We start from the raw sequence: 57504 nt of genomic DNA on the forward strand, positions 1-57504 counted from the left end.
GGAATGCGCTTCCCAGCCCCTTGCCAACCTCGGATGAGGGCGAACGCGCATTCCGAGGAGGTACCCCCGGAGTGGCACCCGACCCCACCCACCGAAGCAGAAGCGCGATGCCCCGCCGGGCAGCACCAGGGGCGCGGGGAACTGCGCGAGCAAGCCACCACCGGCAAGGAGATCCGGAAACGACAGCAACTGCCCCTCCGGGCCGGTAACCACCCGCGCCCCTGGCGCGCCCGGCGGACCAGCCGCAACCCACAACACCCCCCCGCGGCGGGGAAGCCGCCCAAAGGACTTTGCCTGCTCTTTACAGCAGGCACCCCCACCCCCACGTCTCTCCGTTCGCTTCCGGCCAGGAAGCAGCAGCCCGGCCCCCCGCCCAGGGGCGTGCCCGGGCCGAACCGACAGGAGACACCTCATGCGTGCACGGTCCGTCCTCGCCGCCCTCGGTTGCGCCGCGGCGCTCGCCCTCGCCGGGATGGGAACGGCCTCCGCCGACAGCGGAGCGAAGCCCGCCCCGCGCCCGTCGGCCACCGCGGCGAAGCCCGCCCCGCGCCCCTCGACCACCGCGGCGGCCCCCACCGCGCGGCCCAGCGCGGCCCCGACCCCGACGGCGGCGCAGGCCGCCGGCAGCGGCAGCGGCAACAGCCGCAGCGGCGCGGACGGCGGCCAGGTGCACGCCGTGCCGCGGGGCGCCGCCGACACCGGCGTGCCGCCCGTCGCCACGGGGTCCGGCTCGTCCGCCGCGCAGACCGGCGTGGAGATCGCCGCGGGCGTTCTGGCCCTGGGCGGCGCGGGCGCGTACGTCCTCCGCCGCCGCCTGCTCACGGCCCGGGGCTGACCTTGCGTACAACCCGGCCGGCGGCCGCCCTGTGCCTCGCGGCCCTGCTGCTCGCGGGCTGCGCATCCGGCGCGAAACCCGACGCGGCGGCCCGCCCACCCGCGAGCGCGGCCCCGGCCGGCACCACGGCACCCCCGCAGTCGGAGCCGAACGCACCGGCGGAGCCAGATGCACCGGCGGGGCTGAACCGCTCCGTCCCCACCCGCCTCACGATCCCGGCCCTCGGCGTGGACACCCCCGTCACCGGGCTCGGCCTCCAGGCCGACGGCACCGTCGAGGTCCCGCCCGTCGCCGCGCACGCGCCGGCCGGGTGGTACCGCGGCTCGCCCGCTCCCGGGCAGCTCGGGCCCGCCGTGATCCTCGGGCACGTGACGGTGGGCAAGTACGGCGACGGCGTGTTCGTCCGGCTCTCGACGCTGAAGCCGGGCGCGCACGTCACCGTACGGCGGGCGGACGGCACGGACGCCGTCTTCACGGTGTACGCCGTGCGCACCGTCGCCAAGGACCGCTTCCCCACCCGGGACGTCTACGGCGACACCGCCCGCCCCGAACTGCGGCTGATAACGTGCGGCGGCCCGCGGACCGGGAGCGGATACCGCGACAACGTGGTCGTTTTCGCGTCGTTCGACGGAGCCGGCGCCGGAGCCGATCCCGGAGCCAGAACTGACGCAGGAGCCGACGCCGGAGCAGGCGCAAGCCCAGGAGCGGCGTGACCGCGCCAACTGCCCCTGCCCCCGCCCCCGCCCATGACCCTGGAGCACGTTGACCCCGTCCAAGGCCCGGGCAGCCGCCGAGCTGTTCGCCGACCTCTACCCCGGCCTCGCCGGGTGGTGCCGCCGTCTCGTCGACGACGACGGCACCGCCCACGAGATCGCGTCCGAGGCGTTCACCCGCCTGTGGGCGCACTGGTCGTCGGTGACGGAGCCGCGCGGCTTCGTCTACGTGACCGCCGCCAACCTCGTACGCGACCACTGGCGCAGGCTGGACCGCGAGCGCAAGGCCGTACGGCGGGCCGGGACGGAGGCCGCGCTCGACGGGCAGCGGCGCGCGCAGGCGGGCGCGGACTCGGCCGTACCGGTGCGCATGCTCGTGCAGTCGCTGCCGGAGCGGCTGCGCACCGCCGTCCTGCTGTACTACTACGCCGACCTTCCGGTCCGGGAGATCGCCCTGCTGACGAAGCGCAAGGAAGGCACGATCCGGGCGGACCTGCACGCCGCCCGGGAGTATCTGCGCGCCGGACTGGGAGAACGCCTTGATCACACCCGTTGAGCCGTGGGACGAGCCCTACGACGACGAGCTGGCCGCGCTGCTGCGCGAGGGCCCGGCCGAACTCGCCCCGCCACCCGGTGCGTTCCGCCGCATCCGGCGGCGTGCCGCCCGGCGCCGCTGGGCGCGGGCCGCGGCGGCGGGCAGCGTGACGGCCGCGGTCATCGGCGCCGCCGCCGTGCTCTGGCCCGCCCCGGACCCGGCCGCCCCCGCCCCGCCGCTCGCCCCGCCCGCGGCCACCTCCGTCCCGGCGCCGACCCCGACCCCGTCCCCGACGCGGCCGCCCGCCACCCGGACCCCCACCCCGCGGCCGGGCCGTACCGACGTGAGCCCGACCGCGTCCCCGCTGCACGGCGGCAGCGTCCGGGGCAATGGCGACAGTCCCCGCACCGAGGGGGCCCGGCCCCAGGCCCGGCAGGGCTTTTCGGCCCAGGCCGCGGCCCGGTAAACTGGCGGCGAGCGGTCGGCCCGTACGGCTGCCGCGCGGCGGTGGGGCTCGCCGTACCCGAACCGCGGCACGTACGCCGCCAACAGTCCCTACTTGTGACGACGCGCGCCCGCACACCCGGGCGCCGCACGAGTAGGAGACGCGACCGACGATGACCGCCCCCCGCGAGCAGACGACCGAGCCCGTGCCCGAGCCCGTGCCCCTGCCGGTACCGGCCGACGAGCCGTGCAGCCCGGACGCCCCCGTCCCACCCCGCCCGCCGGGGCAGGGCCAGGCCCCCGTGGTCGCCGCCGTCGCCGCGGGCGGCGCGATCGGCGCCTCGGCCCGCTACGGGGCGGGCCTGCTGTGGCCCACGGCCACCGGCGCTTTCCCGTGGACGACCCTGACCGTCAACGTCGTCGGCTGCGCCGTCATCGGCGTCCTCATGGTGCTCATCACCGAGACGTGGTCGGTCCACCGCCTCGTCCGCCCCTTCTTCGGCACCGGCGTCCTCGGCGGCTTCACGACCTTCTCCACCTACGCCGTCGACGTCCAGCAGCTCGTCCAGCACGGCCACGCCCGTACCGCGCTGGCCTACCTGGCGTCCACCCTGCTCGCCGCGCTGTTCGCGGTGTGGCTGGCCGCCGCGGCGACCCGCGCGCTCATGGCGGGGAGGGCGCGGTGAACTGGCTGCTCGTGGTGGCGGGCGCGGTGGTGGGAGCCCCGCTGCGCTACCTGACCGACCGCGCCGTCCAGGCCCGGCACGACACCGTCTTCCCGTGGGGCACCTTCGCCGTCAACGTCTTCGGCTGCCTCGTCCTCGGCGTGCTGACCGGCGCGGTGAGCTACGGCGCCGCCTCGCACTCCGTGCAGCTGCTCGTCGGCACGGGCCTGTGCGGGGCGCTCACCACGTATTCGACGTTCTCCTACGAGACCCTGCGGCTCACCGGCGACGGCGCCCGCTTCCTGGCCGCGGCCAACGTGGTGGCGAGCGTGGCGGCGGGCCTTGGCGCGGCCTTCCTGGGCGCCGCCCTGGCCCAGGCCGTCTGGGCGTAGCCCGCGCGTCCGCCGGGGCGCGCCCCGGCGCGACCCCGTGCGCCCTGCCGCACACGGCCGGTGCGCGGGACGATACGGCGAGGCGTCGGAGCGCGCGCCGTACGAGAGGGGGACCGCGAGTGGCGGCAGACGGAGCGGCGGACGGAGCGGCGGACAGTACGGCCGCGGACGGGGCGCCCGCGGACGGGACGGCGGCGACCGCACCGGCGGACGCGGCGGCGGAGTGCGACCACGCCGTGGTCGTCGGCGCCGGGCTCTCCGGCCTGCTCACGGCGCACGCCCTCACGCGCGGATTCGCGCGGGTCACGCTCGTCGAACGGGACGGGCTGGCCACCGGCGAAGCCGCCTTCCGGGCCGGTGTCCCGCAGTCCCGGCACGTCCACATCCTGTGGAACCGCGGGCTGACCGAGCTGGACGCCCTGCTCCCCGGCGTCGTCGACGAACTGGCCGCGGCGGGCGGCGAGATCGTGCACGCGCCCGAGCAGATGCGCTGGCTCTCGCCCGCCGCGTGGTTCACCGGCGTGCGCGGCGCCCGTTACCTGTCCGTCTCCCGCGAGGTGCTGGAGGCGGTGCTGCGGCGCCGCGTCCTGGCCGCAGGCGCGGTCACCGTCCTGGACCGGCACGAGGCGACCGGCCTCGTCGTCGGGCCCGACCTGCGGACGGTCTCCGCCGTGACCGTCCGCGAACGCGGCAACGGCGGAGGGCAGTTCGCGCTGCCCGCCGAGCTCGTCGTCGTCGCCACCGGGCGCAGCTCGCGCGTCGCGGAATGGCTGGGGCAGCTCGGCTGCCCGCCGCCCCGGACCGAGCGCATCGACGCGCACCTCGGCTACTCCTCCCGCTACTACCGGCGTCCGGCCACCCCGGCCTCCCCCGAAGCGGCGGGCGGCTGGAAGGCGATGTACGTGCAGGGCAACCAGGATCTGCCGCGCAGCGGCGTCATCGTGCCCATCGACGGCGACCGCTGGCTCGTCACGCTCATCGGCCAGGGCGGCCACCAGCCGCCCGTCGAGGAGCAGGCCTGGCTCGACTTCGCCGCCTCGCTGCGCTCCACCGAACTGGCGGAGGCCCTCACGCACGCCGAGCCGCTCTCGGACGCGGTGGCTTTCCGTGCGACAGCCAACGAGTGGACGCACTACGAGAGTTCGCCGGACCTCCCGGCCCGCTTCCTCGTGGTCGGCGACGCGCTGTGCCGCTTCAACCCCGTCTACGGCCACGGTATGTCGGTCGCCGCGCTCCAGGCCCGGGTCGTCGCCGAGTACCTGACGGGCACGACCGGCGCCGACTTCGCCGCCCGTACCCGCGAGGTGCAGAAGACGCTGGCCCGCTGCGTACGCGGGGCGTGGGCGATCGCGACGGGCGAGGACAGCCGCTACCCGGAGACGGACGGCCCGGCCCCGGGCCCGCTCGCGCGCTTCCAACAGGGCTACATGGCAAGGGTGCTGGCCGCAGCCAACACCGATCCGCTGGTCGCGTCCGCCTTCTTCGGGGTGCTGTCGCTGGACCGCCGCCCCGAGTCGCTCCTCGCCCCCCGCGTGGCCGTACGCGCCCGCCGCCGCCCCGCGCCTTCGCCTCAGGATGTCCCCTAGGCTCCTCGGAGGGATCCGAGGGAGGAGCGGTACGCCGTGACGCAAGCCCATGAAGACGACGTTCTGGCCAAGATCGCGAAGGGGCTCGTCTACACCGAGTCCGAGGCGTCCTTCCAGGCCCGACTGCGCCGCGCGGACGAGATCTTCGCCTACAACCACACCCCGCCGGGCGACGAGGCGCGGCGCCGCGAGCTGCTCACCGAGATCCTCGGCTCGGTCGGCGAACGCACCGTGCTGCTCCCACCCTTCCACGCGGCCTTCGGTAGCAACGTCCACATAGGCGACGACTTCTTCGGCAACGTGAACCTCACCTGCGTCGACGACGTCGAGATCCGCATCGGCGACGATGTCATGATCGCCCCGAGCGTGACCCTGACGACGACCGGCCACCCCGTCCACCCCGCCCGCCGGGCGGACTTCGGGCGCTTCTCCGAGCCGATCGTGATCGAGGACAAGGTGTGGATCGGCAGCAATGCCGTCGTCCTGCCCGGCGTCCGCATCGGCTACGGCTCGGTGATCGGCGCGGGCAGCGTCGTCAGCCGCGACATCCCGCCCATGACCGTGGCGGTCGGCACCCCCTGCCGTGTGCTGCGCGAGATCACCGACGCCGACCTCACCACCCGCAGCGCCGAGGTCCTCAACGGCGGTCCGGCCGCCGGGTGATGAGCCCGCGCTCGATCGCCGTCACCACGGCGTGCGTGCGGTCGCTGACATCCAGCTTCGCGAAGACGCGCAGCAGATGCGTCTTGACGGTTGCCTCGGCGATGACCAGGCGGCGGCCGATCTCCACGTTCGACAGCCCGTCCGCGACCGCGTCCAGCACCTGCTGCTCGCGCGCGGTCAGCACGACGGGCGCGGGGCGGCGCATGCGCGAGACCAGCTTCTGCGCGACGCGCGGCGCGAGGACGGTCTCGCCGCGTGCGGCGGCGTGGATCGCGGCGACGAGCTGCTCGCGCGTGGCGTCCTTGAGCAGGTAGCCGATCGCGCCCGCCTCGACCGCGCGCTCGATCTCCTCGTCGGTGTCGTAGGTGGTCAGGATCAGCACCCGGGTGCCGGGGTGGCGGCGCACGATCTCGGCGGTCGCGGCCACCCCGTCCAGGACCGGCATCCGCAGGTCCAGCAGCGCCAGGTCCGGCCCCAACTCCGCGACCAGCGCGACGGCTTCACGCCCGTCGCCCGCCTCCCCGACGACCTCGATCGTCGGGTCGCCGGACACCAGCGCGGCCACGCCGGCGCGCATCACCACATGGTCGTCCGCGAGGACGACCCGCAACGGACCGTTGCCCGGCTGCTCGTTCACTGCTCGCCCTTCCTGGTGGTGGGGATGACGGCGAGGACGCGCGTGCCGTCGCCGACCGAGCTGGTCACCTTCAACTCGCCGCCCAGCTCGGCCATCCGGCGGCGCATCCCGTCCAGGCCGAAGCCCTGCGAGGTGCCGACGGCGAAGCCGCGCCCGTCGTCGGTGATCTCCAGCTCGACCCGGTCCCCGTACGCGGCGAGGACCAGGCCGACCGTCGAGGCGCCCGCGTGCTTGCGGACGTTGGCCAGCGACTCCTGCGTGCAGCGCAGCAGCGCGATACGGGTCTGCTGGTCGCATTCCACCTCGGCCAGCTCGGCGTCCGTGGCGAGGCCGGTGTCCTCCGCGAAGCGCTCCAGCACGCGGCGCAGCGTGGCCGTCACCGGCCCCTGCCCGTCCCCGCCGGTCGGCGCGGCCCGCACCAGGGCCCGAGCCTCGGCCAGGTTCTCCCGCGCGGTTCGCTCGATCGAGCGCAACTGCAGTGCCGAGCGGGCGGGTTCGTCCGCGATCCCCGAACGGGCCGCCTCCGCCAGCGCGATGATCGAGGCGAAGCCCTGCGCGAGGGTGTCGTGGATCTCCCGGGCCAGCCGCTCACGCTCCTCGGTGGCCCCCTGCCGCTGGTAGGCCTCCACCAATCGCAGCCGGGCGGCTTCCAGTTCTGCGTTGAGCTGCCGGACCCGCTCGTCGTTCTGCTCGATCAGCCGCACCGCCGCGAGCCCGGCCGCGACGCTCACCGCGAAGGCCGCGAGCGTCGCGACCGCGTTGCCGGTGAAGACGTGCGGGCTCAGCCCCTGCGGGGCGTCGCCGCCCAGCACGGTGACGGCGGCCGCGATCCCGCTGGCGGAGACGGCCGGACCCGGCGCCCCGGCCAGGTACCAGAAGTGCGGCAGCGTCGCCACGTACACCGACGCGCCCCCCTCCCGCAGGTACGCCATGCCGCCGAGCCCCGCGATCAGCACCCAGACCACCGTGTGCGGACGCGACACCGCACGGCCCGGGAAGGCGAGCGTCAGCAGGTAGTACGCCCCCACCGCGACCGGCAGCCCCACCGCCGCGTACCGCGCCGCGCCCGGGTCGTCCCGGCCGGCCAGCACCAGGGGCAGCAGCCCGAGGAGCAGCCAGCCGAGGACGTACCATCGGTGCAGGGACCACACGCGCAGCTGCCCTGCGGGCCTGAGCCAGGGAGTCATGCAGCTCAGCCTACGTTTACGGGGTGCGCGGCGGGCTGCCGGTCCGCCGCCGCTTCCCGCGCCCGGCGGACGGCCCGCGAGGGGTACCAGCTGCGCTCGCCGAGCAGCAGCAGCGCCGCGGGCAGCACCATGACGCGGATGACGAACGCGTCCAGCAGCACCGCGACGGCGAGGCTGAAGCCGATCTGCTTCATCTCGATCAGGTGCAGCCCGACGAAGCTCGCGAAGACCGTCACCATCACGAAGGCCGCGCTGGTCACCACGCTCGCCGAGCCGCCGACGCCGTCCAGCACCGCCTGGCGCGTGGACTCCCCGCGCAGCACCGCCTCCCGGATGCGGCTGACCACGAACACCTGGTAGTCCATCGACAGCCCGAAGAGGATCACGAAGAGGAAGAGCGGCACGCGCGAGCCGATCGACCCGGTGGAGGTGAAGCCCAACACCCCCTCGGCGAAGTTGCCTTGGAAGACCAGGGTCAGCACACCGAGCGCCGCGCCCGCCGACAGCAGGTTGAGCAGCACGCCCAGCAGCCCGATGACCAGCGAGCCGAACGCCCACACGGTGAGGGCGAAGGTGGCCAGCAGCAGCGCCCCGATGACGAGCGGCATCTTCGCCTTCTCGTGCGCGGGGTAGTCCGCGAAGCGCGCGATGTCACCGGTGACCGCGACCTCGGCGCCCGGCAACTCGGCGAAGGCGGCTGGGAGATAGCCCTCCCGCAGGTGGGCGAGCGAGGTGTGCGCCCGGTCGGAGCTGACGTATGCCGGAACGCCCAGCTCCAGCATGGTGACCCGGTGGTCGGCGGAGGTGCGCAGCCGGTACGTGCCGGCGAAGACGGGGTCGGCCTCGGCACGGGCGGCGACGTCCCGCAGCGCGGCGGAGACCGCGCCCGCCTGGCCCGGACCGGCCTTCACCAGCACCTGGTTCATGGACGTCTGCTCCGGGAAGGCCTGGTTGGTGCGGTCCCACGCCTGCATCGCAGGCAGGCCGCGGCTGTACGTCTCGCGCCCGATGTCGGTGAGCTTCAGCCCGCCCAGCGGCGCGGCGAGCGCGAGGAGGGCGAGCACGCCGACGGCGAGAGCGGCCGCGGGGCGCCTGGCGGTGCCGCGCAGGAGGGCGCCGACGAGCCGCCCGCTGCCCTCCCGCGCGGGAGCCTTGGCCTTGCGCCCCTTGCGCGCCCGGCGCTCGGCCCGCCGCTCCGCCCGTACGCCCAGCTTGACCAGTACCGCGGGCAGGACCGTCATCGAGCTGACGACGGCGGCGAGGGCGACGACGATCGCGCCGGTCGCCAGCGACGAGAAGATCACGTCGTCCGCGAGGTAGAGCGTCGCGCTGGACGCGGCCACGGCGAGACCGGAGACCACCACGGCCCGCCCGGACGTGGCCGCCGCCAGCTCCACCAGCTCCCGCGACCCCAGCCGGCCCCCGGCCCTGGCCCGTTCCTCACGTTCGCGCTTGAGGTAGAACAGCGTGTAGTCCACGCCGACCGCGAGGCCGATGAGCAGGATGACGTTGGTGCCGACCCCGGCGTCCGGGAAGACGTGCGAGGCGACCATCGACAGCCCGACGGCCGCCGCGATAGAGGTCAGCGCGATCAGCAGCGGCACGGTCGCCATCGCCGCCGACCGGAAGACCAGCAGCATCGTCAGCAGCGTGACCGGCAGCGCGATCAGTTCGGTGCGCGACAGGTCGTCGCCGCGCTGCCCCTGCACGTCCTTGCTGATGGACGGCCCGCCGCTCTCCTCCACCCGCAGCGCCGGATAGGCCTTCGCGACCTGCGCGGTCTGCGCGAGCAGGGGGTCGACGTGGTTCTTGCCGTCCAGCTCCGCGCCCTTGAGCGTGACGTCCACGCGGACCGCCGTATGCCCCGCGTTGTACAACGGGTCCGCCACGTAGGCGACTTCGGGCAGCGCACGCATGCGCTCCACGACATCGCGCGCGGCGGCGTCCGCGGCCCCGCCGTCCAGCGCGCCGCTGCGCGCGGTGATCAGCACCTTCTCGACGGCCTTCTGCTCCAGTCCGCCCGAGGCCGCGATCGCCTCCGCCCGCCCGGCCTCGCCCACCCGGAAGTCGTCGGCGGTGGCGGCGTGCCCGCCGAGCGCCGCACCTCCGCCCAGGCACAGGATGACGAAGACGAACCAGCCGACGACGGCCCGCCAGGGGTGGCGGGCGCTCCAACGAGCCATGTGTACCGGAAGATTTCCCATGTCTCGATGCTGGCCGCGGGGCCCCGGTGGGCATCAGCACCGCCCGGTGGAACTTCCCGTCCACCGACCGGTTGACCCCGCACCGACAATGGACGCCATGAGCGCGCGATACGACGACGTGATCGGCCCGCTGCGGCAGGCGTACGACGCGCGTGCGGCCTGGCGCGACGGCCTCACCAAGGAGCCCTGGAAGGTCGAGGAGCGGCAGTCCTTCCGCGACCGGCTGGCACCGGGCGCGCGGCTGCTGGAGATCGGCGCGGGCACCGGGCAGGACAGCGCCTACTTCCGGTACGAGGGCCTGGCCGTCGTGGCGGCCGACCTCTCGCCCGCGATGGTCGAGCGCTGCCGTGCCAAGGGCGTCGAGGCCCGCGTCATGGACGTCCTGCACCTGGACGTCCAGGAGGCCTCGTTCGACGCGGTGTTCACGATGAACTGCCTGTTGCACGTCCCCAACCGCGACCTGCCCGCGGCCCTGGCCTCGGTCCGCACGGCCCTGCGCCCGGGCGGCCTGCTCTTCGTCGGCGTGTACGGCGGTACCGAGAGCGCGGAGGGCCCGATCGAGGGCGACGAGCACGTACCGCCGCGCTTCTTCTCCTGGCGCACGGACGGCCAGTTGCTCGGCTTCGCCACCGAGAGCTTCGAGGTCGTCGACTTCCACACGCTGGACGTCGGCGGCGGCCGCCGCTTCCAGTCGCTGACGCTGCGCCGCCCGGAGGCGGACCGGCCGGACGGCGGCTCGGACGTCGGCGGGGACTTCTGATCCGGCGGACACCCTTCCGCTTCCCGCGGGGCGTACCCGGCTCGCGGGCGCGGCCCGCGGAGTGGTGTGATGGCGCCATGGCCGGAATGAGCATCACCGTGTGTCTGCCCGCAGGGGCCGCCGACGACGTGGAGGCGGCGGTCGCGGAGGCGATGGCCCCGTTCGAGATCGACTACACGGTCGGCGACGACCGCGACATCTGGGATTCCTGGTGCATCAGCGGCGGCACCGCCCACGGCGGGGGCTTCAACGTCCTGCCGGGCCACGAACACGACCCCCGGCTGATCCACGAGATCCCCGGACGGTGGTGGCAGCCGGGCGCCGACGCGACCCCCAACGACCCCGGTTGGTGCGCGGGCGGACCCCGCGGCCTCCTCGACTTCTCCGCGTCCCGCGAGGAGGCGGCGGAGCTGGCCGAGGGTGCGTGGCGGCGGTGGCAGGAGCTGGCACGCGAACTGCCCGAGGCCCGGCCGCTCGACGCCTTCCGCGCCCGCCGCCGTTCCGACCCCGGCTACTCACGGGAGCAGGCCGCCGCCGACTACCATGCCCAGCCCCTCCTGCAGAGTTTCGAGGCGTACCTGGACACGCTCCCCACCGAGCGCTACCGGTGGAACTTCCTGCGCACCGGCGACCCGGTCGCCGACATCGGACCCGCGTCCCTGGAGAAATTCCTCGCCCACGCCCTCTTCGATGCCCTCAACACCCGCAACGTCCTCACCCTGGACGGCTGGTGGCACGAGGACGGCGCCCCCGGCATCCACGGCCCCTGCCCCACCCCCGCCGCCTGCCCGCACACCCCCGGCGTACCCGCCGGCCAGGACCACGTCGACACCTACCTGCTGGAACTCCCCGCCGACACGCTCCTGGCCAACGTGCACTGTCACGTGTGAGCCGGGCCCGCAGGCCTTTCCGGGAGGGCCCCGTAGAGTTGCCGGACGACTGACTGTCCCGGGGGGACCGACATGGTGAGCGCAGAGGCGGGCGAAAAGGGGTCGCGGGGGATGCCCGTGGGTGTCGGCTCGGCGTTGTGGGCCGTGGGCGTGCCGGTCGTCACCGTCGTGTTCGCCGTGGGCGGGCTGTACCTCACGATGTGGTTCGCCGTGGTCGGGCTGCTGCTCACCGCGACGGTCGCGGGGCTCTGCGCGGGCATGGGGTGGAACCGCGCGGGTGCCGGGACGCTCGCGGCCGTCGGCGTCATGGCGCTGGGGCTGTTCGCGGGGCCCGTCGCGCACGACACGTACCTCAAGCAGTACGGCACGATGACCGACGCGCTGGTGGTCGACACCGCGAAGGAGCACGACGGGCACGGGCGGGACGTCTGCCGGGTGGTCGACGCCTCGGGGAAGGTGCGGGACCTGGGCAACACGGAGAACTGCTACGCGCAGTTCACACGCGGCCAGCACGTCGTCCTCTTCGAGGACCCCATCGGCAACCTCAAACCGTGGATCGAGGCCGCGCACACCCGCACCCTCGACACCACGGGCCTGGCGACCACCGCCGGTCTCTTCGCGGCCACCGGCGGGCTGATGCTGTACGCGGGGCTGCGGCGCCGCACCGACCAGCAGGTGGCGCAGAAGAAGCAGCAGCGCCGCCGGGCCCCCGCCGCCGCCTGAGCGGGGCTACGCCGTCACCTCGCTCTCGGGCCGCGCGGCTCCCGACTGCGGCGCGGGCACGCCCACCGCGTCCGGCGGATAGAACTGGCGGGTCCAGCGGCGGAAGGGCCCGACCGGTCCGTCGCCCTGGGCCAGCCGCGGCGGGGAGACGTAGCGCTTGGAGTCCCAGATCGGGAAGTCCTCGGCCACGAACGCCGCGTTCGCGCGGATCGCCGGGCCGCGCAGGAGCCGGGCGGCGGTGCGGCTGACCCAGCGGGCGAGGGGTGCGGGGAGCCGCGCGGGTTCGGCGGCGGCGATGCGGATGGTCTGGCGGACCTGGAAGCGGCTGGGCGCGATCATCGTGGGGGCGATCATGGCGCAGGTGCGCAGGCCCAGCCGCGGCATGCGGGTGCACACGTGCAGGCGGCTGAGGCCGCAGGCCTCGACGTCCACCTCCAGGGCGACTTCGCCGAAGAGCGGGACGCGCTCGCGGGTGCGCATGGACAGGCGGAATGCGCGGCCGTCGAAGTCGACCGGCACCGCTCGCTGGGAGTCGCTCCACCGGTGCAGCGCGGTGAAGTGGCCGAAGTCGACCGCGTTCTCGACGGCGTCCTGAGCGTGGCCCGGCATCTCCCAGGTGTCGCAGTGCGAGGGCAGGTCGCCGAGCATGTGCCAGTCGGGCAGCTCCCAGAAGGGCGCGCGGCCGTCGTGGTGCCGCCACACGAACACCGTGTCGTTGGCCTCGCGGACGGCGAGGTGCGTGACGGCCGCCGCGGGCGGCGGGGTGCCGTACGACGTGCGGGTGCACCTGCCGTCCGGGCCGAAGGCGAAGCGGTGGAAGGGGCAGACGAGGTCGTCGCCCTCGACCGTGCCGCGGCCCAGGTGCGCGCCCAGGTGCGGGCAGTGCGGGCGGACGGCCCGCAGCCTGCCGTCGCGCAGCCGGTAGAGGACGACGTCCTCGCCCTGGAGGGGCCGGGTCAGGACGGTGCCGGGTGTCAGCTCGGGGGTGAAGGCGACGGCGAACCAGCCGTCGGGGTAGGGGAGTTGGGGCGGCAGTGAGGTCGCGGGCGTCGGGCCCTGCGTGAAGTGCCCCGAGACGCGCTTCCCATCACCGGATGAGACGCGCTTCACAGCTCCACCAGCACCTTCCCGCGCGAGGCGGCCCGGTCCGCGTACAGGCTGCGGTACGCCGCCGGGATCGCGTCGAAGCCGCGGTGGACGGTCTGCCGGTAGGCGATCTCGCCGCGGCGGACGGCGCCCCCCAACTCGGCGTGCAGAGCCGCCCAGTTGCCGGGCGTGAACCACTCGGGCGCGAAGATGCCGCGGATGGTGGCGCGCGGGAACATGATCTGGTTGAGCAGCCGCGGGCCGGTCCACTCCTGGCCGACCTGGCTGGACCACTGCCAGCTCACCGCCACCTGGGCGCCGACGTTGAGCATGCCGAAGACGGTGTCGGTGAAGTCCCCGCCGAGGTTGTCGAAGTACTTGTCGACGCCGTCGGGCGCGGCCCCGGCGAGTGCCCCGGCGAGGGCTTCCGCGTCGTCCCCGTGCCGGTAGACGATCACCTCGTCGAAGCCGAGCCCCTCGAGGTACGCCGCCTTCTCCGGACTGCCGGTCGTGCCGACGACGCGGGCCGCTCCGGCGCGCTTGGCCAACTGGCCGACGAGCGAGCCGACCTGGCCGGTGGCGCCGCTGACGACGACGGTGTCCCCGGGCCGGACGGTGAAGAACTTCGTCATCGTGCCCCACGCGGTCATGCCGGAGCCGCCGAGCACGCCGAGCGCGGCGGGCAGCGGCAGCGTGTCGTCGTAGTCGGCCGGGTCGAGGCGGCGGTAGGCGGGGAAGACCATGGGGAAGGTCCCGCCCCACTGCCAGGCGGCGCCGTCGCTCACGACGTGGCTGCGCCAGCCGCCGAAGCCCTGGACGAGGTCGCCGGGCGCGAACCGGGCGCGCGGGCCGGCCGCGACGACCTCCATGATCGAGTCGGCGCCCATGTGGTCGCCGAGCGGGGTGTCCAGCGCGATGCCGTGCAGGTAGGGGTCGACGGAGACGTAGCGGGTGCGCAGCAGCATCTGGTCGTCGGCGAGGCGGACGTCGACCTCCTCCGTCACCTTGCGGTACATGCGCGTGACGTCCGGCACGCCCTCGACGTGCTCGGCGACGATCCACTTGTCGACCGTCACGGTCCGGACGGCCTGCCCGGGACTCGCGGTGGTGGCGGTGCTCACAGGGTGACTCCTTCGAGGATGTGGGTCGGCCGCGGCGCGCTGCCGTCGACCTCGGCGCGGAAGGGCCTGCCGTCGTCCCGGCAGACGTACTGCATGACGTGCCGCCCGGCGGCGGCCGCCCGGATGAGGCCGCCGGTGGTGGCCCACACGCCGGAGAGGTAGAAGTTCGCCAGGCCCGGCAGCCCGGGGCCGTGGGTGCGGACCTGCGCCTCCACGGCGTCGCCGCTGGGCAGGAACGGCTGCCAGCCGAGCACCGTGCCGTTGTGGTTGCCGGTGTAGCGGACCTGGGTGAGCGGCGTGGAGACGTCCCTGACGGCGACGGCCTCCCCGATCCCGGGGTAGTGCGCCTCCAGCACCTCCAGGATCGTGTCCCGCACCCGCCGCTTGGCCTGCTGGTACGCGCGCCCGCGGCCGACCGCGAGGGTGTGCGTCTCCACCCCGCGGCGCACCCGGCTGGCCTGCTCGGGGCCGGTGCTCAACGCCCGCCAGGGGGCGATGTCGCAGAAGTAGCTCGCGTAGACGACCGCGGTGCCCGGTGGCGACAGCTCGGGGTAATGGCGGCTGCGGAACTGGACGTTGATGCTCGGGTGGCGGATGCCGGTCAGCCGCGCGGCCTGCTCCTCGCCGAGCAGGTAGGTCGTGCAGGGGTCGCCCTCGGGGAAGGGGCGGCGCAGGCCGAGGAAGACGGTGACGTAGCCGGGGAAGATCATGCCGGGCTCGTCGATGACGGAGGTGTACAGGCGGCGGTAACCCTCGTCCAGGTAGCGGCCCTTGAGCAGGTCCAGCAGCGCGGTGCGGCCGTCGCACGCGGCCACCACGATGTCGGCGTACCGCTCGCTGCCGTCGCTGAGCCGTACGCCCACGGCCCGGTCGTCCTCCACCAGGATCTCGCTGACCTTGGCGTTGTACGCGATCTCGCCGCCGAGGCCGAGGTAGCGCCGCTCGATCGAGCGGGCCAGGCCCAGCGAGCCCCCTTCCGGGACGCCCGCGGACTGGTCGGCGTGGGCGGCGAGTTGGAAGAAGAAGGGCAGCAGCGGGAAGCTCGGGTGCTTCTCGTAGAGGATGTGGTTGAAGGCGTCGCGCAGCAGCGGCGAGCGGAAGCGGGCGGCGAAGTCCGTCATGGGCGTGCCCATCGCGCGCCGCATCACGTTCACGTACGGCAGGAAACCCGCGAGCATCCGCAGGCGTTCGGCGCGGCCCATGAGCGGGACGGGTGTGAGGAAGGGGTACTTGACCAGGGCGGTGCGGAAGGCGCGTACTCCCGCGCAGAAGCGCTTGATCCGTCGGGCGTCCGCCGGGGACAGCTCCAGCAGGTGCGCCTGCAGGCGGTCGGGGTCGGAGTAGAAGCGCACCGCGCGGCCGTCACGCGCCCGTACGGTGTTGAAGGTCTCGAAGGTGCGCATCGACTTGCCCTGGAGCGCGCCGAGTTCGAGCCAGATCTGGTGCATCTCGTTGCCGGGCCCGGAGCCGAGAAGCCAGCTGGCGGTGGGGTCGAAGGTGAAGGCGCCGCGGTCCCAGGCGGTGCAGCAGCCGCCCGGGATCTCGTGCATCTCCAGGACGGTGCTGCGGTAGCCGTTCATCTGCGCGTAGCAGCCGGTGGACAGGCCGCCGAGGCCGCCGCCGACCACGATCATCGTCTGCCTCATGCGCGTGCCGTCCCGGAGTAGGTGGCGTCCGCGCCGAGTTGGGGCAGCTCGCCCCACTGCGACGGGTGCCAGGGTGTGGTGTCGTCGCTGGGCCAGGCCTGGAAGGGCACCTTCAGCTCGTCGCACAGGTAGTGGACCGCGAAGCGGCCCGCGGAGGCGGCGCGGATGAGGCCGCCACCCGCGACCCACTGGCCGGTCATGGAGAAGCCCGCCAGGCCCGGCAGCCGCATCCGGTCCCGGCCGACGAGCCTGTCCGTGAGCTTCTCGGTGTCGGTGAAGGACTTCCAGGCCAGGATGCTGCCCTCGTGGTTGCCGGTGAAGCGGCGCAGCGTGACGGGCGTGGCCACGTCGACGACCTCGGTGCGCTCGGCGGTGCCGGGGTGCTTGCGCTCCAGGAAGTCCCGCAGGAAGTCGGCGACCTCCCGCTTGCGCGCCCGGTAGCGCTTGCGGGAGGCGGCGCGCAGTTCCTGCCAGTACCCGAAGTCGCTGAAGTAGGTGCAGTGCACGACCGAGCGGCCCGGCGGCGCGAAGCCGTCGGCGTACTGCGAACGGACCTGCACCACCAGGCTGTTCTGCCGTACGGCCGGGAGCCGCGCGCTGTCCTCGGGGGACAGCAGGTAGGTGGTGCTGTGCGGGGTGTCGGGCGGCAGATCGCCGGTGAGGCCCACGAAGGCGGAGACGACGCCCGGGTAGAGGGTCTCCGGGCGGTGCAGGGCCTCGTCGAAGAGGGCCCGGGTGACGGGGCTGGACCAGCGCCCGTCCAGGAGTTTCCGGAGCACGGTGGGGCCGTCGCAGGCGGCGATCACGTGGTCGGCGAACTCCCGTGTGCCGTTCTTGAGTTCCACGCCCACCGCGCGGTCGCCCTCGACCAGCACACGGGTCACCGCCGAGCGGTAGTCGACGCGCCCGCCGAGCCCCCGGTAGCGCTTCTCCACGGAGCGCGCGAGACCGAGCGAACCGCCCTGCGGGAAACCGCAGTTGCCGCGGTGGGCCGCGGCCATGTTGAACAGGTACGGCAGCAGCGGGAAGACCTCGTGGTCCTGGAAGAAGACGAAGGGGAAGGCCCGCCGCAGCAGGGGGTCCTGGAGGCGGGCGCAGAAGGCGTCCATCTGCGTCGCGCCGGTGCGCCAGAACAGCCGGAAGGCGGGCAGCACCTTCCGCGCCAGCTCCAGCTTCTCGCGCACGCTGCGCAGCGGCGGCGGGGTCAGGAAGGGGTAGAGGTCGATCGCGGTGAAGCGCCGCAGGTCGGCGCAGAACCGCCGGATGTGCCTGGCGTCGGCGGGGGACAGCTCCAGCAGGTGGGCCTGGAGCCGATCCGGGTCGTTGTAGAAGCGGACCTCACGGCCGTGCTCGTCGACGACCCGGTTGAAGATCTCGAAGTCGGTGATCGACTTGCCGTCCAGGGCGCCGAGTTCGCGCCACACCTGGTGCGCGTCGTTGCCGGGGGCGGTGCCGATCAGCCAGTCGATGCAGTAGTCGAAGAGGTAGCCCTGCCGGGCCCAGGAGGTGCAGCAGCCGCCGGGCAGTACGTGCTTCTCGAAGATCCGGCTCTCCATGCCGCTCATCTGGGCGTAGCAGCCCGCCGCGAGCCCGGAGACGCCAGCGCCGACGACGATGACCTTCGGGGGGCGCTCAGGCACGGTCGCCACCGCCCGGGGCGAGGGCGGCCAGCGCCAGTTCCGCGTTGCGCCGCAGATGCTCGCCGTCCAGCATCTCGGCGTGCCGCCCGGAACCCTGGAGGACGTCGGTGCGGGCGGTGGAGGCGCCGTGCCAGGAGCGGGGCTGCCCGGGGGCGTGGCCGGGCAGCGCGTCCTGGCTGCCGATGACGGTGAGCGGGGCGGCGACCGTGCCCGGGTTGGCGGTGCGGGCGCAGAACTCCAGGTAGTCCCGGGCCTGTTCCATCGTCTCGCGGGCCACGATCGCCGAGCCGGTGTGCCGGTGCAGGTGCTCGGCGAGTTCGGTCTCGAAGGAGGCGAGGTGCTCGGGGCCGACGGTGTAGGGCTCGGGGATCCGGTAGGAGTCGAGGATGACGACACCGCCGACCGCCGCGCCGCGCCGCTCCAGCTCCTTGGCCGTCTCGAAGGCGAGGTTGCCGCCGAGGGAGTAGCCGAGGAGCGTGAGCGGGCCGCCGTCCGCGTGCTGCTGGACGAGGTCGGCGTAGCGGGCGGGCTTGTCGTCGCCGGGGATGTGGTTGAAGGCGACGACGCGCCGGCCCGGCAGCTGCCCGGCGAAATGCCGGTAGACCAGGCCGTGTCCGCCCGCGGGCGGGAAGCAGAAGACCGTACCGCCCGTCCCCGCGCCCTCGTTGAAGTGCAGGTACGGCAGCGTCCCCGCGATCCGTCCGGTCGCGACGTCCTCGACGGCGCGCGCCATGCCGTGCAGGGTGCTGCTGCGGAAGAGCAGTCCGACCGGCACGCTCACCGCGAAGTCGGTCCGCAGGTGGTGGATCAGCTCGATGAGCTTGATCGAGCTGCCGCCCAGTTCGAAGAAGTCGTCCTCCAGGCCCACCCGTTCGACGCCCAGCACCGCCTTCCAGTGCCCGGCCGTCCGCACCTCGTACGGCGTCACCGGCGGGTCGTGTCTTCCGGTGTCCGCGTGCGGGGCGGGCGCGGGGAGGGCGGAGGCGTCGACCTTGCCGTTCGCGGTGAGCGGCAGCGCGGGCAGCACCGTCACGTGCGCGGGCACCAGGTAGGTCGGCAGCCGTTCGGCCAGGCGGCGGCGCAGTGCCCGCGGGTCCGGCTCCGCGCCCTGGGCCGGGACGCAGTACGCGCACAGCACGTCCTCGCCCGCCGGGCCCGGCCGCACGGCCGCGCATGCCTGGGCGACCTCGGGCACGGCCAGCAGGTGGGCCTCGATCTCACCGGGCTCGATGCGGTGGCCGCGCAGCTTGACCTGCCCGTCCGCCCGCCCGAGCAGGTGGACGACCCCGCCGGCGTCCCAGTGGCCGAGGTCGCCGGTGCGGTAGAGGCGCCGTTCCGTACCGCCGACCGTACGGGTCGTGAACCGCTCGGCGGTACGTGCCGGGTCGCCCACGTAGCCGTCCGCGACGCCCGCGCCGCCGATCCACAGCTCGCCGGGGACACCGCACGGGACGGGCTCGCCGTGCCGGTCGAGGATGTAGACCTCGCTGCCGGGGAAGGGCCGCCCGACCGGGAGGGTGCGGCCCGGCTCCAGGCCGTCGTCGGGCCCGTCGAACCAGGTGGTGTCGATCGTGGTCTCGGTGAGGCCGTAGGAGTTGACCAGCACGGTGTCCGGGCCGCACAGCGCCCGCAGCCGCCGGTGCTCGCCGACCTTCCAGGTGTCCGAGCCGACGACGAGCAGCCGCATGAAGTCGAGCCGCAGGCCCTCGCGTTCGCAGTACGCGACCAGGCCGCGGGCCACCGCGGGCACGAACTCGCCGCAGTCCACACGCTCCTCGCGCATCGTGCGGTGCAGGCGCGCGGTGTCGAGGACCAGCTCCCGCCCGGCCAGGACGAGGGTGCCGCCCGAGCACAGCGCCCGCACGAGGTCGCCGGTGAAGACGTCGAAGGGCACCCCGGCCATCTGCAGGTGGACGTCCCCGCCCGCGAGCCGGTAGGCGTCCCGCCACCCCGCGTACGCGGACGCGAGACTGCCGTGGCTCACCCGCACGGCCTTGGGGCGGCCGGTGGAGCCCGAGGTGTGGATGACGTACGCGGGCAGCGACGGGTCCACCGCCGCGTCCGCGCCCCGCGCCGCGCCCGAGGCGAGGTCCTCCGGCGTCACCACCCGGGCGGCGAACCGCCCCGGCTTGTCGGCGACGACCAGCGACGCGCCGACGTCGGCGGCGAGTGCGGCGAGCCGCTCGTCCGGGTGGTCCGGGTCGAGCGGCAGATACGCGGCGCCCGCCCGCAGTACCGCCAGCAGGCTCGCGACCAGCTCGGGCGACTTCTCCAGGCACACCGCCACCACCGCGCCCGGCCCCGCGCCCAGTTCGGCCAGCCGCCCGGCCATCCGGGCGGACATCTGGTCGAGTTCGCGGTAGGTCATCCTGCGCGGCGGACCGTACCCGGTGGGTGTGGAGACGGCGAGGGCCCGGGGATGCGCGGCGGCGGCCTTCGCGAACAGCTCGGCGACCGGCGGCGCGTCGCCCGCCGGGCATCCCGCCCCGCTCCAGCGTTCGAGGATGCGGGCGCTCTCGACCTCGCCGAGCATGGGGATGCCGCTGACGGGGCGGTCGGCGGCGGAGGCGGTGAGCCCGGCCAGCAGCGCCCGGTAGTGGCCCGCGAGGCGGCGCACGGTGTCCGCGTCGAAGAGGTCGGTGTTGTACTTGAACACGCAGTGGAAGCAGCCGTCCGTGCGGTCCTCGTACGCCGACAGCGTGACGTCGAACTGCCCCTCTTCCTCCGGCAGTTCGATGTACTCCAGGCGGTACCCGTAGCGCTCGGCGGCGACCTTGTGGGTGAGCAGGATGAACATCGCCTGGAAGACGGCGGACCGGCTCGGGTCGTGCTGGAGGCCCAGCTCCTCCACGAGCAGCACGAACGGGTACTCCTGGTTGTCCAGCCCGCCCAGCACCGTCTCGCGCACGCGGCCGAGCAGGTCGGCGACCGTCGGGTCGCCGTCCAGGCTCACGTGCAGCGGGAGCGGGTTGACGAAGTAGCCGTAGACCGAGGCGTCCTCCTCGCGGGTCCGCCCCGACACCGGGCTGCCCACGACCAGGTCGTCCTGGCCCGACCAGCGGTGCAGCAGCAGGTAGTAGGCGCTCAGCAGCACCATGAAGGGAGTCGCGTTGTGCGCGCGGGCCAGCGCGTGCACGCCCTCGGTGAGACCCGCGTCCAGCCGGAAGAACTCCGAGGCGCCGTTGTGCGTCATGACCGGCGGCCGGGGCCGGTCGGTGGGCAGCGCGAGCACCGGGATCGCGGGCGGCAGGGCGCCGCGCCAGTAGTCCAGCATCGCGCGGGCCCCGGGCCCGGCCAGGAAGCGGTTCTGGTGGTTGACGAAGTCCAGGTACTGCCCGGTGGCGGCGGGGAGTTGGACCGGACGCCCGTGCCGCAGCGCCTCGTACGCCGTGAACAGCTCCTCGATGAAGGTGAAGGTGGAGATCGCGTCGGAGACGATGTGGTGCACCGCCTTCATGAGCACCCAGCGGTCGGGCCCCCGGCGGAAGAGCCGGAAGCGCACCAGCGGGTCGCGCTCCAGGTCGTACGGCTTGCGGTACTCCCCGACGATCAGCTGCCGGACGTCGTCCCACTCGCGGCCCTCGACGTCGAACAGCGCGGTGTCGGCGCGCACGTCGGGCGAGATGACCTGCACCGGCGTACCGCCGTCGAGCGTGACGTTGGCACGCAGCAGGGGGTGCCGCTCCAGCAGCACGCGGAAGGCCGCGAACATCAGCTCGGGGTCCAGCGCGGTGGCGACCTCGACCGCACCGCCGATGTTGTAGGCGAAGGCGTCCGGGTTGAGGTGCTTGAGGAACCACAGGGCCTTCTGGTTGTACGTGAGCGGGTAGCGCGCCGGGTCGGTGTGCAGCTCCACCGCCGTCCCGGAACCGGAGGCGTCGTCCGAGGCCAGCTCCAGCAGGCCCGCGTGCAGCCGGTCGGCCAGCTCCCCGGCGGGGTCGCCGCTGAGCAGCGCCACCACCGGGAGGGCGACGCCCAGCTCGGCCTGGAAGCGGGCGCGCAGCTCCATCGCGAGCAGCGAGTCCAGCCCGAGCGCGCCCAGCCCCGCCGCCGGGTCGACGCGCTCGGGCCGCACCCGCAGCACACCGGCGACGATCTCGGTGAAGCGCGCGGCCACCAGCGCCCGCCGCTCCTCCGCCCCGGCCGCCCTGAAGGCCGCGGGGAAACCGCCCTCGGGGGCGGCGGGCGCCTCCTCGGCCGCGGCGGCGACCAGGCCCGCCACCAGTGCGGGCGGGACGTCGTACCAGGACTGGAAGACCCCCCAGTCGACGACCGTCGCCACCAGCAGCTGCGGCCGGTCCTGGCCGATGACGCGCTCCAGCACGGCCATGCCCGCGCCCGGCGGCAGCGAACTCATGCCGCGGGAGTGCCGGTAGTGGTCGACGAGGCCCAGCTCCTCGATCATGCCCGTCGCCCAGGGGCCCCAGTCGATGCTGAGCGCGGGCAGCCCGTTCGCGTGCCGGTGGTGGGCCAGCGCGTCCAGGAAGGCGTTGCCCGCCGCGTAGTTGGCCTGGCCCGCGGTGGTGAGCAGCGAGGCGATGGAGGCGAAGAGGACGAAGTGGTCGAGCGGTTCGTCGCGCAGCAGCCGGTGCAGCAGGTACGCGCCCGCGACCTTCGGCTCGTACGCCGCGTCGAAGGCCTCCCGGTCCAGCTCGCCGACGAGCGCGTCCCGCACCTGCCCGGCGAGGTGGAAGATTCCGCGCACGGGCGGGAGTTGGGCCCGCCGGTGCGCGGCCAGCCAGCCCGCGAGGGCCGCCTCGTCGGTGACGTCCAGCGGGGCCGTCCCGGCGTGCGCGCCCAGCGCCTCCAGTTCGCGCAGGAAGGCCACCCGGCGTCCCGCGGGGCTGCTCGGGTCGAGCCCGGCCCACTCCTCCCGGGCGGGCACGGGGGTGCGGCCCGCGAGGACGAGGCGGCGGGCGCCGCGCCGGACGAGGGTGCGGCACAGCAGCATGCCGAGGGCGCCGAACGCGCCCGTGACCAGGTAGGTGCCGTCCGCGCGCAGCCGCAGCGGCAGCGGCCGGGTGAGCCCGGCGGGCCGGGCCAGCACGGAGGTCAGGCGGCGGCCGCCGCGCAGCGCGATCTCCTCGGCCCCGCCCGCCGCGATCTCACGCAGCAGGGCCGCGGCCTCGGCAGGGTGGTCGACGGCGTGGTCCAGGTCGATCAACGTGCCCCGCTGGGCGACGAGTTCCTGCTGCCACAGGACCCGGCCGATGCCCCACGCGGGGGCGCCCAGCGGCTCGACCTGCTCGCCGGGGACGACCGCCTGGGCGCCGCGGGTCACGATGTGCAGCCGCGCGGCGGGCCGCGCCTCGGGCAGCACCTGCGCCAGGGCCACCAGCGAGTAGCCGCCGAGCGTCGCGCAGCCCGCCAGATCCGCGCGCCGGGCGGCTTCGAGCGAGGGCCGGTCCAGATTCCACAGGTGCAGGACGGTGCGGTAGGTGCCGTCGAGGTCGGCGAAGAGCTGGCGCAGGTCGTCGGCGGAGTCCGGCCGCACGGTGGAGCCGCCGGTGCCGTGCCGGTAGCGCTCGCCGGGGTGGACGAGGTGGCAGCGCCCGCCGTTCTCCCGCACGCGGTCGGCGAGTTCGACGCCGAGGCCGGTGGCGTCGGCGAAGACCACGAGGCGGCTGGGCGCTTCGGCGGTGCGGGGCGCGGGCAGTTTGCCGGCGGCTGCCGTGGACGGCTCGCCGGTGCCGGTGCCGGTGCCGGTGCCGGTGCCGGTGCCCGACCGGGGCTGGGACGTGGACCGGGCCGGGGGCAGGGGCAGTTCGCCGGTGCGGGGCGTGGGCAGGTCGCCGGGGTCCGCCGGGGAGGGCGCTTCCTCCTGCGGCAGCTCGTACCACACGGGTTCGGCGAGCCAGCCGTCGATGGAGGCCAGGCCCACGGACGCCGCCGCCTGCTCCACACCCGCCGCGCGGAAGCCGGTGACGTGGCCGAGCGGGGTGCCGTCGTCGGCGAAGAGGGCCAGGTCGCCGGTGAGTTCGCCGCCGTCCTCGGCGGTGACGGTCGCGTGCGCCCAGAAGGGGGCGCCGCCGAGCGCTTCGAGGCTCACCTCCCGGAGGGACAGCGGCAGCCGGATGCCGCTCGCGGGGGAGCCGTCGAGGAGCTGCGGGGCCAGCAGCGCGTGGAAGCAGGCGTCCAGCAGCGTCGGGTGCGCATGGCTCGCGGCCGCGTCCGCCGGGGGCCGCTCGTCCGGCCGGATCCTGGCGAGCGCCTCGCCCGGCCCGATCCAGACCTCCTCGACCCGTTGGAAGGCGGGCCCGTAGCCGTACCCGAGGGCCGCCAGCTCCCGGTAGCAGTCCGCCCGGCCGAGCCGCCGCCCGGCCCGCGCGCGGACCGCGTCCAGGTCGGGCGCCGCGCCGGCCGTACACGGCCGGGCCGCGCGGACGGTGCCGGTCGCGTGGACGGTACGGCCGCGGTCGGCACCGGCGCCAGGGGCAGGGGCCGAGGCGACGGTGAAGACGGCCGTCTCCGGGTCGAAGTGCAGCTGCACGGCGGAGGGTTGGGCCTCCGACAGGAAGAGCGCCCGGGGCAGTTCGACGTCGGCGAGCACCGCGCGCGGTGAGCCGGTCAGCGCCCGTACCGCCTGCGCGGCCATCTCCAGATACCCGGCGGCAGGGAAGACCGCGGCCTCCTGGATGCGGTGGTCGGCCAGGTACGGCAGCTGCTCGACGTCGAGCCGGACCTCCCACGCGGGTTGGGCGCTCGCCGTGCGGCGCCCGAGCAGCGGGTGGTCCACCCGGCCGAGGCGCACCTGCTCCACCGGCGCGGGCTCCGTCCAGTACCGGTCCCGCTTCCACGGGTAGCCCGGCAGCGTCACCGGACGCCCGCCCGGGTGGAGTGCCGCCCAGTCCAACTCCACGCCCAGCGCGTGCAGTTCGCCCAGCGAGCGGGCGAGGACCTGAGGCTCGTCCTCGCGCCGCCGGATCGACGGCAGCACCCGGCCGGCGCTGCCGCGGCCGGCGAGGCACTCGCGGATCGCGTGGCCCAGCACGGGATGCGGGCCGACCTCCAGGAAGAGCTGGTGGCCGTCGTCCGCCAGCAGGTCCACGGCGGAGCGGAAGCGCACGGGCTCGCGCACGTTCCGCCACCAGTAGGCCGCGTCCAGCTCCCGGCCCTCCGCGCGCCCCTCGGCCGCGGTGAGGTAGAGCGGTACCTGCGCCGTACGCGGTTCCAGCCCGGCGAGCCCAGCGAGCAGCTCGTCGCGGATCGGCTCCATCTGCGCGCTGTGGTACGGCACTTCGACGGGCAGGAACCGGGCGAAGACCTGCTCGCGCTCCAGCTCCGCCGCGAGCCGCCCGAGCGCCTCCCGGTCGCCGGAGAACGTCACGTCGCCGGGACCGTTGACCGCCGCGAGCGACACAAGGCCGCCGCACCGCTCCGCCCGGCGCGCCGCCTCCGCCTCCGTCAGGCCCGCCGCGAGCATCGTGCCCGTGCCCGCCAGCTGCTGCTGGAGCCGCCCGCGGTGCAGTACCACCGTCACGGCGTCCGCCAGGTCGTACACCCCGGCCTCGTGGAAGGCGGCGATCTCCCCCGTCGAATGCCCGACGACCGCGTCCGGCCGCACTCCGCGGCTGCGCCAGAGGGCCGAAAGGCCCACCTGCACGGCGAAGTTGGCGGCCTGCGCCAGCCACGTCTGCGCCATCCGCGACGTGTCCTCGTCCCGCGCCAGCTCCGCCAGCAGCGACCACCCGGCCTGGCGGCGGATCTCGGCGTCGCACTCCTCGACTGCGGCGCGGTAGACGGGCTCGGCGGCCGTCAGCCCGCGCCCCATGCCCCACCACTGCGGGCCCATCCCGGTGAAGACCCACGCCAGCCGCCGCTCGCCGCGCCGCAGCCGCCGCCCGGCCACCACCCGCGGATGCGGCTCGCCGTGCTCGCACGCCGCCAGCGCCTCGTCCAGCGACGCGCGCGAGGCCGGGTCGTAGACGACGGACAGCCGGTGCTCGTGGTGCTCGCGGCGCAGCGCCAGGGTGTGACCGAGGTCCGAAAGCGCCACGGGGGCGGCCCCGTTGAGCTCCGCCCTGATGCCCGCGGCCAGTTCCGGCAGCACCTCGGGCGCCCGTGCGCTCAGCGGCAGCACGGTGTACGCGGGCACGCGGGCGGGGGCGGCGGCCCGGGCCGCCGCCGGGGCCTCCTCCAGCAGCACGTGCGCGTTCGTCCCGCCGAAGCCGAAGGAGTTGACGCCCGCCCGCGCCGGGCCCTCGTGCGCGGGCCAGTCCACCACCGTCGTCGGCACCTCGAAGGGCAGACCCGCCCAGTCGATCGCGGGCGTCGGCCGCTCCAGGTTGATGTGCGGCGGGATGCGGCGGTGCTTGAGCGCCAGCACCGTCTTGACGAGACCGGCGACGCCCGCGGCCGCCTCCGTGTGCCCGATGTTGGTCTTGACCGAGCCGACGTACGCCCGCGTCCCCGGCGCCCGCCCGATCCCGAGGACGCGGCCGAGCGCCGCCGCCTCGATCGGGTCGCCCACCGGCGTGGACGTGCCGTGTGCCTCGACGTACTGCAGATCGCCCGGTGCGATGCCCGCCTCCGCGCACACCCGGCGGATCAGCGCGGTCTGGGCGTCCGGGTTGGGCACGGTGATGCCGTCGGTGCGGCCGTCCTGGTTCACGCCGCTGCCCAGCACCACCGCGTGGATCGGGTCGCCGTCGCGCAGCGCGTCCGCGAGCCGCTTGAGCGCGACGATCCCGACGCCCTCGGCCCGCACGTAGCCGTCGGCCCCGGCGTCGAAGGCGCGCGAGCGGCCGCCGGGGGAGAGGAAGCCGCCCTTGGTCTCGGCGATCGTGTACTGCGGCGCCAGGTGCAGCAGCGTGCCGCCCGCGAGCGCCAGGTCGGTCTCGCCGCGCAGCAGGCTCTGCCGCGCCAGGTGCAGCGCGACCAGCGAGGAGCTGCACGCGGTGTCGATCGAGACGCTGGGGCCGCGGAAGTCGAAGCAGTGCGACACCCGGTTCGACACCATCGTCATCATCGTGCCGGTCGCGGTGTGCGCGGACAGGCTCTCGAAGCCGAGGTCCGCGAACTGCAGGATCTTGTAGTCCAGCGTGAACGCCCCGACGTACACGCCGACATCGCGCCCCGCCAGCAGGTCCGGCCGCTGCCCGCCGTCCTCCAGCGCCTCCCACGCGACCTCCAGCAGCTTGCGCTGCTGCGGGTCCATGTGCGCGGCCTCGCGCGGGCTGATGCCGAAGAACTCCGGGTCGAACTCGGCCACGCCGTCGATGTAGCCGCCGCGCCCGCCCGTGAGCCGTCCGGGCTTGGCCGGGTCGCTGCTGCCCAGGGTGGCGGTGTCGTAGCGGTCGGCGGGGGTCGGCGTGACGCAGTCCCGGCCCTCGACGAGGGCGCGCCAGAAGCCGCGGTGGTCGCGGACGCCGCCGGGGAAGCGGCAGCCGATGCCGACGATCGCGATACGGTCCCGGGCGTCCCAGGCTTCCCGGGGGCCTTGGGCCTCCCAGGCTTCGCGGGCGTCATCGGCGTCGCGGTCCTGCGGAAGGCTGCTGGAGTGGGGCGAGTCCGTCATCGTCCTGTCCGTGCGGTCATGGCGCCTCGGCGCGGTGCGGGAGCGGGGGCGGGGGTGGCTGCGGGCGCGGCCTGCGCGGGCGCCGGGGCGGTCGGTCGGTCCGGGCCGGTCAGGCACTCGGTCCGGTGCCGGTCCTGGCGGCGGCCGGGCGCCAGGGGTGCAGCAGGCTGGCCAGCACGTCACCGGGGGGCGGGAAGGAGGTCGGGTCCTGGAGCCCCACGCCGGTGGGGACGCGGCCCGGCCGCCAGGTGAAGCTGCCGAAGGCGTGGTCCCAGATCGCGAGGTCCGCGCCGAAGTGCCCGGCCTCGTCCAGCACGGTGCTGTGGTGCAGCCGGTGCTGCTCGGGGCTCGCGAACAGGTGGTTCAGCCAGCCGATGCGGACGTCGATGTTCGCGTGCACGAAATACCCCTGGGCGAGCACGAACAGCGTCGCGCACAGCACGGACTGCCGGGAGAACCCGACCGCGGTGAGCGCCAGTTGCACGGCGATCTGCCCCAGCAGCACGTCGAGCAGGTGGTTGACACCGTTGTTCGTGACGTTCACCTTGTCCAGCGCGTGGTGCACGCCGTGCAGCCGCCACAGCAGCGGGTTGCGGTGCGACCACCGGTGGAAAAGGTATTTGGCCAGTGAACCGGTCAGCAGCGCGAGCGGGATTTCCGCGCCCAGCGGAAGCGCCGGGTGCGGTGTCGCCAGCCGCGCCACCATCGCGGCGGCGAGCAGCTGGCCGAGCGCGCCGCCGGCCATCGTCAAGGCGAAATAGAGCCCGTAGCACCGGATTTCCCTCCCGCCGGGGTGCCAGTCGGTGCGGTACGGGATGAGCCGCTCCAGCACCCACAGGTAGCCGATGGCGGCGACCTGCGCGAACGCGAGCACGTCACCGTCGTCCCAGTGCTCGGCCAGGGCCGCGGCGGCAGCCGCGACCACCGCGAGCAGGAGCAGCGGATAGGCGGCCCACCGCAGCACGGCAGGCGTTCGCGAAGAGGCAGGAAAAGCAGAAAATCTGCCGACCCGACCGCTGAATCCTTCGGGACGCAATGGACGCGAGGGACTCAATGCCGATCCTCCAGGTGGAAGGCGGTCGAACCGAAGATAAACCGAGCATAAGCATGTGCCCGGGGAACATGCGAATTCACCGTGGCACGTTCGGCGTAGTCGGATGACCGTGGATGAGCGGCGAATTGGACTGATCGGCGCCGGGATTGCCAGCCGATCCGGGGAATTCGCCCCGCGACGCGACCGATGGCGGGTCGGCTTCTCCGCGGTGTGTTCAGCTATGGCCGCACCGGGCGAATCCGCCCGGAACATCCCAAGGAGGAACGCATGCTTCGTAGTGTCCTGCTCAAGCGGGTCGTCACCGGCTCCGCGGCAGCCCTGGCCCTCGCCGCCGCCCCCTGCCTGGCGACCGCCGCTTCTGCGGTGACCCCGGCGGAGGCCGCGCAGACGGTCACCCTCGACTTCAGCCAGGACCAGCCCACGGGCGTCACGGCCAACGGGTCCTTCGGCGAGCACGGCGCGGTGCTCGACGCCACCGGCAGGACCATCGGCGGCGCGGTGCTCAGCTGCAGCGACACCTCCGGCATGTCCGGCGACATCGTCTACTGCACCGGCATGGTCAGCATCACGGGCAGCGGCGCGATCGGCTTCCAGGTCGGCGGCCTGGTCGTCAACGGCCAGGCCCCGGCCTCGGTCGACGGCATCGTCACCGGCGGCACCGGCGAGTTCGACGGCCTCACCGGCGCGGTCCACATCACCACCGTCCGCGACGGCGTCTACACGGCCCAGTTCGTCCCGGCGGCCGACGCCGACTGACGCGTCCCGCAGACACGGAGCCGCCGCCGCCCTCGGGGAGGCGGCGGCTCCGGCGTCCCCCGGAGCGGGCCGACCCGGGGACGCGGAAACCCCGCGTGTGGTGGACTTTCCCCGTATTCGGCGGCGGGGGGCGTCCATGCGGGGAGTGCGGTACGACCAGCGGGTGGCGGCGCTGGTCGAGGTCCGGGGCGGCGCGCACGACTGGGCCGAGGCCGAACGGCGCTTCGCCGCGCGCGACTGGCCCGTACGCGGCCACCACCCGGCCGGCACCGGACCGACGGCCGGCGTCCTGCCGCCCGATCCGCGCTCGCGGGTCTACGAGCTGGAGGTGCGGCTGCCGGGCGCGGCCCGCGGGTGCGAGCGCGGCGCCGCCTACCGGGTCGCCAAACTGCTGCGCGGCGCCTGCCTGGAGGGTTACGTCCGGCGCAGCGAGCGCATCGTCCGCGACGGCGAGGCGGTGACCAACTGGCGGGTCCACAGCACCGAGCACCGCTTCCCGCCCCCGGCGTCCCGTTACCGCCGCAGACTCCGGCGTCGGCTGGAGTGGCTGCGGCTCTACGACACGGGCGCGCGGGTCGCGGGCGGGCCCGCGCAGGCGCTGCGGCTGGCCCGTACGACCGCCGACGCGGGCTACGACCCGGCGGCCCGCTTCGGGGTGCGCCCGCGGGACCGGCGCTGGCGCGAACTGTCGCGGCACCTGCCGGAGGAGGAGACCGAGCGGCGGACGGCGTCGGTTCTCCTGTGGGCCCTCGGCGTCGCACTGGCGCTGACCTGCGCCCAGGGCGGCGACGTACTCACCCAGGTGCTCTGGTACACCGCCGCGGCCGGCGCCCTGGCCGGTGCCCTGTGGTCCGGCACGCGGCTCTACCGGCGCCCGGCGCCCCTTCCGCCCGGTGCCGGGGTACGCGCCCGGCTCGCGGCCCGCACCCGGGGGGCCGGGTTCGCGGCAGTGGCCACCGTCCTCGTCGTGGCGCCCGTCCTGCGGCAGGCGCTGGAGCAGGGCGCGCGGTTCCGCAGCGGGATCACCGTCGTCGCGGTGCTGCTTGTCGTCGCGGCGGGCCTGTGGCTGCTGGTGCGGCAGTGGACGTGGGGCGAGTGGGCGGCCTGGGTGATCCCGCTGGCAGTCACCCTTGCCACGTCCTCGTTCCTCGCCGCGGGCTCCGTCCTGCACGCCCTGTACGCCGACGGCGTGGGCCTGTCGTCCGACGAACTCGACGTCCCCGCGATCTGGCAGCTCGCGGCCACGGCCAAGCTGGTCACGCTCTTCAGCGTCGTCCTGCTCGTCCCCGCCGGCTGGGGATACGCCCGGCACTTCCACTACGGCCGCGCCACCCCCGGTGACGGCTTCAACGGGGTCGCCTACCTCTTCCTGCTGCTCCTGCTGCTGCTGGGCTGCGCGGGCCTCGCCCTCGGCTCGGCCACCGCGGCCGTCGACCGCACGACGTCCGCCGCCCGCGCCCGCAGCGACACGCTGCCCTCGTACTTCGGCGTCCAGCCCGCGTGGACGTGCGTCCGGCCCGTCGTCCCGGTTGCCGAACTGGCGGGTCAAGGACCGCCGTTGGACATCCGCCTGCCCTACGTCCTCTTCTCCGCCGGGAGCGACACCGCCGTCCTGTGGGACCCCGCGTCGGGCACGCCCCTGCGGCTGCCCGCCGGCCAGGTCCGGCTGACCCCCGCGAGGTCCGCGTCCGCCCGCTGCCCGGCGCCGTGACGCGGGGCCGGGCGGCGGGTCATGCAGGGAGCGGCTGGACGTCCTCGGCGGCGCGTGCGTCGTAGGCGTCGCGGGCTTCCAGGACGGCATCGATGTTGTCCTCGGACCAGGCGCGGACCGAGTGCAGGAGGGCGGTGACGCTCTCGCCGAGCGGGGTGGCCGCGTAGTCGACGCGCGGCGGAATCGTCGGGAAGACGGTGCGGGTGACGAGGCCGTCGCGCTCCAGGGAGCGGAGGGTCTGGGTGAGCATCTTCTGCGTGATGCCGTCGAGCCGGCGCCGCAGCTCGCCGAAACGCAGCGGGCCGCCGGACAGGGCGCCCATGACCAGCATCGTCCACTTGTTGGCGAGGACGTTGAGGATCTGCCGGGAGGGGCAGGCGGCGAGGTAGGCGTCCGCGCCGCCGTGGAAGCGCAGGCCGTCGGTAGTACCCATGAGGTACCTATATACCTTTCAAGTGCCTTCTGTTCAACAGGTACCACCCCTCCCGAGGATGGGGGGCGTCCCCGGGGAGCCCCGCGGGGACGCCCAGGAACCCTTCCGGCAGGAGTGCATGACGATGCGTGCGATCACCCAGAAGTCCTTCGGCGGCCCCGAGGTGCTGGAGCTCACCGACGGTGCCCCGCGGCCCGTGCCCGGGCCCACGCAGGTACTGGTCAGGGTCAGGGCGACGAGCGTCAACCCGGTGGAGCTGCACGTCCGCTCCGGCGCCTTCCCGGTGCTCGGCGAGCCGCCGTTCGTCCTCGGCTGGGACGTCTCCGGGGTCGTCGAGGAGGTCGACCCGGGAGTGCACCGCTTCGCGGTCGGCGACGAGGTCTTCGGGCTGCCGTACTTCCCCGCCGCGGCAGGGGCGAACGCGGAGTACGTGGTGGCGCCCGCGCGCCAGCTCGCCCGCAAGCCCGCGGGCGTCAGCCACGAGGAGGCGGCGGCGCTGCCGCTGGTCGGGCTGACGGCGTGGCACGCGCTGGTCGAGATCGCGCGGGTGCGGCCCGGCCAGCGGGTCCTGGTCCACGGCGCGGGCGGCGGGCTCGGGCACATCGCGGTGCAGATCGCCAAGCACCTGGGCGCGGAGGTCGTCGGCACCGCGAGCGCGGGCAAGCACGCCTTCCTGCGGGGGCTGGGCGCCGACCGGCTCATCGACTACCGTACGGCGGACTACGCGCAGGTGCTGCGGGACGAGCCGGTGGACGTGGTGCTGGAGACCCTGGGCGGGGGGAACGCCGAGCGCTCGTTCGGGGTGCTGCGCCCGGGCGGGGTCCTGGTCAGCGCGGTGGAGCGGCTCAGCACGACGCTGCCGCGGCTGGCGGTGGAGGCCGGGGTGCGGTTCGCGGCCGTCGGGGTGGAACCGGACGCGGCGGGGCTGGAGGAGCTTGCCGCGCTGGTGGAGGCGGGGGCGCTGACGGTGCATGTGCAGCAGGCGTTCCCGCTGGAAAGGCTCTCCGAGGCGCATGCCCTGCTGGCGGCGGGCGGGGTGCGCGGCAAGCTCGCGATCAGCGTCTGACGGGCGGGTGACTTTCGCCGGAATTAGGCAAAAGGGCTCGCGCGGGGCGGTGGTGCGCGACCCTCCGGTGATGCCACGCGGAGCGCTAACTCCCTTGTCAGGGCACTTATCTGACACTTTCTGGGATCTCCGCGGACACTGAACGAAGCCTTGACTTCTGTTCATTGCAAGCCGAATGTGTGGGGGCGTGACCTGCGCCCCGTGGGGCGCGTGACGTGAAGGAGACACCAGTGCGCTCCCGAAAAATCAGACGATCGGTCGGCAGGGCGGTGGCCGCCGCGGTGGCGGTGACCGTGGTGGCCGGGCTGCCGGCCGTGGCGCAGGCGAGCCCCCAGGGGGCGGCGCGGGCGGCCGCGACGACGCCGGTCTACCTCGACACCCACTACACCTTCGCCCAGCGCGCGGCCGACCTGGTCTCGCGCATGACGCTGCCCGAGAAGGTCAAGCAGCTCCAGACCAACAACGCGCCCGCCATCCCGCGGCTGGGGGTCCAGCAGTACACGTACTGGAGCGAGGGCCAGCACGGCATCAACCGGCTCGGCGCCGACACCGAGGCCGGCAGCCAGGGCGAGCTGGACGTCACGGCGACCAGCTTCCCGGTGAACTTCGCGGCCACCATGTCCTGGGACCCGGAGCTGACCTACCAGGAGACGACGGCGATCTCGGACGAGGTGCGCGGCACCCTCGACAAGTCGCTGTTCGGCAAGGGCCAGAACAACATCGGGCCGGACATCGACGACTACGGCGACCTCACCTTCTGGGCGCCGACGGTCAACATGGACCGCGACCCGCGCTGGGGGCGCACCAACGAGTCCTTCGGCGAGGACACCTACCTCGCCTCCACCATGGCGGGCGCGTTCGTCAACGGCTACCAGGGCCAGACGATCGACGGCAGGCAGACGACCCCGTACCTCAAGGTCGCGGCGACCGCCAAGCACTACGCGCTCAACAACGACGAGAACAACCGGCACACCCAGAGCGCGAACACCACCGACGCCAACATCCGCGACTACTACACCAAGCAGTTCGCGAGCCTGGTGCAGGGCGCGCACGTCTCCGGCGTCATGACGGCGTACAACGCGATCAACGGCACGCCCGCGCCCGCGGATACGTACACCGTCAACGAACTGCTCCAGGCCACCTACGGCTTCGGCGGCTACACCACCTCCGACTGCGGCGCGGTCGGCGACGTCTACTCCTCCGGCGCGCACAACTGGGCGCCCCCGGGGTGGACGACCAACGGCACGACGTGGACCGAGACCGCGACCGGCAAGCAGATATCGGCGGCCGCGGGCGGCCAGGCGTTCGCGCTGCGCGCGGGCACCCAGCTGAACTGCGCGGGCGGGGAGCTGACCACCGCCGACATCGACGCGGCCATCGATCTCGGCATGCTGTCGACCGGCGTGATCGACGGCGCCCTGACCCAGCTCTTCACCGTCCGCATGCAGACCGGCGAGTTCGACCCGGCGAACAAGGTCGCGTACACGAAGATCACCAAGGACCAGATCGAGTCGCCCGCCCACCACGCGCTCGCCGCGAAGGTCGCCGCGCAGGACCTGGTGCTGCTGCAGAACGAGAAGGTCAAGGGCACCTCGTCGGCGCTGCTGCCGGCCGACCCGAAGAAGCTGAACAGCGTCGTGGTCCTCGGCGGCCTGGCCGGCACCACGACGCTCGGCGGCTATTCGGGGCGCCCGTCGCACACGGTCAGCCCCGTGCAGGGCATCACCGACGCCGTCAAGGCCGCCAACCCCGGTGCGACCGTGACCTTCGACGCGTGCGGCGTCTCCACCGGCGCCACCACGCCCGCCGCGTGCTCGGCCGCCACGCAGGCCGCGGCGAAGACCGCGGACCTGGTCATCGTGATGGTCGGCTCCGACATGGGCGTCGCCGACGAGGGCACCGACCGCGCCGCACTCGCCCTCCCGGGCAACCAGAACAGCCTGATCGACCAGGTCGCCGCGCTCGGCAACCCGCGCACCGCCGCGGTCGTGCAGTCCGACGGCCCGTACGACATCGGCGCCGTCCAGCGGGACTTCCCGGCGATCCTTTTCAGCGGCTACAACGGCGAGAGCCAGGGCACCGCGCTCGCCCAGGTCCTCTTCGGCGCCCAGAACCCCTCCGGGCACCTGGACTTCACCTGGTTCTCCGGCGACGACCAGCTCCCGTCGATGGACACCTACGGCCTCACCCCGTCCGAGACCGGCGGACTCGGCCGCACCTACATGTACTTCACCGGCAAGCCGGCCTACCCCTTCGGATACGGCCTGTCCTACGCGACGTTCGGCTACTCCCACGTGAAGGTCGGCCCCGCCTCCGCCACCGCCGACGGCACGGTGAAGGTGAGCTTCGACGTCACCAACACCGGTACGGCCGCGGGCGCCACGGTCGCCCAGCTCTACGCGTCACGCCAGTTCACCGTCCCCGGCGTGGACTTGCCGCGGGCGCAGCTCGCGGGCTTCAGGAAGACCGCGGTCCTCGCGCCCGGGAAGACCGAGCACGTGGACCTCCCGGTCAAGGTCGCCGACCTCAGCCGGTGGGACCAGAGCGCCCTCAAGCAGGTCGTGGACAACGGCACCTGGGCCTTCCGCGTCGGCCCCGACTCCGCCACCGTGGCGGGCTCCGGCACCGTCGAGGTGCACGGCGCCATCACGCCGCGGGTGCAGTCGGTCACCGTCCAGCCCGGCCAGGTGGTCTTCTCCGCGGGCGACACCCTGGACCTCACCGGGACCAACCCGTGGATCGCGCCCGACACCGACCCCGCGCTGGAGCAGAAGCACGCCGCCGCGGACCACGTCGTCGAGGCCGCCGACAACGACCAGTCGTTCGCGGACCTCGGCCACGCCCGGGTCAGCTACCGCACCACCGACCCGGACGTCGCCACGGTCAGCCGGGACGGCGTGGTCACCATGCACGCGCCCGGCGCCGCGTCGGTCGAGGTGACGGTGGACGGCGTGACGGGCAGCGCCCCGATCGTCGTCCAGAACCCGTTCACCCTCCGGGCGGCGGACATCGTCAAGCCCGACACGGCCGTCACCGCGACCGCGTCGTACACCAACACCAGCGGGAAGGCCGTGCGCGACCTGGCGCTGGCCCTGACCTCGCCCGACGGCTGGACGGCGAAGGCCACCTCGCCGGTCACCGTCCCCGAGGTCGCCCCCGGCCAGAAGGTCACGGCCACCTGGAGCGTGACCGTCCCGGCGTCCGCGAGCCCCGGCACCAAGGCGGAACTGGCCGCGAGCGCGAGCTTCACCGGCGGCGCGGGCGCGTACAGCGAAGCCGCGGTCAGCCCGCTGACCGTGACCTCGGGCGCCACCCCGGAGCAGGTCACCCCGGTCGTGACGGGCACGGACCCGGCGGCCGGGAAGCTCCAGGTCGTGCTGCACAACCCGTCCGACTCCGCCACCGCCGTGACCGGCGTCAAGTGGAAGCTCGGGAGCGCGACCGGCACCCAGCCGGTCAGCGCGACCATCGCACCCGGGGATTCGGCGACCGTGGAGGTGCCCGTCACGGGCATCGACCTCGGCACGACCTACCCCTTCACGGTGACCGGCGTCATCTCCGGTGACCTGTCCTCGGAGAACTTCTCCGGCCACGTCTCCTTCCTGCCGGTCGTCAACAAGAGCCTCGGCAAGGACTGGACGCTGGCCGACGTCCAGGACGGCCCCGCCGTGGACCTCGCCAAGACCGCCGCGTGGTCCAGCCTGGACGGTTCGCAGCCGTACGGGGGCGACCAGGACCTGTCCGGCAAGGTGTGGCTGAACTGGGACGACGCCAACCTGTACGTCACGGCGAACCTCACCGACGACGTCCTTTCGCAGCCCGCCACCGGCCCCGACATCTGGCAGGGCGACAGCCTCCAGCTGGCGGCCACCTCGGGGGCCCCGGGCGGCGCGGCCGCCCCCGGCACCGCGTCCGTCAACGGCCACTACGAGTACGGCGCCGCGCTCACCTCGGCGGGCGCGCAGCTCTACCGCTGGATCGCCCCGACCGAGGGCAGCGGCCAGGTCACGAACGCGACCGTCCATGTGACGCGGGACGACACCGCGCACACCACCCTCTACCGGCTCGCCATCCCGTGGAGCGACCTCGCGTCCGTCACACCGGCCGCGAACACCGTCTTCTCCTTCGTCCTGGACGTCAACGACAAGGACAACGGCACCCGCAAGGGCTACATGCAGTGGGGTGACGGCATCGGCACGAGCAAGGACGTCGCCGGTTTCAACATGGCGCAGCTGATGCCCGCGGGCGCGTGACCGCAGGCTGATCCGCGCACGCCCCGAGGCCACCCGGTTCCCTGCCGGGTGGCCTCGGCGCCGCTCCCGCGGAACACGGGCGGCTGTCCCGCGGTCAGAGCCGATCCGCCAGCCGGTCCAGGAAAGCGGCCTGGGCCTTGACCACCACGGCGCGGGCGGCGTCCAGCGGGAGCCACGCGACCCGGTCCAGTTCGGGGAACTCGGCGGTACGGCCGGAGCCGCGCGGCCACTCCGTCGTGAAGGTGCCGGGCACCACGTCCGCCGGGTCGAGGTCGGCCTCCAGCGCCCACACCGTCACGTGCTTGCCGCCCGACTGCACCACCTCGCCGAGCGGCAGCGGCTCCCCGTCCGGGGCGGGCAGCCCCAGCTCCTCCCGGAATTCGCGCCGGGCGGCGTCCCAGGGCTGCTCGTCCCCGGCGTACTCGCCCTTGGGCACCGTCCACGCCCCGGCGTCCTTGCGGGCCCAGAACGGCCCGCCCATGTGCCCGAGCAGCACCTCGGCCCCGCCGGGGGCGCGGCGGAAGAGGAGCAGGCCCGCGCTGCGTCTGATGTCGGCCATGGGGCCAGTGTGGCGGGTACGGGCGCGGGGCGCGGCCCTGTCAGCGCGCGACCTGCGGCAGCCCGCCGGCGTCCTCGACGGCCGCGGCACGCAGCGCCGCCGCCACGCGGGCGGCCGCGTCGCTCATCGGCGGGTGCGGCAACCGGGCCAGCAGCACCCGGCGCTGCTCCTGCGGGCCGCCGCGGACGGGCAGGATCCGGACACCCGGGGGCGCGATCGCGGCGAGCGCGGCCGGCACCGTGGTCAGGCCGCAGCCCGCGGCGACGAGGTGGAGCTTGGCGAGCCAGTCGCGGGCGACGAGGGCGATGTCGGGGCGCTCGTCCAGACCGGGCCACACACCCATCAGATGGTCCTCGCCCGCCGCGGAGCCCGCGATCCAGCGCTGCCCGCGCAGGTCGGCGACGTCGGCGAAGTCCCCGCGGGCCAGCGGGTGGGCGGCGGGCACGGCCAGGCACAGGGCCCGCTCGGCGAGCGTCCGGATCACCAGCGGCGGCGACTCGGCGTCCGGCGGCCGGAAGGGCGGCGCCGACGCGAGCACCGCGAGGTCCAGGCTGCCCGCCCGCAGCGCGCGGACCAGCGCCGGGGTGCTGGCGCCCTCCCGCCCGACCACCCGCAGCCCGGGGTCGGTACGCCGCAGCGCGGCGAGCGCGCGGGGCACCAGCACGGCCCCCGCACTCGGATACCACCCCAGCCGTACGGTCCCGGCCCGCTCGTCCAGCCCCGACAGCTCCCGGGCCGCCGCGTCGATCTCGTCGAGGACGGCCGTGGCCCGGCGCATGACGACCCGTCCGGCGGCCGTGAGCCGTACGCCGTCGCGCCGCCGTTCCAGCAGCTCGGCGCCCGCGGCCCGTTCGGCAGCGGCGATCTGCCGGGAGACCGCCGACTGCGTGTAGCCCAGCGAGGCGGCGGCCGCGGTGAAGGTGCCCTGCTCGGCGACGGCCCGCAGGACGCGCAGCGCGGTGAGCGAGACATCCCTGAAGTCCATGACGATCACGCATACTAGCGGTGCCGAAGTCTCGTTGGACGCATAGCGCTCGCCTTCCTAGCGTGGAGGCATGAGCACTCAGCGGAGCACTTCACGCATCGCCCTCGTCACGGGCGCCAACCAGGGGCTCGGCCGCGCACTCGCCGAAGGGCTCGCGGCCCGCATGCGGCCCGGCGACCTCGTCCTCCTCACCGGCCGCGACCGCACCCGCGTCGGGGCCGCGGCAGACGAGGTCCGCGCGCTGCCCGGCAGCCGGGCCCGCGTCGAGGGCCGGGTCCTGGACGTCAGCGACGCCGACGCCATCGCCGGCCTCGCCGAGGAGCTGCGGGCGGAGCACGGCGGCGTCGACGTCGTCATCTCCAACGCGGTCACCCGGATGCTGCCGGAGGACTCGCAGGCCGAGCGGGCGGACGAGGTCATCGACGTCTCCAACACCGCCACGCACGCCGTCCTGCGCTCCTTCGGCGCCGTCCTGCGCCCGGGCGGCCGGCTGCTCGTGGTCGCCAGCAGCCTCGGCACCCTCGGCCACCTCGACCCGCGGCTGCACCACCTCTTCGACGGCGCGAGCCTGGAGCAGGTCGAGTACGCGGTGGAGTCCTGGCGGGCCGCCGTCCACAACGGCACCGCGCAGGAGGCCGGCTGGCCCGTCTGGCTGAACGTCCCCTCGAAGGTCGCCCAGGTCGCGGCGGTCCGCGCGGTCGCCGCCGAGCGGCGGGAGCGCGACCTCGCCGCCGGCACGCTGGTCGCCTCGGTGTGCCCTGGCATGGTCGACACCGCCACCTCCCGCCCCTGGTTCAGCGACTACAGCCACGCCCAGACCCCGGCCCGCGCCGCCGAGGCCGTCCTCGACCTGGTCTTCGCCGAGGGCGCCGACCCCGGGCTGTACGGCGAGCTGGTGCGCTTCGGCAAGCCGCTGGGCTGGCACGACGGCGCCCCGCTGGTGGAGCAGGACGCGATCGTCAGGCCCTGAGCGGGCCGCGACTCAGGCGCCTTCGGCTTCCCGGCGGTCGTACTCCGCCTGGGCGGCGAGGAGTTCGTCGCCGTGCCGCCCGTACCAGCCGATCAGCTCGGTGAGCGGCCCGGCCAGGCTCGTGCCCAGCTCCGTGAGGCTGTACGTGACCTGGGGCGGGACGGTCGGGGCCACCTCGCGGTGGACGAGGCCGGTGCGGACCAGTGCCTTCAGGTTCTGGGCGAGCATCTTCTGGCTGATGCCGCCGACCCGGGCGTGCAGCTGCGCGAAGCGGTGCGGGCGCGTGATCAGAGCGGAGATGATGAGCGTCGCCCAGCGGCTCGTGGTCTGGTCCATGACCGGCCGGAGCAGGCACTTCGCGTCGAAGGTGTCGTGGGCCAGCAGCCGGGCGGCCGTTGCCGCGGTCTCGTCCTCGTGCAGCGTTTCCGTCATGTAGGCAGCTTACAAAAAGGTACGTACTTCCCCCAGGTGAGTGGGTTTCCTACGGTGAGTTGTGGGTGGAAAACACACGCACGTCGTCTTGTGGAGGAGTCACGGTGAGCAGCAACAACGGACGTACGGCAATCGTCACGGGCGCGTCGAAGGGCCTGGGCGCGGGGATCGCGCGGACGCTGGCCGCGAGCGGCGCGGCGGTCGTCGTCAACTACCGGGAGGACGCGAAGGGCGCCGAGCGGGTCGTCGCGGACATCACCGCCGAGGGCGGGCGGGCGCTCGCAGTCCAGGCGGACGTGGCCGTGCCGGGCGACGTACGCAGGCTGTTCGCGCGGGCGCGCGAGGCGTACGGGCGGCCCGTCGACATCCTCGTCAACAACGCGGGCGTGGCGGCCTTCGGCCCGCTCGCGGGCGTCACCGAGGAGGAGTTCCACCGCCAGCTGGACACCAACCTGCTGGGCACCGTCCTCACCACGCAGGCCCTGGCGGCGCAGGAGGGGCTGGGCGCCGCGTCGGTCGTCAACGTCTCGACCGCCGGGACGTTCACCCTGCCGCCGTACGGCGCCCTCTACGTCGCGTCCAAGGCCGCCGTGAACGCCTTCACCGTCAGCACCGCCAGGGAGTTGGGCCCCCGGGGTATCCGCGTCAACGCGATAGCCCCCGGCCCGACCGACACCGAGGGCGCCCGCGCCCTCGGCTTCCCCGGCTCCGACCAGGAGGAGGCGGCGATCGCCGCGACCCCCCTGGGCCGTACCGGCCTCCCCGGCGACTACGGCCCGCTCGTCGCCTTCCTGGCCTCCGACGACGCCCGCTGGATCACCGGCGACGTCATCCTCGTCTCCGGCGGCATGCGCTGAGCGCTCCCGCTCAGGGGGCGTTGGCGGCGAGGACGCGGGCGGTCGCGACGACCGTCTCGCGGCGGCGGGCGAGGGCGGCCCGGTCGGTGTCCTCGTCGAGGACCATGCGGCACATCCGGGGCACGGCGAAATTCCAGGCGATGAGTCCCATGAGGGTGAAGAGCAGGTCCTGGGCGGGGCGGGGGTCGTCCGCGGTGGCGCCGGCGAGCTGCCGGACCTTCTCCCGGAAGGCGCTCCGCCGCTCGCGCTCGGCGGCCCCGTCGCCCTTGCCGTCGCCCTTGCCGCCCTCCTCGTCACCCTCCGAACCGTCGTCCGAACCACCGTGCTCGTCACCCCCCGGAGGGGCCTCCGAAGCGGCCTCCGAAGCACCCCCCGGACCGGCGTCCGGTACCTCCAGCGCCTCCCAGAGAAGCAGCCGGATCAGCTCGGGGTGCTCCTGGTACCAGTCGAAGACCTGCCCGACGGACTCGGCGACCGCGTCGGGGTCGAAGGCGAGGGAGACCCGGACCTCCTCCAGCTTCGCGTGCAGGACGGCGGCGAACAGCTCTTCCTTGCTCCCGTAGTACAGGTAGATGGCCTGCTTGTTGGCCCGCGCGGCGGCTGCGATCCGGTTGACCCGCGCGCCGGCGAGGCCGTGCTCGGCGAACTCCGCGGAGGCGGCGGCGAAGATCCGTCGTCTGGTGTCTTCCGCGTCATAGGCCATGAACGGATTAAACCATCCGGTTGACTCTGTGCCGCGCGGGCGGCAGTATCGGCAGGAGCAGTAAAACAACCGGATGGTTTATTCCGCCCTCGAAAGGCCTGCCCCGTGAGCACTCCTTCCACGGCCCCCGCCACCCCCACCGTCCCCTCCACCCGCTCCGCCCCCACCGCCTCCTCGCCTTCCCCCATGCCCGTGCGGACGCCGCTGCCGAGCGCGCTCGCCGGTACGACCGCGGTCCTCGTCGGCGGCACGTCGGGCATCGGGCTCGCCGCGGGCGTCCTGCTGCGGACGGTCGGCGCGCGGGTGGTGCTGGTCGGCCGCGACCCCGGGCGGCTGCGGGCCGCCGCCGCCCGGCTCCCCGGACGGGCGTCGGGCGATGTGCTGGAGGTCGCGGGGGACGGGGGCGACGAGCGGGTCCTGGCCGAGGCGTTCGACCTGGCGGGCGAGGTGGACCACGTCCTCGTCACCGCGGGCGGCATCGCGGGCGCGGGCCCGCTGGCCGCACTCACCGCCGAGGGCATCCGCACCGCCCTCGACTCCCGCCTCCAGGCCGCCTTCGCCGCGGCCCGCATCGCCGCCGCCCGCCTCCCCGCGGGCGGCTCCCTCACCTTCAGCTCCGGCATCCTGGTGGCTCGCCCCGCCCCGGGCATGACGGCCCCCCTCTCCGCGGCCGGCGCCGTCGAGACCCTCACGAAGGCCCTCGCCGTCGAACTGGCCCCCTCCCGCCGCCGCGTCAACGCCGTCCGCTTCGGCCGCATCGACACCCCCCTGTGGCGCTCCCACCCCGGCATGGACTCCGACGCCGCGATCGCCGCCGCGGGCGCGACCCACCCCCTGGGCCGGTTCGGCACCCCCGAGGAGGCCGCGTCCGCGGCCCTCTTCCTGATGGCCAACCCCTACATGACCGGCCAGGTCCTCACCCTCGACGGCGGCGAGACCCTCGCCTGACCGCCGCCCGCAAACCCGTGGCGGGGCGTCCGCCCCTCCCGTACAACGTCCCCATGAGCTGGGTGGCGAACGTGATGGTCTCCGTCGACATGGCCGACAACGACAACGCCGCGGCGCTGAGCGAATGGCTGCGCACGCAGGCCCCGCGCAGCTACGCCACGGACGCCCGCGGGGTGGGCTTCCTCCGCCTCCTCACCAGCGTCGAGAACAACGAGTGGGGCGGCTGGAAGATGCCCGAGTGCGAGGTCTGGGCCGGCGCCCTCAACCACGCCGACCTCCCCGCCCTCCGCACCCGCTTCGCCCGGACCCCCTGGGTCGAACCCAACGCCGCCCAGCTGATGGTGATGGACCAGGAGGAGAGCTTCTTCCGTCTCTGGATGATCCGCGACGGCGACCTCCGCCAGTACGCCCCGCTGAGCCCGCGCGAGGAGGACGAGGGCTTCTACCGCGAGTGGGAGTGAGCCGCGGCCACCGCGAGCCTGCTGCGCAGGGGCTCGGCGACCGTGTCCGCGGGCTGCCAGGCGCAGCCGGTGACCTCCTCCGCCTGGAGGGCGGTGACGTCGGCGGTCTCGGTCCGGAAGACGTAGCGGAAGTCGTAGTGCCGGTGCGCGGCTTCGCCCTTGGCGGGATTGGCGGGGATGGGGTGGACGTCGACGTGGAGGGGGACCGGACCGGCGGGGGTGACGCTCCCGGCCGGGATGCCGGTCTCCTCGCCCAACTCCCGCAGGGCGGCGCCGATGAGGGTGTCGTCGGTGTCCTCCAGGTGCCCGCCGGGGAAGAGCCATGTGCCGAGGGCCTTGTGCTCGATGAGCAGGACGTGCCTGTCGGGCCGGAGCAGGAGGGCCCCGGCGGTGGCGTGCCCGCGGAATTCCTTGCGCGAGGTGATCGTGTCGGGGGTGTCCGCGAGCGAGCCGGTGAGGGCGGAGAGGGCGCCCTCGTCCTCGGGGTACCGGTCCAGGTAGCGGCTCAGGGTGTCGCGGATGTGCTGGGCGGTGACGGTCACGGGTGCCTCTTCAGCGGTTGAAGGCGGTGAGCCAGGCGTCGGCGATGACGGCCCGGTCGACGGCGGAAACCTCGTGCATACCAGCCGCGAGGTTGCCGCGGGTGAGCATGTGGAGGGCGGCGAGCATGTAGGCGTGCGTCCTCGACGTACTCCTCGGGTCACCCGCCGGCGGAGCTGCCCGGTTGGCGTTGCTCGCGGGGCGCGGTCAGGGTGAGGCGTTCGTCGGAGTCGGCACTCCAGGTGGTCACCGGGCCGCGGAGGGGGCGGAGGACGTAGACGCCCTGGCGGACGTCGGTGACGACGGCCTCGCGGCCGGTGGCGTTGTCGATGACCTGGTCGCCGACCCAGGGTTTGCCGTTGCGGGTCATGCGGCGGGGCCTCCTTCGAGCAGGCCCCAGACGCGCTTGCCGAAAGGGAGTGGGTCGGTGCCCCAGCGGGCGGTGAGGGCTTCGACGAGGTTCAGGCCGCGGCCGCACTCGGCGAGGTCGTCGGCGTGCCGCCGCTCGGGCCGGGTCTTGGAGCGGTCGACGACGTCGATACGGATCTGGCCGTCCGCGGGGCGGCTGACCGTCACCCGGATGAGGCGGCCCCTCGTGTGCCGGGCGGCGTTGGCGACCAGCTCGGTGACGACGAGGGCGCCGTCGTCCGCCAGGCGTTCGAGGCCCCACGTGTGCAGGGCCGTTCGCACCAGGCGCCGGGCGTCCTCCGCGCTCTCTGCTGCGCAGGGCAGGGTGAGGGCCTTGCTCTCGGAGGGCTCCATGCGGCGCCCCTCTCCATGTGGTGATCAGGTCGTCACCGACGGTAGGAGGGGGCAGGTGGTGGGCTCAATGACACTTTGACGGGCCGTCAGGTCGAAGTGCCAGTCATCACAGCGGGAGGTTGACCGCGTCGGCGAGGACCCGCATGCGCGGGGTCAGCGTGCGGCGGCGTTCGACGACGCGGGCGAGGATGTCACGGGCGTACTGCTGGTGCGGCAGCCACTGCGGTGCGGCCTGCCACACCGTTTCCAGGGTGTCGACGGCCTCGGGGTAGCGGCGCAGCCGCGCCTGGGCGGAGGCCTGGTCCAGGCGGTTGCGGTTGAGGTTGTTGGAGGTGGGGCGCATGCCGTCCCAGGAGATCGACGCCGACAGCCGCAGCACCTCGTCGGGACGGTCCGAGATCATCGCGTGCTCGGCCTCCTTGAGCTGGACCGTGCGCGCGTCGTAGGCGCGCAGGAATCCGCCGGGCACCTCGCGCTGCCCGAGCGCAGCCGCCGCCGAACCGGCCAGCCGCAGCAGGCGTTCCGCGTCATCCCCCCGCCCGTCCCGGTCCGCCGCAGCGGCCCCACGCAGCAGCAGCCAGCCCCACGCGCCCAGTTCGGCGGGCGTCGCCCGGGACATGCGGGGCTCCAGCCGGTCGGCCCACTCCTCGGCCAGCCGCGCCGCCTCGCCGATGCGGCCGCGCCGCAGCAGCAGCCAGCAGCGCGTCGACACCGCACCGGCCGCGCCGATGTCGTCAGCCGCCCCGGTGAGCGCCCTGCCGAGTGCGGTCTCGGCGGCCTCGTACTGGCGCGTCTGCGTGAGCATCCACCCGGTGATGCCGAGCAGCGCGGCATGGACCGGCCGCCCGGCGGGCTCGTCGGCGACGGCCGCGGCATCGCGCAGCAGCAGCGGCAGTACCCGGCCCAGCTCCTCCAGCCGGTCCCCGGCCGCGAGCGGCATCGCGGCGGTGACCGCGGCCCGCACCCCGGCCACGGTCGGTGCCTCGTCCACGCCGGGCGGCGGGGGAGCATCGAGGGCGGCCCGTACCGGCGCCCACCGGTCCAGCACCGCGGACGAGGCTCCGGCAGTCTCATGTGCGCTGCCGAGCAGGCGCGTTGCGGGCACCCCGAGCGCGACGGCCAGCGCCCGGACGGTCTCCATCCGCGGCGACCCGTAGTCGCCCTGCTCTACCTTCCGGATCGTGGACAGGGCCACGCCGGAATCCGCCGCCAGCCCGCGCTGGCTCATCCCGCGTCTCTTGCGGATCTCCCGCAGGCGCTCACCCATGGTCGTGTCAGCGGGATGCGGCATGAGGACGCCACCTTCGTCTCGAACCCGACACCCGAAACCGTACAGCGGCCCGCCAGTTGATGCGGGGCCACCGCTCACGTGCACTCCTGGGCGTGACGCGGCGCCGTCGCTGTGCGGCCCGGCGGAAACCGGGTGCGGCCGGAGCGCGGGCGCCCGTAGCGTGCCCCGGGTGGGTACCGGGAGTGCGGGGACGCGGCTGATCGTCGTACGGGGGAATTCGGCCTCGGGGAAGTCGTCCGTGGCCGCGGGGATCCGGGAGCGGTGCGGGCGGGGGCTCGCGGTGGTCGGGCAGGACAACCTGCGGCGGGTCGTGCTGCGGGAGCGGGACCGTGCCGGAGGGGTGAACGTCGGGCTCATCGGGGTGGTGGCACGGTACGCGCTGGACGCCGGGTACGACGTGGTCGTGGAGGGGATCCTGTACGCCGCCCACTACGGGGAGATGCTCCAGGAGCTGATCGGCGACCACCGCGGGACCACCCGCTGCTTCTACCTGGACGTGCCCTTCGAGGAGACGCTCCTCCGCCACGCGTCCAAGGGCGACCCGGAGTACCTGGCCCACGTCACCGAGGCGCACCTGCGGGAGTGGTACGTCGAGCGCGACCTGCTCCCGTCCGGGGTCGAGACCGTCATCGGCCCCGACAGCCCGCTGGCCGCGACGGTCGACCGGATTCTGCGCGAGACGGGCCTGGCGGGGGCGCCCCGTGACACCGACCCGCCGGTGCGCAGGGGGCCATCGGGGCAGTAGGGCTCCTGCCAACGGGCGACAGCGGGCCCGTCGGGCGCGCGCGGTACCGGCGCCGGGCGGATCCTGGCGGCGGGACGGGGCCGCCGGTGGCGGCGGGCGGGCCCGGAACCCCGTGGGTCTCGGAGGAGAGCGATGAATCTGCCCCTGTCCGTTCGTACGGCGGCTGCCGCCGCCACGGTGGCGGTCTGCCTGGCGGGGGCCGCGGTGCCGGCCGCCGCCGCGGTCCCGCGGCCGGGCTCCCCCGGCGGCGCCGTCTTCGTGCAGACCGACAACCCCGGCGGCAACGCCGTCGTCGCCTACCGGCGCGGCCCCGACGGCTCGCTCCACGAGCGCGGCACCTTCGCCACCGGCGGCCTCGGCGGCGTGCTCGACGGCTCGGTCGTCGACCACCTCGCCTCGCAGGGATCGCTCGCGTACGACCGCGCCCACGGCCTGCTCCTCGCGGTGAACGCGGGCAGCGACACCGTCACCGTCTTCTCCGTGCACGGCGAGCGGCTGGAGCGCGAGCAGGTCGTTCCGTCGGGCGGGGACTTCCCCGTCAGCGTCACCGTCCACCGCGACACCGTCTACGTGCTGAACGCGCGCGACGGCGGCTCGGTCCAGGGCTACCGGATCACCGGCGGCGGGCTGGAGCCGATCGCGGGCGGGCACCGCGACCTCGGGCTCGACACCGCGGCGGCGCCGGAGTTCACGCACACCCCCGGCCAGGTGTCCTTCACGCCCGACGGCTCCCGGCTGGTCGTCACGACGAAGGCGGGCGGGAGCAGCATCGAGGTCTTCGCCGTCCGCGCGTCCGGCGCGCTCGCCGGCGGGCCCGCCGTGACCGGGATGGACGGCGCGGTGCCGTTCGGCTTCACCTTCGACGCGCGCGGGCTGCTGGTCGTCACGGACGCGGGCACCAATTCCGTGCTGACGTTCGCGATCCGCCGCGACGGCCGCGCCGTCCCGCTCGGGGGCACGCCCACCGGGCAGACGGCCACCTGCTGGATCGTCCGCGCGGGCGACCGCTTCTACGCCTCCAACGCCGGCAGCAGCACCCTCTCCGGCTTCCGCCGCACCGGCCTCGCGGGCCTCGTACCGCTCGGCACCACCCCGACCGGCGCCGGCACCACCGACTCGGCCGTCACGCCCGACGAGCGCTTCCTGTACGTCCAGACGGGAGCCACCGGCGGCGTCGACGCCTTCCGCGTCGGGCGGGACGGCAGCCTCGGCCGGATCGGCTCGGTGACCGTCCCGGACGCCGTCGGCGGCGAGGGCATCGTCGCCCTCTGACCGTTGAGGATGTTCGTGAGCGTCTTCCGGTGGGCTCAGCCCCGCCCACCGGCTGACCTCGGGGCGTGCGGAGGCCCGAGCCGGGGGGCGGGGGTACGTCACCAGGTGACGATCCGCGGCCCTCGGTGCGGGGCGGTATCAACTACGCTGGCACCACCTGCACCCCGCGTCCGTGATCCGGGTTCGAGGCCCCTGACCGCCCCCACTGAGGTGCCTGGAGGAAGCCGTGTCCGCCGAGCTGCCCGACTGGATGATCCCGCCAAGGCCCAGCGGCTGGGAGGCCGACGACCTCGACCACCTTCCGCAGGCGCCGCGGCACACCGAACTCATCGACGGAGCATTGATCTTCGTGATGTCGCCGCAGCGGTCCTGGCACTCCCGGCTGGTGGAGAACCTGACCTTCGCCCTGCGGCAGGCAGCCCCCGCCGGGTTCGAGGCCGAGCGGGAGATGACCGTCCGGCTCGACAGGAAGAGCCGGCCCGAGCCGGACGTCCTGGTGGCCACCGCGCCGTACGATCCCGACCGGACCTGGTATGCGCCGGAGGATGTGGCTCTGGTCATCGAGGTCGTCTCAGAGGAATCGGCGGACCGGGACCGGTCCCTGAAGCCCTTCAAATACGCCCAGGCGAGGATCCCGCACTTCTGGCGTATCGAGGACGAGGCCGGCCTCCCCGCAGTCCACACCTATGAGCTCGACGCCATGACCGGCACGTATGTGGCCACCGGTATTCACCGCGACCGGCTGAAGCTCTCGGTCCCGTTCACCGTCGACGTCCGGCTCGACAGCCTCGTGCCCTGACCGTCCGGGCAGCAGCCGGTCCGGCCGCTCCCGCCCCCGCCCGTCCGCCGGGATGCGCAAGTGTGCCGTACATCCCGGCGGGCGGCGGCGCGTCGGCTCAGCCCGCCGTGCCCAGCAACTCCTCCGGGACGAAGCCCTCCGCCGCCAGCCGCGCCCACAGCTCGGCGGGGACCGGGCGGCGCAGCGCCTCCGCGTTCGCCGCCACCTCGGCCGCCGACCGGCAGCCGAGCACGACGGACGTGACGGCCGGGTGCAGGAACGGGAACTGCGCCGCGGCCGCCGGGAGCGGCACCTCGTACTGCGCGCACAGCTCCTGGCAGCGCCGGGCCCGCGCCAGCGTCCCCGCGGGCACCGGGCGGTAGTTGAACATCGCGCCGTCGGACGGGTCCGCCAGCAGCCCGGTGTTGAAGACGCCGCCCACCACCACCGCGGTGCCGCGCTCCGCGCACAGCGGCAGCAGCGTCGCCGCCGCGTCGTGGTCGAGCAGCGAGAAGCGGCCCGCGATCAGCACGACGTCCACCTCGTACGCCGAGACGTACGCGGCCAGCGGCGCGCTGTGGTTCATTCCGAAGCCGATCGCCTTGACCAGGCCCTCGTCCCGCAGCCGCCGCACCGCGTCGTACGCCGTCGCGCGCACCTCGGCGGCGTAGGCGTCGGCGTCGTGCAGGTAGAGGATGTCGACGGAAGAGCGGCCGAGCCGCTCCAGGCTGGATTCGAGGGAGGCGCGGATGCCGCGCTCGGTCCAGTCGGTGACGACGTCGGTGCCGGAGCCGTCCGCGCGCGGCCGCAGCAGCCAGCCGGTCTTCGTCGAGATCACCGGGTCGGCGATCCCGGCCGGCTCCAGGAGGCGGCCGAGCCGTTCCTCGGCCTGGCCGTGGCCGTAGCGCGGGGCGGTGTCGAAGTAGCGGATGCCCGCGTCGGCCGCGGCCCGCAGCGTGGCGGCCGCGTCCTGCTCGGTGACCTCCTCGAAGAGGCCGCCGAGCGGCGCGGTGCCGATGCCCACCGGGGGCAGCGCGAAGGGCAGCCGGGACGGCGTCCGGTCCTCCAGCGGCAGGACGGGGGTCATCGGGAGGCCTCCCAGGGGGTGGTGCGGGCGGGTTCCGCGCCGCGCAGCGTCATCGTCAGGGTCAGCCGCACGCGCGTCCCGCCGGGCAGGGCGACCGTGCAGTAGCGGCCCTCGACCGGCAGCGGGGCGCCGTCGTCGGCGCGGACGGTGTGCAGGACGTGCTCGGCGAACGAGCCCGCCTGGACGACGACCGTGCGCGGCGCGGCGCCGAGGTTCACCAGCTCCACCACCGTGTGGTCGGGGCGGATGTCGGAGACGAGCGCCGCGACGTCCGCGGGCAGCCCGGGGCGCCGCTCGACGGCGTCGTGGTAGCGGACGTGCAGCTGGGCCAGGCCGCCGTTGTAGAGGACCTGCGGGGAGCCGGTGGTGAGCTGCAGCAGCGCCTCGGTGACGACCGGGTTCAGGTTCTGCCAGTGGTGGATGCCCAGCGCGTCGGGGCCGGTGGCCGGGTCGGTGCCGTCGGCCTCGATCGCCGCCAGCCGCTCGGCGGACACGTCCAGCGCGCTGGTCAGCATGCGCTCGGGGAAGCCGTCGTTGCGGCCGTGCAGGAATTCGTGCCAGGGCTCCTCGTGGCCGCACTCGTCCTTGGTGCGCTGGGTGTGCACGGCCGTCCAGTCCCAGCGTGAGCCCTCGCGCAGCCGCTCGATGCGCTCGGCGTCGGCCGCCTCCCGGCTGAAGTGCCACAGGACGAGCGGCAGTTGCGTCGGCATGACGGTGAAGTCGAACCAGCCGGAGTCGTTGTGCCGCTGCGGCACCATGAGGGTGCGCTCGCCGGGGACGGTGGCCAGGTGCGGGCGCCACCGCCTGCCGAGGGTGCCCATCCGGTCGGCGGTGCGCTGCTCGGCGTGGGCGAGCACCGCGTCCAGCGGGTTGCGGGCGAGGTCCAGGTAGCCCCGGTCGCCGGTCACCAGGCTCGCGTTGACGGCGCCGACGATCGCGGCCGACGCGACCGACGACAGCCCGTGCGGCCAGGACCAGCCGTAGTGGCCGCCGTACCAGCGGCCGTCCAGGTACTCGCCGACCTCGCCGCCGAGCCCGGCGTTGTCGGGCAGCACCTCGCGCCCGGCGAGCCGCTCCTGCCAGGCGCCGGTGTACTCGGCGACCCAGTCGGCGTACCGCTGCTCGCCGCCCAGCAGCCACGCGTTGGTGGCGAGCGTGGTGGAGGCGAGGTTGACGAGGGTGTCGCCGCGGCCCATGCGCTGCCACATGACCTGCCCGTACGCCCGCGCCTTCGCCGGGTCGGCGGCCAGCTCGTCGAAGGAGGTGACGCCGGTGCCCCAGTCGAGCGGGAGGCCGTAGGGGCGCAGGGCCAGGCTCCACGGGAAGTACGTGTCGTGGTCGCTGAAGCCGGGGCGGGGGCCGCCCGAGCCGTTGTGGGGGGCGGTGAGGACGCGGTGCGCGGGGTCGTAGTTGGGGCCGCCGGGCAGGTAGACGTCGGCGAATCGGGCGGCCAGCTCGCGCAGTTCGGGGTCGCCGGGGTCGGCCAGGCACAGGCCGTAGAAGAGCAGCATGCCCTCGCCCTGGTGGAACCAGTCGTAGCCGCGCTCCAGGCCGTCGACCACCAGGCCCATCTCGGTGAGCTGCGCCGTCACCCCGCGCCAGTGACGGCGGGCGGCGGCGAGCAGGTCGGTGCTGCCGCCGAGCAGGTAGAGGGTCGGCCAGTTGAAGAACGGCTCGTAGAAGTCGTCCACGCCGTCCCGGTCGTCCAGGCCCTGGCCGAGCGAGTCGCGGAAGACGAGGCGGCCGTCGCCCTCGGTGTAGCGGTCGGCGAAGATCCGCCAGGCCGCGTCCTGGCGCGCGAACAGCTCGCGCTCCAGCGCGGCCCACCGCGGCGCCTCCCCGAAGCGGCGGGTGGCGGTCACTTCCGGCCCGGCCCCTGCGGCGGGTACGGCGGGCGCGGACCCGGTGGCCGTCATCGGGCCGCCCCGTTCGCCGCGGGCTTGTCGTCGATTCGTTCCACCCCGAGCATCGGGAGCACACCCGACCCTTCTTCATCGCCCATTGATAATCGATTGCTAGCCTTCAGTGCGTCGACAGCCGTGTCAAGAGCCGTTCACGCCCCGGGACGAGCGCGGGGCGGCCCGGAGAAGGGGAGTCCGCCGTGATCGACTGCCACGCCCACCTGTGGGACCCGCGCGAGGGTTTCCCCTGGATACGGCCGGATTCCCCGCACCACCGCGCCTTCACCGCCGACGACCTCGCGGCGGCGGGCGAGGGGACCGGCGTGACCGGCACGGTCCTGGTCGAGGCCTCCCGCGGCGACGCGGGGGAGACCGCGGCCCTGCGCGAGCTGCGGCGGCAAAGACCCGATGTCGTCGCCGGATACGTCGGCAACCTCCACGTCCACGGCGGGGCGGGCCCCGGCGCCTTCGCCGCGCTGCTGCGCACGTGGGGCGACACCCGCCCCAACGGCATGCGCCTCGGCGGCGCGGCCTGGGCGGACACCCCGCCGGCGGCCCGCGCCCTGGTCCCGGTGCTCGCGGACACCGGCACCGCGCTCGAACTCAACCTGCACGGCGGCGCGCTGCGCGCCGCGGCGGAGGTCGCCGCCCGCCATCCGGCCCTCGCGGTCGTCGTCGACCACCTCGGCAACCCGCCGAACCTCCGGGAAAACCCCGGAAACTGGCACAGGGACATGGAAGCTGCCGCCAGACTGCCGAACGTGAACGTGAAGATCTCCGGTCTGCTCACCCAGCAGCACGGCGTCCCGGACGACCGGGTCGCGGCGCTGGTGCGGGAGGTGGTGGACACCTTCGGCCCGGACCGCTGCCTCGTCGGCTCCGACTGGCCGATCTGCCTGCCGCGCGGCCCCCGCTCGCGCGCGCTGGCGCTGGCGGAGCTGGGGACCGCCCACCTTCCGGCGCGGCTGCGGCAGGATGTCCTGCACACGACGGCCGTCCGGGTGTACGGGCTGGCCGGGCCGGGCCGCTGACCAGGCCCGGGACGTCCGGATCACCTCATCAGCTATCGATAGACGATAAAAGTGCGTACCATAGCGGAGAACCCACCCCACAGAGCAGGATCGGGAGTCATGGCATCGAACCCGTCGGCCGATTTCGTCTCCACGCTGGCCACCAACAAGGACCGGTTCCGTAAGACCCTGATCTCGGACCAGGTCTACGGGCTCCTTCGCCAGTCGATCGTCGACGGCGAGCTCGGCCCCAACGACCGGGTGGTCGAGTCGGAGATCGCCCGCCGGCTGGGGGTCAGCCAGGCGCCGGTACGCGAGGCGGTCAAGCAGCTCGCCCGCGAGGGCCTGCTCATGCACATCCCGCGCCGCGGCCACTTCGTCGTGGAGATCTCCTCCCAGGACGCGGAGTACGCCCGCCAGGTCCGCGAGCCCCTGGAGCGGCTCGCCGCCCGGCTCGCGACCGAGCACATCACCGAGCAGCAGCTGGAGATGCTGGACCACCTGGTCGAGCACATGCACGACGCCGTCGCCACCAACGACGTCAGCCGCTTCCGGGACGCCGACATCGAATTCCACACGCTCATCAGCCAGAGCGCGGGCAACCCGTTCCTGGAGCGCATGTGGGAGGTCATCGAACCCTCCCTGCGCACCCTGCGGGCCATCTCCGACCCGCTGTTCCAGGGCGACTGGCACGCCATGGCCGACGAGCACGGCCGCCTGGTGAGCCTGCTGCGCTCCGGCGACGCGGACCAGGCCGCCGACGCCTTCGCCGACCACGCCGCCGGCCGCGGCCCCGTCCCCGACGCCCGCGCGGCCAGGAAGCCGGCGAAGAAGCAGGGCTGATCCCCGCACCCCGACGGCGAACGCCGCGTGCCCGGGCCGGATCTCCGGCCCGGGCACGCGCGCTTCAGCCCCCATGGATCACCGGCGGGCGCCGGCCGTCCACTTCGGCGCCCCGTACTGGTAGGCGCCCAGGCTCGGGACCCCGTCCGTCGAGCCGTCGTTGACGCCCGGCAGCGGGATCGCCGCGTTGCGGGCCGGGGAGGCGTCGGTCAGCCGGTAGTCGTGGTGGGCGGCGTCCACGAACAGCGGGTCCAGGGCCGGGTCCAGGTTGTCGGACATCACCAGGCCGCCCGCCGTGGCCCCGTCCGAACCCACGATCTGGCCGATGTTGTTGTAGATCTTCGTGCCCGTCGACTGGTCGGCGCCCTTGACGTAGAAGAGCGTCAGCCCGCCGGTGTTGTTGTACACACCGTTGTTGTGCGAGCCCGTCCCCAGGCCGTTGAGCATGACCGTGCCCTGGAGGTTGTTCCAGCCCACGTTGTCGGCGATGACCAGGTTGCTCTGCCCGTTGTCCGCGTAGACGCCCGCCACCGCGAAGGGCGTGACCCCCGGCGTCGGCGTGCCGTCGTGCAGCAGGTTGTGGTCGACGGAGGAGCCCATCATGTCCGCGCTGCAGCAGGTGTAGATGCCCGCGGTGTCCAGGCTGAGCCGGGCGTACTGCGAGATGTCGTTGTACGCGATCTTGTCCGGGCCCGCCGTCAGGCCCGCGGTCGTCCCCCACTGGAGGTTGATGCCGCTGCGGCCCACGCGGTAGATCGTGTTGTTCACGACCCGCTGGGAGTTGCCCATGACGGCGATGCCCGCCGCGTACGTGCCCAGGTAGTCCACGTCGTGGATGATGTTGTCGGTGGCCGTGTTGTTCTGCCCGGCCAGCGCGATGCCGTTCCCCGCGCTCAGCGACAGGTCGCTGTTGACGACCGTGTTGTACGTCCCGTTGACCACGATGCCCGTGTCGGAGACGCCGCGCGTCACGCTGGAGCCGCAGTCGGTGGCGCCCCGCGTGATGTCGCTGTAGTGCGACAGGTACGTGCCGGTGAGCGTGTCCAGGGTGTTGTGGGTGCTGGACGAGCCCATCGTGATCGTCGAGGCGAAGAGGTCGAGGCCGACGACCGAGGTGTACGAGGCGTTCGTCAGGTCGAACGCCAGCTGCCGCTGCTTGGCCTCGACGGTGTGCTGCGCCGGGCTGTCGGCGCTGTAGACGTACAGCTTGTGCGCGGCCGGGTCGTAGAACCACTCACCGGGGTTGGCCAGCTCGCCGATCTTGCCGGACAGGGAGTAGCGGGTGTCGGTCGGGACGACCTTGTGCACGCACGGCGGGGCGACCGACAGCGTCACCGAGCCGGGCGCGGAGGAGGCGACGGTCGTCGTGGCCGACACGTACCAGTAGCCGGTCAGGGCCCGGGCGCCGTCCCAGTAGCCCGCGGGCCGGGTCAGGGCCGCGTCCGCGATCACCGCGTCGGCGCTGCCCGCACCGGCGTGCTCGATCGCCGGATTCAGCAGGTCCAGGCCCGGGTAGGGCCACTGGGCCTCGATGTCCATGGCCTTGTCCGTGAAGACCTGCACCGTGCCCGGGTCGCTGCCCAGGTCCACGTCGCTGCTCCACACGTGGCCCGCGGCCACCGCGTCGCTGAACGGCGAGTCCACCGCGTACGGGTCGCTCGCGATCGCCGTGACGTCGGCCCCCGTCACCTGCGACCACCCGGTCACGGGCGAGGCCCCGCTGATCGTCACCGCCGCCCCCGGAGCGGCCCGGTAGGTGATCGGCAGCCCCGAACTCCCCGAGTGCGCCGGGACGACGGTCTCCGGGTAGGTGCCCGACATGATCTCGCAGGTGTCCCCCGCGACCATCACGTCCGCGCACTTCTGTATGTGCTGGAAGGGCTGGGCGGCGGTGAGCCCGTCGAAGACGTCCTTGCCCGTCGGCGACACGTAGTACGTCCGGGCCACGTCGGCCTGGTGCCTGTACTTGTGGGCGCTTCCGGGGGGTGCGGCCGCGACCACGGAGAGGACCGCGACGGCGGCGGCCGCCGCGGTCAGCAGCCCCCTCGGCCCGCGGACCTGCGGCCTGTTCGACATGCGTGGCATTTTCACGTTCCCTCTTTCCTGACCAGGGGAAATGAGAACCGCCGGCGCGGGGTCATCCCTTGACCGCGCCGACGGTGAGACCGCTGATGATGTGGCGCTGCATGTAGATGAAGAAGATGACGACGGGCGCCACGGCCAGCAGCAGGTTCGGGAAGACCTTGGTGAGGTCGGTGGAGTACTGGCTGATGCCGGCGTAGATCGCCGTCGTCACGGTGTAGTGCCCGGAGGACGGGCTGAGCAGGATCTGCGGGCTGATGAAGTCGTTCCAGATGCCGATGGAGTTGAGGATCAGCACGGTCACGACCGCCGGGCGCATCAGCGGGAAGATGATCGTCCAGAACGTCCGGTAGCGGCCCGCTCCGTCGATGGTCGCCGCCTGGTCGATGTCGACCGGGATCGTGCGGATGAAGCCGACGAACAGGAAGATGCTCACCGGCAGGGTGGACGCCACGTCGTGCGCGACCAGGCCCGTCACGGTGTTCGCGAGCCCGAGGTCGCGCAGCACGTAGATCACCGGGATGATGACGGCCGCGCCGGGGATGAACGTCCCCGCGAGGAAGTACAGCATCACCAGCTGGTTGCGCCGCTTCATGCCGCGCGCGATCACGTACGCCGCCGGGCCCGCGAACGCGATGCACAGCACGTCCACGGCCACGACCAGGAAGAACGTGAAGCCGTAGCCGCCGATGACGTTGTACTGCGGGCTGTGGACCGCCGCCGACAGGTGCGCGAGGGTCAGCTTGCCCGGCACCAGCGAGAACGGGTTGTTCGCGATGTCCTCCTGCGACTTGAAGCTGTTGACCAGCAGCAGGTACATCGGCACGACCATGACCACGAGCAGCACGCCGAGCATCAGCCGGCGCACCGGCCCGCCCGGTTCGCGCCGCTTCCCGGGCGCGAAGCCGCCCGCGGCGGCCGGGGTCTGGGTCTTCTTCTGGGGCTCCGCCGCCAGCACGGCCATCACCGCCTCCTCACTCGTCTAACTCGTCGCTGCTTGGTCTTGGCGGTTGCGCAGAGCCGTCACCCCGAGCGCCAGTACGGCGGACACGACCATCAGGAACACCGCCTGCGCGGTGGCGTAGCCGACCTTGGTGCCCTCGAAGGAGCGGGCCAGGATGAGGTACGAGAAGGTCTGCGTGGAGCCGGCGGGACCGCCGCCGGTGAGGCTCACGATGATGTCGTAGGCGCGGATCAGCCCGACGAGGTTCAGCACCGTCGCGATGGTCACCACCGGCGCGATCATCGGGATGACGACCTTGAGGTGGGTCTGCCGCCTGCTGGCGCCGTCGATCGCGGCGGCCTCCAGCAGCTCGGCGGGCACGGTCTGCAGCGCGGCCACGAACAGCACCACGTTGAAGCCGAAACCGGCCCACACGATGACGCCGATCAGCGAGTAGAGCGCCATGTTCTCGTCGAAGAGGAAGCCGACCGGCTCGACGCCGAACTTCGCGAGGGTGTTGTTGATCGCTCCGTTGGTGCCGAGGATCGCCGCCCACAGGTAGCCGAGCACCAGCGCGCTGATGACGTGCGGGAAGTACGCCACGGCCCGGAAGAAGGAGTTGCCGCGCGAGCGCCCCTTGAGGATCAGCGCGTACGCCAGGCCGAGCCCGACCTCGAAGACCGTGCCGAGGACGGCGATGAGCGCCGTCACGTACCACGAGTCGGTGGAGCTGGGGTCGTCGAAGAGGTGCCGGTAGTTGTCCAGGCCGATGAAGTCGACGGACGAGAAGCCGTTCCAGTCGGTCAGGCTCAGATAGATCGCGACGCCCACGGGGACGACGGTCAGCACCGTGTACAGCACCACCGCCGGGCCCATCATGGCCAGCGAGACCGCGGCCTCGCGGATCCGGACCGCCCGCCTGCCCGGTGCGGGCCGGGCCGCCGCCGGGCCGGGGGCCGCGCCGGAGCGCGGCCCCTGCCGTGTCAGCTCTGCGAGTTCCACCACTTGTCCAATCCGGACGCCGCGCTCTTCGCGGACGTGCCCGAGAACAGCGACTGGACCGTCGTGTTGAGCTGGTCGCTGTAGCCGGCGATCGGCTGGCGCGGACCGGCCTTGACGATGACCGAGGGCGCCTTGTCGAGGATCTGCTGCACCTGGGTACCCAGGCTCGACATCGGGTAGCTGAAGCCCTGCCGCAGGTTGCCGTCCGCCGCGAGCTGGCTCTTGACCGCCTCCGGGTCGGTGACCAGCCACTTGACGAAGTCGATCGCCGCGGCCTTGTGCCTGGAGCGGCTGACGACGACGTACGGGTCGGCGATGTTGCCGAACTGGCCGGACGGGTAGGCGCCGTCGGTGGGCATCGAGAAGACGCCGATGCCGTCGCTCTTCTTGGCCTGGTCGGCGGCGGGCACGAAGAACGAGCCCATCATGTACATCGCCGACTTGCCGTTCAGGAAGTCCGTCTGGCCGTCCGCGTACGTCAGGCCCAGCGCGCTCTTCTTGAGGTAGCCCTTGTCGATCCAGTCCTTGTAGGCCTGCAGGTAGGCCGCGTAGCCGGAGTCGGCGAAGCTGACCTTGCCGTTCTTGCGCTCGACCGTCCAGTCCGGGTCGGCGGTCATGACGCCGGCGTCGGCCATCATCGAGAACTGCCCGCCGGTCACCCACTGCCCGGCCGTCTGCAGCGGGGTATAGCCCGCGGTCTTCAGCTTGGCCATGGCGTCGGTGAACTGCGCCATCGTCCTGACGGCCGAGGCGTCGACACCGGCCTTGGCGAAGGCGTCCTTGTTGTAGAAGACGAGCGACTGGATCTGCTCGCCG

Annotated in this window: 48 protein-coding genes (1 of these 48 only partly in view); 24 read left to right on the forward strand and 24 right to left on the reverse strand. The window is 73.9% G+C overall.

All coding sequences use genetic code 11. From position 1 onward, the window contains the following. Positions 1-412: 412 nt before the first annotated feature. From IH54_RS44735 to IH54_RS0126075, 8 genes are all read left to right on the forward strand, one after another. Entirely contained in the window at positions 413-835 is a 423-nt protein-coding gene (locus IH54_RS44735; RefSeq protein WP_063762374.1) for a hypothetical protein, read from the forward strand. Further along, positions 832-1548 (forward strand): class F sortase, encoded by a 717-nt coding sequence (locus IH54_RS0126045; RefSeq protein ID WP_078862532.1) that lies wholly within the window; start codon positions 832-834, stop codon positions 1546-1548. The genes IH54_RS44735 and IH54_RS0126045 overlap by 4 nt, the downstream gene beginning before the upstream one ends. 49 nt (positions 1549-1597) lie before the next feature. Further along, positions 1598-2104: an RNA polymerase sigma factor gene (locus tag IH54_RS0126050; RefSeq protein ID WP_031521216.1), complete on the forward strand. Its 507-nt coding sequence runs from the start codon at positions 1598-1600 to the stop codon at positions 2102-2104. Continuing rightward, entirely contained in the window at positions 2088-2549 is a 462-nt protein-coding gene (locus IH54_RS0126055) for a hypothetical protein (RefSeq protein ID WP_052397873.1), read from the forward strand. The genes IH54_RS0126050 and IH54_RS0126055 overlap by 17 nt, the downstream gene beginning before the upstream one ends. 151 nt (positions 2550-2700) lie before the next feature. Then, the gene (gene crcB, locus IH54_RS0126060; RefSeq protein WP_031521221.1) at positions 2701-3213 is read left to right on the forward strand and encodes a fluoride efflux transporter CrcB; all 513 of its coding nucleotides are present in this window, start codon (positions 2701-2703) and stop codon (positions 3211-3213) included. Beyond that, entirely contained in the window at positions 3210-3584 is a 375-nt protein-coding gene (gene crcB, locus IH54_RS0126065) for a fluoride efflux transporter CrcB (RefSeq protein ID WP_031521223.1), read from the forward strand. The genes crcB (IH54_RS0126060) and crcB (IH54_RS0126065) overlap by 4 nt, the downstream gene beginning before the upstream one ends. Before the next feature lie 119 nt (positions 3585-3703). Continuing rightward, positions 3704-5170 carry an FAD-dependent monooxygenase gene (locus IH54_RS0126070; RefSeq protein WP_078862525.1) on the forward strand — a complete coding sequence of 489 codons (1467 nt, stop codon included), beginning with the start codon at positions 3704-3706 and terminating at the stop codon, positions 5168-5170. Between the two features lie 36 nt (positions 5171-5206). Next, a complete protein-coding gene (locus tag IH54_RS0126075; protein ID WP_031521228.1) occupies positions 5207-5833 on the forward strand; it encodes a sugar O-acetyltransferase in 627 nt (208 codons plus the stop codon). Here the strand turns inward: IH54_RS0126075 and IH54_RS0126080 are convergent. From IH54_RS0126080 to IH54_RS0126090, 3 genes are read right to left on the reverse strand one after another with little or no spacing between them, the layout of a single operon-like run. Further along, entirely contained in the window at positions 5808-6470 is a 663-nt protein-coding gene (locus IH54_RS0126080; protein ID WP_031521231.1) for a response regulator, read from the reverse strand. The genes IH54_RS0126075 and IH54_RS0126080 overlap by 26 nt on opposite strands. Then, on the reverse strand, positions 6467-7657 hold the full coding sequence (locus IH54_RS0126085; protein ID WP_031521233.1) for a sensor histidine kinase: 1191 nt from the start codon (positions 7655-7657) through the stop codon (positions 6467-6469). Before IH54_RS0126085 ends, IH54_RS0126080 begins: the two co-directional genes overlap by 4 nt. Positions 7658-7662: 5 nt before the next feature. Beyond that, positions 7663-9861 (reverse strand): MMPL family transporter, encoded by a 2199-nt coding sequence (locus IH54_RS0126090; RefSeq protein WP_031521236.1) that lies wholly within the window; start codon positions 9859-9861, stop codon positions 7663-7665. A 97-nt stretch (positions 9862-9958) separates the two neighbouring features. Here IH54_RS0126090 and IH54_RS0126095 point away from each other — a divergent pair, with 97 nt between their 5' ends. The 3 genes from IH54_RS0126095 to IH54_RS0126105 all read left to right on the forward strand — a co-directional run bounded on the left by IH54_RS0126095 (position 9959) and on the right by IH54_RS0126105 (position 12234). Beyond that, entirely contained in the window at positions 9959-10621 is a 663-nt protein-coding gene (locus IH54_RS0126095; RefSeq protein ID WP_107060254.1) for a class I SAM-dependent methyltransferase, read from the forward strand. A 77-nt stretch (positions 10622-10698) separates the two neighbouring features. Further along, positions 10699-11511 carry a hypothetical protein gene (locus IH54_RS0126100; RefSeq protein ID WP_159012069.1) on the forward strand — a complete coding sequence of 271 codons (813 nt, stop codon included), beginning with the start codon at positions 10699-10701 and terminating at the stop codon, positions 11509-11511. Positions 11512-11622: 111 nt separating this feature from the next. Next, the gene (locus IH54_RS0126105; RefSeq protein ID WP_031521243.1) at positions 11623-12234 is read left to right on the forward strand and encodes a hypothetical protein; all 612 of its coding nucleotides are present in this window, start codon (positions 11623-11625) and stop codon (positions 12232-12234) included. 6 nt (positions 12235-12240) lie between these two features. On the opposite strand, the gene IH54_RS0126110 is transcribed toward IH54_RS0126105, so the two are convergent. From IH54_RS0126110 to IH54_RS0126135, 6 genes are all read right to left on the reverse strand, one after another. After that, positions 12241-13344 (reverse strand): Rieske 2Fe-2S domain-containing protein, encoded by a 1104-nt coding sequence (locus IH54_RS0126110; RefSeq protein WP_052397876.1) that lies wholly within the window; start codon positions 13342-13344, stop codon positions 12241-12243. After that, a complete protein-coding gene (locus IH54_RS0126115; protein WP_031521247.1) occupies positions 13341-14396 on the reverse strand; it encodes an MDR family NADP-dependent oxidoreductase in 1056 nt (351 codons plus the stop codon). The genes IH54_RS0126110 and IH54_RS0126115 overlap by 4 nt, the downstream gene beginning before the upstream one ends. Before the next feature lie 41 nt (positions 14397-14437). Beyond that, on the reverse strand, positions 14438-16075 hold the full coding sequence (locus tag IH54_RS0126120; RefSeq protein ID WP_031521250.1) for a phytoene desaturase family protein: 1638 nt from the start codon (positions 16073-16075) through the stop codon (positions 14438-14440). Positions 16076-16083: 8 nt separating this feature from the next. After that, positions 16084-17727 (reverse strand): phytoene desaturase family protein, encoded by a 1644-nt coding sequence (locus IH54_RS0126125; RefSeq protein ID WP_234343855.1) that lies wholly within the window; start codon positions 17725-17727, stop codon positions 16084-16086. Then, positions 17720-27244 carry a hybrid non-ribosomal peptide synthetase/type I polyketide synthase gene (locus IH54_RS0126130; RefSeq protein WP_078862527.1) on the reverse strand — a complete coding sequence of 3175 codons (9525 nt, stop codon included), beginning with the start codon at positions 27242-27244 and terminating at the stop codon, positions 17720-17722. The genes IH54_RS0126125 and IH54_RS0126130 overlap by 8 nt, the downstream gene beginning before the upstream one ends. 109 nt (positions 27245-27353) lie before the next feature. Next, on the reverse strand, positions 27354-28208 hold the full coding sequence (locus IH54_RS0126135) for a sterol desaturase family protein (protein ID WP_052397877.1): 855 nt from the start codon (positions 28206-28208) through the stop codon (positions 27354-27356). A 357-nt stretch (positions 28209-28565) separates the two neighbouring features. Here IH54_RS0126135 and IH54_RS0126140 point away from each other — a divergent pair, with 357 nt between their 5' ends. Together IH54_RS0126140 and IH54_RS0126145 are read left to right on the forward strand one after the other, a co-directional pair. Further along, entirely contained in the window at positions 28566-29054 is a 489-nt protein-coding gene (locus tag IH54_RS0126140; RefSeq protein WP_031521258.1) for a hypothetical protein, read from the forward strand. A 136-nt stretch (positions 29055-29190) separates the two neighbouring features. Beyond that, positions 29191-30765 carry a hypothetical protein gene (locus tag IH54_RS0126145; RefSeq protein ID WP_031521261.1) on the forward strand — a complete coding sequence of 525 codons (1575 nt, stop codon included), beginning with the start codon at positions 29191-29193 and terminating at the stop codon, positions 30763-30765. Positions 30766-30784: 19 nt separating this feature from the next. Here the strand turns inward: IH54_RS0126145 and IH54_RS0126150 are convergent, their stop codons facing one another. Beyond that, positions 30785-31198, reverse strand: a complete 414-nt coding sequence (locus tag IH54_RS0126150) for a winged helix-turn-helix transcriptional regulator (RefSeq protein ID WP_031521264.1) — start codon at positions 31196-31198, stop codon at positions 30785-30787. A gap of 124 nt (positions 31199-31322) precedes the next feature. On the opposite strand from IH54_RS0126150, the gene IH54_RS0126155 reads away from it, so the two are divergent. Beyond that, the gene (locus IH54_RS0126155; protein ID WP_031521267.1) at positions 31323-32264 is read left to right on the forward strand and encodes an NADP-dependent oxidoreductase; all 942 of its coding nucleotides are present in this window, start codon (positions 31323-31325) and stop codon (positions 32262-32264) included. 230 nt (positions 32265-32494) lie between these two features. Further along, positions 32495-36517: a glycoside hydrolase family 3 C-terminal domain-containing protein gene (locus IH54_RS0126160; RefSeq protein WP_052397879.1), complete on the forward strand. Its 4023-nt coding sequence runs from the start codon at positions 32495-32497 to the stop codon at positions 36515-36517. A 94-nt stretch (positions 36518-36611) separates the two neighbouring features. Here the strand turns inward: IH54_RS0126160 and IH54_RS0126165 are convergent, their stop codons facing one another. After that, a complete protein-coding gene (locus tag IH54_RS0126165; RefSeq protein WP_031521272.1) occupies positions 36612-37076 on the reverse strand; it encodes an NUDIX domain-containing protein in 465 nt (154 codons plus the stop codon). Positions 37077-37116: 40 nt separating this feature from the next. Then, the gene (locus tag IH54_RS0126170; protein ID WP_031521274.1) at positions 37117-38061 is read right to left on the reverse strand and encodes a LysR family transcriptional regulator; all 945 of its coding nucleotides are present in this window, start codon (positions 38059-38061) and stop codon (positions 37117-37119) included. A gap of 70 nt (positions 38062-38131) precedes the next feature. Between IH54_RS0126170 and IH54_RS0126175 the strand changes: the two genes are divergently transcribed. Further along, the gene (locus tag IH54_RS0126175) at positions 38132-39031 is read left to right on the forward strand and encodes an SDR family NAD(P)-dependent oxidoreductase (RefSeq protein WP_031521276.1); all 900 of its coding nucleotides are present in this window, start codon (positions 38132-38134) and stop codon (positions 39029-39031) included. Positions 39032-39043: 12 nt separating this feature from the next. Here IH54_RS0126175 and IH54_RS0126180 read toward each other — a convergent pair whose 3' ends face one another. Continuing rightward, positions 39044-39463: a winged helix-turn-helix transcriptional regulator gene (locus tag IH54_RS0126180; protein WP_031521278.1), complete on the reverse strand. Its 420-nt coding sequence runs from the start codon at positions 39461-39463 to the stop codon at positions 39044-39046. Positions 39464-39567: 104 nt separating this feature from the next. Between IH54_RS0126180 and IH54_RS0126185 the strand changes: the two genes are divergently transcribed. Then, positions 39568-40320 (forward strand): SDR family NAD(P)-dependent oxidoreductase, encoded by a 753-nt coding sequence (locus IH54_RS0126185; RefSeq protein ID WP_031521280.1) that lies wholly within the window; start codon positions 39568-39570, stop codon positions 40318-40320. Positions 40321-40330: 10 nt separating this feature from the next. Here IH54_RS0126185 and IH54_RS40210 read toward each other — a convergent pair whose 3' ends face one another. Beyond that, complete coding sequence (locus tag IH54_RS40210) at positions 40331-41023, reverse strand: TetR family transcriptional regulator (protein ID WP_043182281.1); 693 nt, start codon at positions 41021-41023, stop codon at positions 40331-40333. 105 nt (positions 41024-41128) lie between these two features. Between IH54_RS40210 and IH54_RS0126200 the strand changes: the two genes are divergently transcribed. Next, positions 41129-41971 (forward strand): SDR family oxidoreductase, encoded by an 843-nt coding sequence (locus tag IH54_RS0126200; protein WP_234343858.1) that lies wholly within the window; start codon positions 41129-41131, stop codon positions 41969-41971. A 53-nt stretch (positions 41972-42024) separates the two neighbouring features. Continuing rightward, positions 42025-42432, forward strand: a complete 408-nt coding sequence (locus IH54_RS0126205) for a hypothetical protein (protein ID WP_031521283.1) — start codon at positions 42025-42027, stop codon at positions 42430-42432. On the opposite strand, the gene IH54_RS0126210 is transcribed toward IH54_RS0126205, so the two are convergent. The 4 genes from IH54_RS0126210 to IH54_RS0126230 form a co-directional block, all read right to left on the reverse strand. Beyond that, positions 42414-42974: an NUDIX hydrolase gene (locus tag IH54_RS0126210; RefSeq protein WP_031521285.1), complete on the reverse strand. Its 561-nt coding sequence runs from the start codon at positions 42972-42974 to the stop codon at positions 42414-42416. The genes IH54_RS0126205 and IH54_RS0126210 overlap by 19 nt on opposite strands. A gap of 158 nt (positions 42975-43132) precedes the next feature. Continuing rightward, positions 43133-43342 carry a hypothetical protein gene (locus IH54_RS0126220; RefSeq protein WP_031521287.1) on the reverse strand — a complete coding sequence of 70 codons (210 nt, stop codon included), beginning with the start codon at positions 43340-43342 and terminating at the stop codon, positions 43133-43135. Then, positions 43339-43734: an ATP-binding protein gene (locus tag IH54_RS0126225; RefSeq protein ID WP_031521289.1), complete on the reverse strand. Its 396-nt coding sequence runs from the start codon at positions 43732-43734 to the stop codon at positions 43339-43341. The genes IH54_RS0126220 and IH54_RS0126225 overlap by 4 nt, the downstream gene beginning before the upstream one ends. A gap of 106 nt (positions 43735-43840) precedes the next feature. Continuing rightward, positions 43841-45025, reverse strand: a complete 1185-nt coding sequence (locus IH54_RS0126230; protein WP_031521291.1) for a helix-turn-helix domain-containing protein — start codon at positions 45023-45025, stop codon at positions 43841-43843. 160 nt (positions 45026-45185) lie between these two features. Between IH54_RS0126230 and IH54_RS0126235 the strand changes: the two genes are divergently transcribed. The 3 genes from IH54_RS0126235 to IH54_RS0126245 all read left to right on the forward strand — a co-directional run bounded on the left by IH54_RS0126235 (position 45186) and on the right by IH54_RS0126245 (position 47841). Next, the gene (locus IH54_RS0126235; RefSeq protein WP_043182284.1) at positions 45186-45770 is read left to right on the forward strand and encodes an AAA family ATPase; all 585 of its coding nucleotides are present in this window, start codon (positions 45186-45188) and stop codon (positions 45768-45770) included. A gap of 132 nt (positions 45771-45902) precedes the next feature. Then, entirely contained in the window at positions 45903-47042 is a 1140-nt protein-coding gene (locus IH54_RS0126240; protein ID WP_031521295.1) for a lactonase family protein, read from the forward strand. Between the two features lie 250 nt (positions 47043-47292). After that, positions 47293-47841 carry a Uma2 family endonuclease gene (locus IH54_RS0126245; RefSeq protein WP_031521297.1) on the forward strand — a complete coding sequence of 183 codons (549 nt, stop codon included), beginning with the start codon at positions 47293-47295 and terminating at the stop codon, positions 47839-47841. 97 nt (positions 47842-47938) lie between these two features. Here IH54_RS0126245 and IH54_RS0126250 read toward each other — a convergent pair whose 3' ends face one another. Beyond that, positions 47939-48907 (reverse strand): aldo/keto reductase, encoded by a 969-nt coding sequence (locus tag IH54_RS0126250; protein WP_052397880.1) that lies wholly within the window; start codon positions 48905-48907, stop codon positions 47939-47941. Next, on the reverse strand, positions 48904-50823 hold the full coding sequence (locus IH54_RS0126255; RefSeq protein ID WP_031521301.1) for a hypothetical protein: 1920 nt from the start codon (positions 50821-50823) through the stop codon (positions 48904-48906). Before IH54_RS0126255 ends, IH54_RS0126250 begins: the two co-directional genes overlap by 4 nt. 185 nt (positions 50824-51008) lie before the next feature. Between IH54_RS0126255 and IH54_RS41910 the strand changes: the two genes are divergently transcribed. Continuing rightward, positions 51009-51839 carry an amidohydrolase family protein gene (locus IH54_RS41910; RefSeq protein WP_031521303.1) on the forward strand — a complete coding sequence of 277 codons (831 nt, stop codon included), beginning with the start codon at positions 51009-51011 and terminating at the stop codon, positions 51837-51839. Positions 51840-51938: 99 nt separating this feature from the next. Then, positions 51939-52661: a GntR family transcriptional regulator gene (locus IH54_RS0126265; RefSeq protein WP_063762376.1), complete on the forward strand. Its 723-nt coding sequence runs from the start codon at positions 51939-51941 to the stop codon at positions 52659-52661. 78 nt (positions 52662-52739) lie between these two features. On the opposite strand, the gene IH54_RS0126270 is transcribed toward IH54_RS0126265, so the two are convergent. From IH54_RS0126270 to IH54_RS0126285, 4 genes are all read right to left on the reverse strand, one after another. Beyond that, complete coding sequence (locus IH54_RS0126270) at positions 52740-54737, reverse strand: right-handed parallel beta-helix repeat-containing protein (RefSeq protein ID WP_234343863.1); 1998 nt, start codon at positions 54735-54737, stop codon at positions 52740-52742. A 61-nt stretch (positions 54738-54798) separates the two neighbouring features. Continuing rightward, positions 54799-55707, reverse strand: a complete 909-nt coding sequence (locus tag IH54_RS0126275; RefSeq protein WP_078862530.1) for a carbohydrate ABC transporter permease — start codon at positions 55705-55707, stop codon at positions 54799-54801. 18 nt (positions 55708-55725) lie between these two features. Continuing rightward, a complete protein-coding gene (locus tag IH54_RS0126280) occupies positions 55726-56691 on the reverse strand; it encodes a carbohydrate ABC transporter permease (protein ID WP_234343866.1) in 966 nt (321 codons plus the stop codon). Further along, on the reverse strand, positions 56670-57504 hold the 3' portion of the coding sequence (locus IH54_RS0126285) for an ABC transporter substrate-binding protein (protein WP_031521312.1). The gene runs 419 nt beyond the window's last position; the window shows 835 of its 1254 coding nt (coding positions 420-1254); its start codon lies beyond the right edge, outside the window — the gene reads right to left on this strand; it ends in the stop codon at positions 56670-56672. Before IH54_RS0126285 ends, IH54_RS0126280 begins: the two co-directional genes overlap by 22 nt.

Origin of the sequence: Streptomyces sp. NRRL F-5123, from assembly GCF_000721495.1 — a bacterium.
Classification (GTDB): Bacteria; Actinomycetota; Actinomycetes; order Streptomycetales; family Streptomycetaceae; genus Actinacidiphila.

What these genes read in the sequence shown, in the direction of transcription:
- IH54_RS44735 (WP_063762374.1), top strand. Translation starts at nt 413, where the DNA reads ATGCGTGCACGGTCCGTCCTCGCCGCCCTCGGTTGCGCCGCGGCGCTC.
- crcB (WP_031521221.1), top strand. Translation starts at nt 2,701, where the DNA reads ATGACCGCCCCCCGCGAGCAGACGACCGAGCCCGTGCCCGAGCCCGTG.
- IH54_RS0126085 (WP_031521233.1), bottom strand. Translation starts at nt 7,657, where the DNA reads ATGACTCCCTGGCTCAGGCCCGCAGGGCAGCTGCGCGTGTGGTCCCTG.
- IH54_RS0126090 (WP_031521236.1), bottom strand. Translation starts at nt 9,861, where the DNA reads ATGGGAAATCTTCCGGTACACATGGCTCGTTGGAGCGCCCGCCACCCC.
- IH54_RS0126095 (WP_107060254.1), top strand. Translation starts at nt 9,959, where the DNA reads ATGAGCGCGCGATACGACGACGTGATCGGCCCGCTGCGGCAGGCGTAC.
- IH54_RS0126100 (WP_159012069.1), top strand. Translation starts at nt 10,699, where the DNA reads ATGGCCGGAATGAGCATCACCGTGTGTCTGCCCGCAGGGGCCGCCGAC.
- IH54_RS0126105 (WP_031521243.1), top strand. Translation starts at nt 11,623, where the DNA reads ATGCCCGTGGGTGTCGGCTCGGCGTTGTGGGCCGTGGGCGTGCCGGTC.
- IH54_RS0126120 (WP_031521250.1), bottom strand. Translation starts at nt 16,075, where the DNA reads ATGATCGTGGTCGGCGGCGGCCTCGGCGGCCTGTCCACCGGCTGCTAC.
- IH54_RS0126130 (WP_078862527.1), bottom strand. Translation starts at nt 27,244, where the DNA reads ATGACGGACTCGCCCCACTCCAGCAGCCTTCCGCAGGACCGCGACGCC.
- IH54_RS0126140 (WP_031521258.1), top strand. Translation starts at nt 28,566, where the DNA reads ATGCTTCGTAGTGTCCTGCTCAAGCGGGTCGTCACCGGCTCCGCGGCA.
- IH54_RS0126145 (WP_031521261.1), top strand. Translation starts at nt 29,191, where the DNA reads ATGCGGGGAGTGCGGTACGACCAGCGGGTGGCGGCGCTGGTCGAGGTC.
- IH54_RS0126150 (WP_031521264.1), bottom strand. Translation starts at nt 31,198, where the DNA reads ATGGGTACTACCGACGGCCTGCGCTTCCACGGCGGCGCGGACGCCTAC.
- IH54_RS0126155 (WP_031521267.1), top strand. Translation starts at nt 31,323, where the DNA reads ATGCGTGCGATCACCCAGAAGTCCTTCGGCGGCCCCGAGGTGCTGGAG.
- IH54_RS0126165 (WP_031521272.1), bottom strand. Translation starts at nt 37,076, where the DNA reads ATGGCCGACATCAGACGCAGCGCGGGCCTGCTCCTCTTCCGCCGCGCC.
- IH54_RS0126170 (WP_031521274.1), bottom strand. Translation starts at nt 38,061, where the DNA reads ATGGACTTCAGGGATGTCTCGCTCACCGCGCTGCGCGTCCTGCGGGCC.
- IH54_RS0126175 (WP_031521276.1), top strand. Translation starts at nt 38,132, where the DNA reads ATGAGCACTCAGCGGAGCACTTCACGCATCGCCCTCGTCACGGGCGCC.
- IH54_RS0126180 (WP_031521278.1), bottom strand. Translation starts at nt 39,463, where the DNA reads ATGACGGAAACGCTGCACGAGGACGAGACCGCGGCAACGGCCGCCCGG.
- IH54_RS40210 (WP_043182281.1), bottom strand. Translation starts at nt 41,023, where the DNA reads ATGGCCTATGACGCGGAAGACACCAGACGACGGATCTTCGCCGCCGCC.
- IH54_RS0126205 (WP_031521283.1), top strand. Translation starts at nt 42,025, where the DNA reads ATGAGCTGGGTGGCGAACGTGATGGTCTCCGTCGACATGGCCGACAAC.
- IH54_RS0126220 (WP_031521287.1), bottom strand. Translation starts at nt 43,342, where the DNA reads ATGACCCGCAACGGCAAACCCTGGGTCGGCGACCAGGTCATCGACAAC.
- IH54_RS0126225 (WP_031521289.1), bottom strand. Translation starts at nt 43,734, where the DNA reads ATGGAGCCCTCCGAGAGCAAGGCCCTCACCCTGCCCTGCGCAGCAGAG.
- IH54_RS0126230 (WP_031521291.1), bottom strand. Translation starts at nt 45,025, where the DNA reads ATGCCGCATCCCGCTGACACGACCATGGGTGAGCGCCTGCGGGAGATC.
- IH54_RS0126240 (WP_031521295.1), top strand. Translation starts at nt 45,903, where the DNA reads ATGAATCTGCCCCTGTCCGTTCGTACGGCGGCTGCCGCCGCCACGGTG.
- IH54_RS0126245 (WP_031521297.1), top strand. Translation starts at nt 47,293, where the DNA reads ATGATCCCGCCAAGGCCCAGCGGCTGGGAGGCCGACGACCTCGACCAC.
- IH54_RS0126250 (WP_052397880.1), bottom strand. Translation starts at nt 48,907, where the DNA reads ATGACCCCCGTCCTGCCGCTGGAGGACCGGACGCCGTCCCGGCTGCCC.
- IH54_RS0126255 (WP_031521301.1), bottom strand. Translation starts at nt 50,823, where the DNA reads ATGACGGCCACCGGGTCCGCGCCCGCCGTACCCGCCGCAGGGGCCGGG.
- IH54_RS0126265 (WP_063762376.1), top strand. Translation starts at nt 51,939, where the DNA reads ATGGCATCGAACCCGTCGGCCGATTTCGTCTCCACGCTGGCCACCAAC.
- IH54_RS0126270 (WP_234343863.1), bottom strand. Translation starts at nt 54,737, where the DNA reads ATGTCGAACAGGCCGCAGGTCCGCGGGCCGAGGGGGCTGCTGACCGCG.
- IH54_RS0126275 (WP_078862530.1), bottom strand. Translation starts at nt 55,707, where the DNA reads ATGGCCGTGCTGGCGGCGGAGCCCCAGAAGAAGACCCAGACCCCGGCC.